The 57,671-nt window shown below is 46.0% G+C and carries 45 protein-coding genes (2 of these 45 cut by a window edge); 20 read left to right on the top strand and 25 right to left on the bottom strand.

All coding sequences use genetic code 11. From position 1 onward, the window contains the following. The 6 genes from coaE to nadC form a co-directional block, all read right to left on the bottom strand. Positions 1-16, bottom strand: partial view of a dephospho-CoA kinase gene (gene coaE / locus ACF8OV_RS02155; RefSeq protein ID WP_203503821.1) — the 5' portion only. 599 nt of this gene lie to the left of the window's left edge; 16 of the gene's 615 nt are visible here — the first part of the coding sequence; it begins with the start codon at positions 14-16; the stop codon falls past the left edge of the window. Continuing rightward, complete coding sequence (locus ACF8OV_RS02150; RefSeq protein WP_025552578.1) at positions 17-886, bottom strand: A24 family peptidase; 870 nt, start codon at positions 884-886, stop codon at positions 17-19. 64 nt (positions 887-950) lie between these two features. Then, positions 951-2,174, bottom strand: coding sequence for a type II secretion system F family protein (locus ACF8OV_RS02145; protein WP_005479682.1), 1,224 nt, complete (start codon positions 2,172-2,174; stop codon positions 951-953). A 23-nt stretch (positions 2,175-2,197) separates the two neighbouring features. Further along, positions 2,198-3,883, bottom strand: coding sequence for a type IV-A pilus assembly ATPase PilB (gene pilB / locus ACF8OV_RS02140; RefSeq protein ID WP_203503823.1), 1,686 nt, complete (start codon positions 3,881-3,883; stop codon positions 2,198-2,200). Then, positions 3,884-4,297, bottom strand: coding sequence for a prepilin-type N-terminal cleavage/methylation domain-containing protein (locus tag ACF8OV_RS02135; RefSeq protein ID WP_029831396.1), 414 nt, complete (start codon positions 4,295-4,297; stop codon positions 3,884-3,886). It abuts the gene before it with no gap. 262 nt (positions 4,298-4,559) lie between these two features. Further along, a complete protein-coding gene (gene nadC / locus ACF8OV_RS02130; protein ID WP_029798874.1) occupies positions 4,560-5,447 on the bottom strand; it encodes a carboxylating nicotinate-nucleotide diphosphorylase in 888 nt (295 codons plus the stop codon). Between the two features lie 92 nt (positions 5,448-5,539). On the opposite strand from nadC, the gene ampD reads away from it, so the two are divergent. From ampD to lpdA, 5 genes are all read left to right on the top strand, one after another. Then, the gene (ampD, locus tag ACF8OV_RS02125; protein WP_203503996.1) at positions 5,540-6,091 is read left to right on the top strand and encodes a 1,6-anhydro-N-acetylmuramyl-L-alanine amidase AmpD; all 552 of its coding nucleotides are present in this window, start codon (positions 5,540-5,542) and stop codon (positions 6,089-6,091) included. 405 nt (positions 6,092-6,496) lie between these two features. After that, positions 6,497-7,264: a pyruvate dehydrogenase complex transcriptional repressor PdhR gene (gene pdhR, locus ACF8OV_RS02120; RefSeq protein ID WP_029823257.1), complete on the top strand. Its 768-nt coding sequence runs from the start codon at positions 6,497-6,499 to the stop codon at positions 7,262-7,264. A gap of 48 nt (positions 7,265-7,312) precedes the next feature. Then, the gene (gene aceE, locus ACF8OV_RS02115) at positions 7,313-9,976 is read left to right on the top strand and encodes a pyruvate dehydrogenase (acetyl-transferring), homodimeric type (protein WP_025611111.1); all 2,664 of its coding nucleotides are present in this window, start codon (positions 7,313-7,315) and stop codon (positions 9,974-9,976) included. 19 nt (positions 9,977-9,995) lie between these two features. Further along, positions 9,996-11,882 (top strand): pyruvate dehydrogenase complex dihydrolipoyllysine-residue acetyltransferase, encoded by a 1,887-nt coding sequence (gene aceF / locus ACF8OV_RS02110; protein ID WP_203503825.1) that lies wholly within the window; start codon positions 9,996-9,998, stop codon positions 11,880-11,882. A gap of 268 nt (positions 11,883-12,150) precedes the next feature. Beyond that, positions 12,151-13,578, top strand: coding sequence for a dihydrolipoyl dehydrogenase (lpdA, locus tag ACF8OV_RS02105; protein ID WP_203503827.1), 1,428 nt, complete (start codon positions 12,151-12,153; stop codon positions 13,576-13,578). A gap of 126 nt (positions 13,579-13,704) precedes the next feature. Here lpdA and opaR read toward each other — a convergent pair whose 3' ends face one another. Then, positions 13,705-14,319: a transcriptional regulator OpaR gene (opaR, locus tag ACF8OV_RS02100; RefSeq protein ID WP_005479697.1), complete on the bottom strand. Its 615-nt coding sequence runs from the start codon at positions 14,317-14,319 to the stop codon at positions 13,705-13,707. A 318-nt stretch (positions 14,320-14,637) separates the two neighbouring features. Between opaR and hpt the strand changes: the two genes are divergently transcribed. Next, positions 14,638-15,168, top strand: a complete 531-nt coding sequence (gene hpt / locus ACF8OV_RS02095) for a hypoxanthine phosphoribosyltransferase (protein WP_005479701.1) — start codon at positions 14,638-14,640, stop codon at positions 15,166-15,168. Positions 15,169-15,241: 73 nt separating this feature from the next. Here the strand turns inward: hpt and can are convergent, their stop codons facing one another. Then, entirely contained in the window at positions 15,242-15,910 is a 669-nt protein-coding gene (can, locus tag ACF8OV_RS02090) for a carbonate dehydratase (RefSeq protein WP_005462578.1), read from the bottom strand. A 283-nt stretch (positions 15,911-16,193) separates the two neighbouring features. Between can and ACF8OV_RS02085 the strand changes: the two genes are divergently transcribed. The 4 genes from ACF8OV_RS02085 to ACF8OV_RS02070 all read left to right on the top strand — a co-directional run bounded on the left by ACF8OV_RS02085 (position 16,194) and on the right by ACF8OV_RS02070 (position 20,862). After that, positions 16,194-17,864, top strand: coding sequence for a SulP family inorganic anion transporter (locus ACF8OV_RS02085; RefSeq protein ID WP_203503829.1), 1,671 nt, complete (start codon positions 16,194-16,196; stop codon positions 17,862-17,864). Positions 17,865-18,115: 251 nt separating this feature from the next. Further along, positions 18,116-19,033 (top strand): ABC transporter ATP-binding protein, encoded by a 918-nt coding sequence (locus tag ACF8OV_RS02080; RefSeq protein WP_005462584.1) that lies wholly within the window; start codon positions 18,116-18,118, stop codon positions 19,031-19,033. Beyond that, positions 19,034-19,804, top strand: coding sequence for an ABC transporter permease (locus ACF8OV_RS02075; RefSeq protein ID WP_005479696.1), 771 nt, complete (start codon positions 19,034-19,036; stop codon positions 19,802-19,804). A gap of 128 nt (positions 19,805-19,932) precedes the next feature. Then, positions 19,933-20,862: a Kdo(2)-lipid IV(A) acyltransferase gene (locus ACF8OV_RS02070; RefSeq protein WP_031821487.1), complete on the top strand. Its 930-nt coding sequence runs from the start codon at positions 19,933-19,935 to the stop codon at positions 20,860-20,862. 51 nt (positions 20,863-20,913) lie between these two features. Here ACF8OV_RS02070 and panC read toward each other — a convergent pair whose 3' ends face one another. The 7 genes from panC to sfsA all read right to left on the bottom strand — a co-directional run bounded on the left by panC (position 20,914) and on the right by sfsA (position 26,957). Then, the gene (gene panC / locus ACF8OV_RS02065; protein WP_020835401.1) at positions 20,914-21,819 is read right to left on the bottom strand and encodes a pantoate--beta-alanine ligase; all 906 of its coding nucleotides are present in this window, start codon (positions 21,817-21,819) and stop codon (positions 20,914-20,916) included. An 11-nt stretch (positions 21,820-21,830) separates the two neighbouring features. Beyond that, the gene (gene panB / locus ACF8OV_RS02060; RefSeq protein ID WP_005454450.1) at positions 21,831-22,625 is read right to left on the bottom strand and encodes a 3-methyl-2-oxobutanoate hydroxymethyltransferase; all 795 of its coding nucleotides are present in this window, start codon (positions 22,623-22,625) and stop codon (positions 21,831-21,833) included. Positions 22,626-22,649: 24 nt separating this feature from the next. Further along, a complete protein-coding gene (gene folK / locus ACF8OV_RS02055) occupies positions 22,650-23,135 on the bottom strand; it encodes a 2-amino-4-hydroxy-6-hydroxymethyldihydropteridine diphosphokinase (RefSeq protein ID WP_005494002.1) in 486 nt (161 codons plus the stop codon). Continuing rightward, the gene (pcnB, locus tag ACF8OV_RS02050) at positions 23,132-24,499 is read right to left on the bottom strand and encodes a polynucleotide adenylyltransferase PcnB (protein WP_029825269.1); all 1,368 of its coding nucleotides are present in this window, start codon (positions 24,497-24,499) and stop codon (positions 23,132-23,134) included. The genes folK and pcnB overlap by 4 nt, the downstream gene beginning before the upstream one ends. 81 nt (positions 24,500-24,580) lie before the next feature. Then, positions 24,581-25,465, bottom strand: a complete 885-nt coding sequence (gene gluQRS, locus ACF8OV_RS02045; protein WP_005494009.1) for a tRNA glutamyl-Q(34) synthetase GluQRS — start codon at positions 25,463-25,465, stop codon at positions 24,581-24,583. A gap of 192 nt (positions 25,466-25,657) precedes the next feature. Beyond that, on the bottom strand, positions 25,658-26,104 hold the full coding sequence (dksA, locus tag ACF8OV_RS02040) for an RNA polymerase-binding protein DksA (RefSeq protein ID WP_005490361.1): 447 nt from the start codon (positions 26,102-26,104) through the stop codon (positions 25,658-25,660). Between the two features lie 136 nt (positions 26,105-26,240). Then, the gene (gene sfsA / locus ACF8OV_RS02035; protein ID WP_017447689.1) at positions 26,241-26,957 is read right to left on the bottom strand and encodes a DNA/RNA nuclease SfsA; all 717 of its coding nucleotides are present in this window, start codon (positions 26,955-26,957) and stop codon (positions 26,241-26,243) included. A 66-nt stretch (positions 26,958-27,023) separates the two neighbouring features. Here sfsA and hrpB point away from each other — a divergent pair, with 66 nt between their 5' ends. The 10 genes from hrpB to ACF8OV_RS01985 all read left to right on the top strand — a co-directional run bounded on the left by hrpB (position 27,024) and on the right by ACF8OV_RS01985 (position 43,297). Then, complete coding sequence (gene hrpB, locus ACF8OV_RS02030; RefSeq protein ID WP_203503832.1) at positions 27,024-29,492, top strand: ATP-dependent helicase HrpB; 2,469 nt, start codon at positions 27,024-27,026, stop codon at positions 29,490-29,492. Continuing rightward, complete coding sequence (gene mrcB / locus ACF8OV_RS02025; protein WP_021450007.1) at positions 29,485-31,857, top strand: penicillin-binding protein 1B; 2,373 nt, start codon at positions 29,485-29,487, stop codon at positions 31,855-31,857. Before hrpB ends, mrcB begins: the two co-directional genes overlap by 8 nt. Positions 31,858-31,944: 87 nt before the next feature. Next, positions 31,945-34,260, top strand: a complete 2,316-nt coding sequence (locus ACF8OV_RS02020; protein WP_021822120.1) for a patatin-like phospholipase family protein — start codon at positions 31,945-31,947, stop codon at positions 34,258-34,260. Positions 34,261-34,528: 268 nt separating this feature from the next. Then, a complete protein-coding gene (gene acnB, locus ACF8OV_RS02015) occupies positions 34,529-37,126 on the top strand; it encodes a bifunctional aconitate hydratase 2/2-methylisocitrate dehydratase (protein WP_005480203.1) in 2,598 nt (865 codons plus the stop codon). A 98-nt stretch (positions 37,127-37,224) separates the two neighbouring features. Continuing rightward, a complete protein-coding gene (locus tag ACF8OV_RS02010) occupies positions 37,225-37,593 on the top strand; it encodes a YacL family protein (RefSeq protein ID WP_025535449.1) in 369 nt (122 codons plus the stop codon). Positions 37,594-37,781: 188 nt separating this feature from the next. Next, positions 37,782-38,120, top strand: coding sequence for a P-II family nitrogen regulator (locus ACF8OV_RS02005; protein ID WP_005386570.1), 339 nt, complete (start codon positions 37,782-37,784; stop codon positions 38,118-38,120). A 26-nt stretch (positions 38,121-38,146) separates the two neighbouring features. Next, entirely contained in the window at positions 38,147-39,376 is a 1,230-nt protein-coding gene (locus ACF8OV_RS02000) for an ammonium transporter (protein ID WP_005490371.1), read from the top strand. A 151-nt stretch (positions 39,377-39,527) separates the two neighbouring features. Further along, positions 39,528-40,541 (top strand): Fe(3+) ABC transporter substrate-binding protein, encoded by a 1,014-nt coding sequence (locus ACF8OV_RS01995; RefSeq protein ID WP_005479089.1) that lies wholly within the window; start codon positions 39,528-39,530, stop codon positions 40,539-40,541. A 99-nt stretch (positions 40,542-40,640) separates the two neighbouring features. After that, positions 40,641-42,266 carry an iron ABC transporter permease gene (locus tag ACF8OV_RS01990; RefSeq protein WP_005461269.1) on the top strand — a complete coding sequence of 542 codons (1,626 nt, stop codon included), beginning with the start codon at positions 40,641-40,643 and terminating at the stop codon, positions 42,264-42,266. Further along, positions 42,266-43,297 carry an ABC transporter ATP-binding protein gene (locus tag ACF8OV_RS01985; protein WP_005461276.1) on the top strand — a complete coding sequence of 344 codons (1,032 nt, stop codon included), beginning with the start codon at positions 42,266-42,268 and terminating at the stop codon, positions 43,295-43,297. Before ACF8OV_RS01990 ends, ACF8OV_RS01985 begins: the two co-directional genes overlap by 1 nt. 154 nt (positions 43,298-43,451) lie before the next feature. Here ACF8OV_RS01985 and ACF8OV_RS01980 read toward each other — a convergent pair whose 3' ends face one another. From ACF8OV_RS01980 to ACF8OV_RS01935, 10 genes are all read right to left on the bottom strand, one after another. Then, entirely contained in the window at positions 43,452-44,864 is a 1,413-nt protein-coding gene (locus tag ACF8OV_RS01980; protein ID WP_005494030.1) for a phosphoglucomutase/phosphomannomutase family protein, read from the bottom strand. Positions 44,865-44,970: 106 nt separating this feature from the next. Continuing rightward, complete coding sequence (locus ACF8OV_RS01975) at positions 44,971-47,379, bottom strand: GH36-type glycosyl hydrolase domain-containing protein (protein ID WP_005494031.1); 2,409 nt, start codon at positions 47,377-47,379, stop codon at positions 44,971-44,973. A gap of 84 nt (positions 47,380-47,463) precedes the next feature. Then, a complete protein-coding gene (locus ACF8OV_RS01970; protein WP_317676125.1) occupies positions 47,464-49,383 on the bottom strand; it encodes a beta-N-acetylhexosaminidase in 1,920 nt (639 codons plus the stop codon). 8 nt (positions 49,384-49,391) lie between these two features. Beyond that, a complete protein-coding gene (locus ACF8OV_RS01965; RefSeq protein ID WP_015297234.1) occupies positions 49,392-50,282 on the bottom strand; it encodes an N-acetylglucosamine kinase in 891 nt (296 codons plus the stop codon). Between the two features lie 2 nt (positions 50,283-50,284). Beyond that, on the bottom strand, positions 50,285-52,024 hold the full coding sequence (locus ACF8OV_RS01960; RefSeq protein WP_042762597.1) for a glycoside hydrolase family 9 protein: 1,740 nt from the start codon (positions 52,022-52,024) through the stop codon (positions 50,285-50,287). 63 nt (positions 52,025-52,087) lie between these two features. After that, positions 52,088-53,083 (bottom strand): ABC transporter ATP-binding protein, encoded by a 996-nt coding sequence (locus tag ACF8OV_RS01955; RefSeq protein ID WP_005461254.1) that lies wholly within the window; start codon positions 53,081-53,083, stop codon positions 52,088-52,090. A gap of 47 nt (positions 53,084-53,130) precedes the next feature. Beyond that, positions 53,131-54,114, bottom strand: coding sequence for an ABC transporter ATP-binding protein (locus ACF8OV_RS01950; RefSeq protein ID WP_005461267.1), 984 nt, complete (start codon positions 54,112-54,114; stop codon positions 53,131-53,133). A gap of 2 nt (positions 54,115-54,116) precedes the next feature. Next, the gene (locus ACF8OV_RS01945; RefSeq protein WP_005461261.1) at positions 54,117-55,142 is read right to left on the bottom strand and encodes an ABC transporter permease; all 1,026 of its coding nucleotides are present in this window, start codon (positions 55,140-55,142) and stop codon (positions 54,117-54,119) included. 2 nt (positions 55,143-55,144) lie between these two features. Continuing rightward, positions 55,145-56,131, bottom strand: a complete 987-nt coding sequence (locus ACF8OV_RS01940; RefSeq protein WP_005461259.1) for an ABC transporter permease — start codon at positions 56,129-56,131, stop codon at positions 55,145-55,147. 170 nt (positions 56,132-56,301) lie between these two features. Next, positions 56,302-57,671 carry the 3' portion of an ABC transporter substrate-binding protein gene (locus tag ACF8OV_RS01935; RefSeq protein ID WP_005461274.1) on the bottom strand. Its footprint extends 313 nt past the window's final position, so 1,370 of the gene's 1,683 nt are visible here — the last part of the coding sequence; its start codon lies beyond the right edge, outside the window; its stop codon occupies positions 56,302-56,304.

Raw genomic sequence — 57,671 nt, 5'->3', positions numbered from 1 at the left:
CTATTACCAAAGCCATTTACACTCCTAAAATTGACGTGAAGTACCAACTTAGAATTTGATCGCCCCAGATTAAGCTTGCCCATCCTGCAATCGCTAAATATGGGCCGAAAGGGAAAGCTCTCTCTATACCTTGTTTTTGTAGTCGTAACTGAACGAGCCCGAATATCACACCGACGACGGAAGAAAGTAGGATGATCATTGGTAATGATTGCCATCCTAGCCAAGCGCCAAGGGCAGCCAGCAATTTAAAATCACCGTAACCCATGCCTTCTTTACCAGTAAGCAGTTTGAAACCCCAATATACTGACCAAAGACACAAATAACCGGCAATCGCACCAATTACGGCGTCTTGTAGACTAACAGGGCTTATTTCTGTTAATGCTAACGCAATGCCAGCCCAAGTTAATGGTAATGTTAATTGGTCCGGTAGCAGCATAGTATCGAGATCGATAAAAGTCGCGGCTATTAAGACAAATGTGAAAAAGATTAACGCAACCGTAAAGTAGCTAAAGCCGAAATGATAAGCCACAAAACCAGCGCACGCTGCAGTGAGTAATTCTATCAGCGGATAGCGAGGACTAATTGCGGTATGACAATGATGGCATTTTCCTTTTAACAATAGCCAGCTGATTACAGGAATATTGTCTCGAATACGAATTGGCGTCGCGCAGTTTTGGCACGAAGAGCGAGGCACGCTTAATGTCAAAACTTCTTGAGGTGGCTTAATCTTATATTCAGGGAATGATTCGGCGCATTCACGGCGCCATTCTAATTCCATGATTTTAGGTAGCCGATAAATGACCACATTAAGAAAACTACCCACAATTAAACCGAAGATACTGGCAAACACAACGAATAGCCAAGGGTAGTACTGCAACACTTCCATATTTGTCTCTTGAGCGATAAGTCAAATCAGCAACATGCTGTTTTGAAGGGATTAACGGCTCATTCTAGCCCAATACACTCATTAAGTTAAAGATTGGCAAGTACATTGCTGTGACCAAGCCACCGACAACGATACCTAAAAAAACGATAATCAATGGCTCTAAGATTTTACTGAGGTTATCGACGGTGTTGTCCACTTCAAACTCGTAAATTGTGGCAACTTTATTGAGCATATCGTCAAGTCGGCCGGATTCTTCGCCGATCATAACCATTTGCAGCACCAACTCAGGGAACACGTTGCAATTGCGCATTGCAACATACATCGGCATTCCTGCTGCGGTATCGCGATAAACCTCTTCGATAGCCAATTGATAATGCATATTTCCGGACGTTTTCGAGGTGGTTTTTAAACTGGTTAAAATCGGAATGCCCGCCGTAAAGCTCGTAGCGAGGGTTCGACTAAATTTTGCGATAGCGGCTTTCGATAAAACTGCCCCAAGGACTGGAAACTTAAGCACAGAGCGGTTGAGCATTAAGCGAAAAGAATCTGAACGCTTAGAGAGTACTCTCGCGGAGATAAATACACTGATGGAGCCAAGTGCGATAAATGGGCTCCAGTTTTGTGTCCAAGCGGAAAGATCTAAGACTTGCCTTGTAAACCATGGCAATTCAGCGCCAAAGCCAACAAACATTTTTTCAAACTCGGGAATGACCTTGGTTAGCATGATAAACGATACTCCCAGTGCAACTAGAATAACCATGGCTGGATATATTAGAGCCTTGATCACTTTGGCTCTAAGCTGCTCATTTTTTTCCCTGTAGGTAGCTAAGCGTTCGAACACTTCGGCTAAGTTGCCCGATTGTTCTCCTGTCGCAATCAGGTCGGTATATAGCGGGTCAAAATGGTTGCTGGCGGTACGCATCGCTTTGGACATCGGCGTACCCGCTTCAACAGCCCGAGTTACACTCATCAAAATGGATTTCATTTCCGCTTTTTTGTGGTTATCAGAGACCAATTTCAATGCTTGTACTAGCGGCACACCGGTTACTAGCATCGTTGAGATTTGACGAGTGAAAACCGTGATGTCTTTTCCTTTTACGCGATGGCTAAGTTTGGTCAAAAAAGAGATGCTGCTTTTCTTTAGCTTTTTGATTTTGATGTGCTGGGCATCTAAGCGCTCTCGTACTTCGATTTCGCTCATTGCCAGAGTTTGACCAGAGGTCTTTTTCCCTGAGCTGTTGACGCCTTTCCAACGGAAGTTCTTTAATTGTGGTGTCGTAGTTTTCATAGGGGTAACTGCTGATTAAAGGATTAGAAATAGAGCACGCGTTGTAACTCACTAAAGCTTGTGATGCCTTGTTTGAGTTTTTCTATTCCGGACATTTGCAAGGTGCTCATGCCGTTCGCAATGGCAAGCTTTTCCAGTTCATGTACCGAGGCTCCTTTAATAAGAGCTTCGGATAGAGATTCATCAAAGCGCATGACTTCATAGATACCTGTTCGGCCAGAATAACCATGGGTGCATTCGTTGCAACCATCTGGATTGGCTTTAAAGATGTTGTCAGTTGTTTGAATACCGAGGTGCTGAAGTTGAACGGTATGCTCTTGCGGTTGTTTACAATATGGACAAAGTTTGCGAGCTAGGCGTTGGGCAATAATCAAACTAAGAGAAGAGGCGAGGTTAAAACTTTCTACGCCCATGTTTGATAAACGAATGATGGTTTCAGCCGCAGAGTTGGTATGCAAAGTAGAGAGCACTAAGTGACCGGTTTGGGACGCCTTAATCGCGATTTCCGCAGTATCTAGGTCTCGAATCTCACCCACCATGACCACATCGGGATCTTGACGCAGAAAAGAACGTAGTGCTTCTGCAAAGCCAAAACCAATCTTAGGTTGGACTTGAACTTGGTTAATGCCCGATAAGTTAATTTCTACCGGGTCTTCCGCTGTGGAGATGTTGATCTCTGGTTTATTGAGAATATTTAACCCAGTGTACAACGAAACGGTTTTGCCGCTTCCTGTTGGACCTGTCATCAGAATCATACCTTGTGGACGACGCAGAGCCTCTAAATACAGCTGTTTTTGTTGCTCACTATAACCAAGCTTGTCGATATCCAGTGATGCAGAGCTGCTATCGAGCAGTCGGAGTACGATTTTCTCTCCAAACAAGGTAGGTAGCGTGGATACCCGCATATCAATCGCGGTGTCTTGATTCAGTTTGAGTTTAATTCGCCCATCTTGTGGTAAACGTCGCTCGGCAATATCAAGCTTAGATAGGATCTTTATTCGGGCAGAGAGACGACGGCTTAAGTGGCTAGGTGGCTGTTGAATTTCAACCAAGATGCCATCGCAGCGTAAACGGACTCGGTACATGTTTTCGTAGGGTTCGAAGTGAATATCCGAAGCCCCTTTACGAACGGCATCGAGTAAGATTTGGTTGATATAACGACTGACCGGAGAATCATCTTGGCTGAGGTCTTCGATGTTCTCAATCTCATCATCTCCAATCTCAACCAAGCTTGCGAGTTCGTCTTGGTTTATTTCTTTTAACCTCGACTTTTCCTGCCCAAGTGCTCGGCCATATAAGCGCCGAATGGCAGCGGTCAGCTCTCGAAAATCAGCCAGAACAAGTTCGACTTGCAAACCTGTTGCAAAACGAAAGTCGTCTTCGGCTTGAAGATTGGTTGGGTCAGCAACCGCGAGAATCAAAGTTGATGAGGTGCGATTAAGCGGCAGAGCGTTGTGCCGAGTGATCAAATCTCGCAAACCTAGCGTTTGGCATAACGAAGCGTATTCGTATTGATTGAGAGAAGTGCAAGAAAGCCCAAAAACAGAGCTTAGGTGCTCCGTTAATTCATGAGATTGAAACAAGCCAGAGTTGAGCAAAGCCTCTGGCATTGATATACCAGAAGCTTTAGCTTGCTCAAGTAACAGCTCTTCTTGGGAAAACGTCAGTATCCCTGCTTGGCGAAGAACTGTTGAGAGGTTGGTTAGCACTTATGAGCAACCTTTTGGAGCATCAACCCCAGTTGGTTGTCCTGTCAAAGCACATGTCCAACCGGAACTAGTGCCTCTGCTATATGTGAAAGCCGCACCAGATACAGCTCCATTGTTGTGAGTAAATACAACGGCATTACCGCTGATAGATAGTGTTCCTAGGCTGTTGGCACCAGCAGATACTCCTAGGTCACTAGGGCTTGCTCCAGATATAGCGCCATTTTCTTGTATATATAATTCGGCAGGAGTGATTACTGATTTTATGGTAGCGAAACCAGATGCTAACTCACTCTTTGATACATAATCTTTATATGCTGGGACTGCAATTGCGGACAGTACACCAATAATTGCCACTACAATCATCAATTCAATCAAGGTAAAACCTTGTTGTTTTTTCTGTTTACTCTGTTTCATTTTCTTTCCTTCTTAATGAAATAAATAATGCCCTTGCATTAGCGAAGGATTATGGAGACTTCATAAAGGTTGAAAATGGGGAAGAGATGGGGTCTCGAGTGAGGTAAAACTCTTTGGTGAAAAGTTGCATATCGCATGCAGAGTTTTGCGAGTAGTGCTATTTTTTTAGTGGATAAAAAGAAAGGGCCTAGTGGCCCTTTTTAATGATGAATTACTCACAACTTACTGAGTTAGTTGAAGTAATTGAAAATTGTTGCTTTTATTATTTGAAGCGCATCGAAAGATCCATCGCTTTTAGATGCTTAGTTAGTGCGCCTACCGAAATGTAATCGACGCCGGTTTCTGCGTATTCAGCGATAGTCTCTAGCGTGATGTTGCCTGAGTTTTCTAAAGCGGCACGGCCTGCGTTAATCTCTACGGCTTCACGCATCATTTCTTTGGTGAAGTTATCTAGCATGATGATGTCGGCACCTGCGTCGATCGCTTCTTGTAGCTCAGCCAGGCTTTCTGTTTCTACTTCTACTGGTTTGCCAGGATTGAGCTCTTTTGCTGTGGTGATTGCTTGAGTAATTCCACCACAAGCGATGATGTGGTTTTCTTTGATGAGGTAAGCGTCGAACACTCCGATACGATGGTTAAAACCACCACCACAAGCAACGGCGTACTTCAGAGCACTTCGAAGACCTGGAATGGTTTTGCGAGTGTCTAACAAACGACAATCGGTATGCGCGATTTTTGCTGCATACTCAGCGGTTGTTGTTGCACAGCCAGAAAGGGTTTGAATAAAGTTCATTGCGTTGCGCTCACCCGTTAACAGGTCACGAGCTGGGCCTGTCAGCGTACAAAGTGTTTGGTTTGGCTCGACTTTATCGCCATCTTTTACATGCCATTCGATAGTGACTTTGCCGCCAAGCTGTTTAAATACTTCATCTGCCCAAGCTTGACCACAAAACACGCCGTGTTCACGAGTGATGATGGTTGCTGTATTCATTGCATCAGCAGGAATAAGAGATGCAGTGATATCTTGTGACGCATCCAACGTGCCACCTAGATCTTCTTTTAAGGTATCGGCGACAGAGCGGGTGATTTCTAAAGGAAGCTGTTGCTTGAGGTATTCTAGGCGTTCTTGGCTGTTGTGTGTGTTCTTCATCGCAAATCTAGTCTTGAAAGGGAGATGGCATCGAATGATACTCTCCGGTGTCAATAATTTCAGCAGTTAATTTGCAAACTATAGAGGTTGATATGCTCCCAATTATCGATAATGGATGGTTGACTCAAGCAAAGCATGTTCCATCACCATTTTTTGATGCACGTAACAGCGAACACGATATCTCTCTATTAGTTGTTCATAACATCAGTTTGCCACCTGGCCAGTTTGGTGGGCCGTATATTGAAGACTTTTTCAGCGGTAATCTTGATCCTAACGCGCACCCATTTTTTGAGGTAATTCACAAAATGGGCGTTTCAGCGCATTGTTTAATTAAGCGTGACGGTGAGATTGTTCAGTTCGTTTCATTTCTTGATAGAGCATGGCATGCGGGGCAATCAAGCTTTGCCGGGAGAGACCGTTGCAATGATTACTCTATTGGCATTGAGCTAGAGGGAACAGAATTTGTGGCGTATACAGAAGAGCAATATCAATCACTTGCTCGATTAACTCAAGCCATCATGCACCAATATCCTCAAATTACCTTGCCGCGAATTACCGGTCATCAATACATTGCTCCCTTGAGAAAAAGCGATCCTGGTCTAAGCTTTGATTGGGTTAAATATAGGCAGCTGGTTCAACGTTGATTTGTAGCAAAACTGTAAATTCAAAAAACGGAAATAAATAAGGCATACGATCAGGTATGCCTTTTTTTGATACGAGAAATATTAATGGTTGTTAAAAATTAACTACATTTTTACGACTAATGAGTTCGTTTTGGTGAATAAATAGACTGATCATTTTGTCATTTTTTGTATTTCTTTTCCAAAACCGCTAGCACGTCTAATTCCCATTTGTTTTGTTAATGTAATTGGTCAGACCAATTTTTTTGCCGTTTTAATAGTCAATTGTTATCAGACTGTTGGTTGTAAGTCCGTTCTATGATTTAGGTCAATTTTTGGCTGGACAGTTGCGTTTTAATTATGTTAATTTCTGCACCAACTTAAAATTGGTATTACCAATTACCTGCAAGAGTAGAAGAACAATAAATTATGGCTTATCAAAGGATTCGTCAGCCAAAGCTCTCTGATGTTATTGAACAAGAGTTAGAAAGGTTGATTGTGGAAGGAACATTGTCTCCGGGGCAACAATTGCCACCAGAGCGCGAACTGGCGAAACAGTTCGATGTGTCTCGTCCTTCAGTCCGTGAAGCCATCCAACGCTTAGAAGCGAAACGTTTGTTAACTCGTCGCCAAGGTGGCGGTACTTTCGTTAGCGAAAACATCTGGAAAAGCTTTTCCGATCCTTTGCTGAATTTGTTGTCTAGCCACTCTGAAACCCAACTTGATTTGCTTGAGTCACGTCATGCAATGGAAGGGATTTCAGCGTACTTTGCAGCTTTGCGTGGTACCGAAGAAGATTTTGCACGCATTCAAGGCTGCCTTGAGCGCATTAGTAAAGAGCAAGCAAACAACGATATCGAAGCGGAATCAGCGGAAGTTATGCAGTTTTTAATTGCGATAACAGAAGCGGCTCATAATGTCGTGTTACTGCACATTGTGCGTAGCTTAGCTCCTCTACTTGAGCAAAACATTATACAGAATTTTAAATTACTACGTCGCCGCCCTGAGGCGGTCGAGAAAGTGAGTAAACACCGAGCTAACATTGTGGATGCGATTGTTTCTGGTCAGCCTGAAAAGGCTCGTGAGATGTCTCATTCGCACTTGGCTTACATCGAAGAAACATTGTTGGATTTGACTCGAGAAGAGTCTCGACGAGAGCGTTCTCTGCGTCGAATTCAGCAGGGTAACAACTCGTAAGAGTGTTACTTAAATAAGTAGATCCAACCAACAGAAGGATAGATCGCCATGTCTGATATGAAGCATGACGTAGATGCACTGGAAACTCAAGAATGGCTACAAGCACTTGAGTCAGTTGTACGTGAAGAAGGTGTAGAACGCGCTCAGTACCTACTAGAGCAGGTTCTAGACAAAGCACGTCTAGACGGTGTTGATATGCCAACAGGTATCACAACTAACTACATCAACACGATTCCTGCAGACCAAGAGCCAGCTTACCCTGGTGACACAACGCTTGAGCGCCGTATTCGTTCCATCATTCGCTGGAACGCCATCATGATCGTTCTTCGCGCATCTAAGAAAGACCTAGAACTAGGCGGCCACATGGCGTCTTTCCAGTCTTCTGCTGCATTCTACGAAACATGTTTCAACCACTTCTTCCGTGCGCCAAACGAGAAGGACGGTGGTGACCTAGTTTACTACCAAGGTCACATCTCACCGGGTATCTACGCTCGTGCGTTCGTTGAAGGTCGTCTAACTGAAGAGCAGCTAGACAACTTCCGTCAAGAAGTGGATGGTAAAGGTATCCCATCATACCCGCACCCTAAACTAATGCCTGAATTCTGGCAGTTCCCAACCGTATCTATGGGTCTAGGTCCGATCTCTGCGATCTACCAAGCTCGTTTCCTTAAGTACCTTGAAGGCCGCGGCATGAAAGATACTTCTGAGCAGCGCGTTTACGCGTTCCTAGGTGACGGTGAGATGGATGAGCCTGAATCACGTGGTGCTATCTCTTTCGCTGCGCGTGAGAAGCTAGACAACCTATGTTTCCTAATCAACTGTAACCTGCAGCGTCTAGATGGCCCTGTAATGGGTAACGGTAAGATCATTCAAGAACTTGAAGGTCTGTTCAAAGGTGCTGGCTGGAACGTAGTGAAAGTGATCTGGGGTAACAACTGGGATTCTCTACTAGCTAAAGACACAACTGGTAAGCTTCTACAGCTTATGAACGAAACAATCGATGGCGATTACCAAACGTTCAAAGCGAAAGATGGCGCATACGTGCGTGAGCACTTCTTCGGTAAGTACCCAGAAACTGCTGCACTAGTTGCTGACATGACTGACGACGAAATCTTCGCACTTAAGCGTGGTGGTCATGAGTCTTCTAAGCTTTACGCTGCTTACAAAAACGCGGCAGAAACTAAAGGCCGTCCAACAGTTATCCTAGCTAAGACTGTTAAAGGTTACGGCATGGGTGAAGCGGCTGAAGGTAAGAACATCGCGCACCAAGTTAAGAAGATGGATATGACTCACGTACTACACCTACGTGATCGTCTAGGTCTACAAGACATCCTAACTGACGAAGCGGTTAAAGAACTTCCGTACCTGAAACTTGAAGAAGGTTCAAAAGAGTACGAATACCTACACGCTCGTCGTAAAGCGCTACACGGCTACACGCCACAGCGTCTACCAAACTTCACTCAAGAACTCATCGTTCCTGAGCTAGAAGAATTCAAGCCACTACTAGAAGAGCAGAAGCGTGATATCTCTTCTACTATGGCATTCGTACGTGCACTTAACGTTCTACTTAAGAACAAGAACATTGGTAAGAACATCGTTCCTATCATTGCTGACGAAGCGCGTACATTTGGTATGGAAGGTCTGTTCCGTCAAATCGGTATTTACAACCCGCACGGCCAGAACTACACACCACAAGACCGCGACATCGTTTCTTACTACAAAGAAGCAACGTCAGGTCAGGTTCTGCAAGAAGGTATCAACGAGCTAGGTGCTATGTCTTCATGGGTTGCTGCTGCGACTTCATACTCGACAAACGACCTACCAATGATCCCGTTCTACATCTACTACTCAATGTTCGGCTTCCAACGTGTTGGCGACATGGCGTGGATGGCGGGCGACCAACAAGCACGTGGTTTCCTACTAGGTGCAACCGCTGGTCGTACGACGCTGAACGGCGAAGGTCTACAGCACGAAGACGGTCACTCGCACATCATGGCGGGTACAGTTCCTAACTGTATCTCTTACGACCCAACATTCGCGTACGAAGTAGCAGTAATCATGCAAGACGGTATCCGTCGCATGTACGGTCCTGATCAAGAGAACGTGTTCTACTACCTGACGCTAATGAACGAAAACTACGCAATGCCAGCAATGCCAGAAGGCGCTGAAGAAGGCATCCGTAAAGGTATCTACAAGCTAGAAACTTACACGGGCGATAAAGCGAAAGTTCAGCTAATGAGCTCAGGTACTATCATGAATGAAGTACGTAAAGCAGCTCAAATCCTAAGCGAAGAGTACGGTGTTGCTTCTGATGTTTACTCTGTAACGTCATTCAACGAACTAACTCGCGACGGTCAAGATGCAGAGCGTTTCAATATGCTTCACCCAGAAGCGGAAGCGAAAGTACCTTACATCCAAACAGTAATGGGTACTGAGCCAGCTATCGCAGCAACTGACTACATGAAGAACTACGCAGAGCAGGTTCGTGCATTCATTCCTGCTGAGTCTTTCAAAGTTCTTGGTACTGACGGCTTCGGTCGCTCAGACAGCCGTGAAAACCTACGTCGTCACTTCGAAGTGAACGCAGGTTACGTAGTAGTAGCAGCGCTAACTGAACTAGCGAAACGTGGCGAAGTTGAGAAGACTGTAATTGCTGAAGCAATCAAGAAGTTCGACATCGACACTGAGAAAACTAACCCGCTATACGCTTAATTAAGAAGGTAGATAAGAAATGGCAATCGAAATTAATGTACCAGACATCGGTGCGGATGAGGTTGAAGTTACTGAGATTCTTGTAAGCGTTGGCGACAAGGTTGAAGAAGAACAGTCTCTGATCACTGTTGAAGGCGATAAAGCTTCTATGGAAGTTCCTGCTTCTCAAGCGGGTATCGTTAAAGAAATCAAAGTTGCAGAAGGCGACAAGGTTTCTACTGGTTCTCTAATCATGATTTTCGAAGCCGAGGGTGCAGCTGACGCTGCACCTGCTCCTGCGGCAGAAGTGGCTCCAGCAGCGGCTCCAGCTCCAGCAGCAGCGGCAGAACTGAAAGAAGTTCACGTACCAGACATCGGTGGTGACGAAGTTGAAGTTACTGAAATCATGGTAGCAATCGGCGACAGCATCGAAGAAGAGCAATCTCTTATCACTGTAGAAGGCGACAAAGCTTCTATGGAAGTTCCTGCACCATTCGCAGGTACGCTTAAAGAGATCAAAGTAGCAGCAGGCGATAAAGTATCGACTGGCTCTCTAATCATGGTATTCGAAACTGCAGGTTCAGGTGCTCCAGCAGCTCCTGCGGCAGTTGAAGCTCCAGCGGCAGCAGCTCCAGCTGCATCTGCGGCGAAAGACGTTAACGTTCCAGATATCGGCGGCGATGAAGTAGAAGTAACTGAAATCATGGTTGCAGTTGGCGACACGGTGGAAGAAGAGCAATCTCTGATCACTGTTGAAGGCGACAAAGCTTCTATGGAAGTTCCTGCACCATTCGCTGGTACAGTTAAAGAAATCAAGATTGCAGCTGGCGACAAAGTGTCTACTGGCTCACTAATTATGGTATTCGAAGTAGCGGGCGCAGCACCTGCTCCGGCAGCAGCTCCAGCTCAAGCGGCAGCACCTGCAGCGGCAGCTCCTAAAGCAGAAGCTCCAGCGGCAGCAGCTCCAGCAGCGACTGGCGATTTCAAAGAGAACGATGAGTACGCTCACGCGTCTCCAGTTGTTCGTCGTCTAGCTCGTGAGTTCGGCGTAAACCTTTCTAAGGTTAAAGGTTCTGGTCGTAAGAGCCGTATCCTGAAAGAAGACGTTCAGAACTACGTGAAAGAAGCGCTTAAGCGTCTTGAGTCTGGTGCAGCAGCATCTGGCAAAGGCGACGGTGCAGCTCTTGGTCTACTACCATGGCCAAAAGTGGACTTCAGCAAGTTCGGTGAGACAGAAGTTCAACCGCTATCTCGCATTAAGAAGATCTCTGGTGCTAACCTACATCGTAACTGGGTAATGATCCCGCACGTTACACAGTGGGATAATGCAGACATCACGGCTCTTGAAGCATTCCGTAAAGAGCAAAACGCGATTGAAGCGAAGAAAGACACTGGCATGAAGATCACTCCACTTGTGTTCATCATGAAAGCGGCGGCTAAAGCACTTGAAGCGTTCCCAGCGTTCAACTCTTCTCTATCAGAAGACGGTGAGAGCCTAATTCTGAAGAAATACGTGAACATCGGTATCGCGGTAGATACGCCAAACGGTCTAGTTGTTCCTGTATTTAAAGACGTGAACAAGAAAGGCATCTACGAGCTATCTGAAGAGCTTATGGCTGTTTCTAAGAAAGCTCGTGCTGGCAAGCTAACTGCTGCTGACATGCAAGGTGGCTGTTTCACTATCTCTAGCCTAGGCGGTATCGGCGGTACGGCGTTTACTCCAATAGTAAACGCGCCAGAAGTTGGTATCCTAGGTGTGTCTAAGTCAGAGATGAAACCTGTATGGAACGGTAAAGAGTTCGAACCGCGTCTACAACTTCCACTGTCTCTATCATACGACCACCGTGTGATTGATGGTGCTGAAGGTGCGCGCTTCATCACTTACCTAAACGCATGTCTATCTGACATTCGTCGTCTAGTTCTTTAATCAAGATTAGATGAATGAGAGGCGGCAATTTAGCCGCCTCTGCTAATAATAACTACCGGACAATTTGGTTAGCGCCCTTACTCACAACAGGGTTTTCACAATCGAATTGTTGTCTAGCTCACAGGCTAAATTGATTTACTTTTCACACCATTAACATCTCTGTAAACTGTTGGCGGTCTGAAAATAACTGTTTAAAACGAATAACTCTTAAACATATAAAATCGATACCCACTCAGCCTGTTAGGGATAATGACTACAAGAGGTCAAAATGAGCAAAGAAATTAAAGCCCAAGTTGTTGTACTTGGTTCTGGTCCTGCTGGTTACTCCGCTGCCTTCCGTTGTGCAGACTTAGGTCTTGAAACTGTACTTGTTGAACGTTACAGCACTCTAGGTGGTGTGTGTCTGAACGTGGGTTGTATCCCATCTAAAGCACTTCTACACGTTTCTAAAGTAATTGAAGAAGCGAAAGCGATGGCTGATCACGGCGTTGTGTTCGGCGAACCGCAAACAGACATCAACAAGATCCGTATCTGGAAAGAAAAAGTTGTTAACCAACTAACTGGCGGCCTAAGCGGCATGGCTAAGATGCGTAACGTAACAGTGGTAAACGGTTACGGTAAGTTCACTGGCCCTAACTCTATCCTTGTAGAAGGTGAAGGCGAGTCAACCGTTGTTAACTTCGACAACGCAATCGTTGCGGCTGGTTCTCGTCCAATCAAACTGCCATTTATCCCGCATGAAGACCCACGTATTTGGGACTCTACTGACGCTCTTGAACTGAAAGAAGTGCCAGAAAAACTGCTTATCATGGGCGGTGGTATCATCGGTCTAGAAATGGGTACGGTTTACCACTCTCTAGGTTCTAAAGTTGAAGTTGTTGAGATGTTTGACCAGGTAATTCCTGCTGCAGACAAAGATATCGTTAAGGTTTACACCAAGCGTATCAAAGACAAGTTCAAGCTAATGCTAGAAACGAAAGTAACAGCAGTTGAAGCGAAAGAAGACGGTATCTACGTTTCAATGGAAGGCAAAAAAGCACCTGCTGAAGCAGAGCGCTACGATGCGGTTCTAGTTGCTATCGGTCGTGTACCAAACGGCAAACTTATCGACGGTGAAAAAGCGGGTCTAGAAATCGACGAGCGCGGCTTCATCAACGTTGATAAGCAAATGCGTACTAACGTTCCTCACATCTTCGCGATCGGTGATATCGTTGGTCAGCCAATGCTTGCTCACAAAGGTGTGCATGAAGGCCACGTAGCGGCTGAAGTTATCTCTGGCAAGAAGCACTACTTTGACCCTAAAGTTATTCCTTCAATCGCGTACACTGAGCCAGAAGTGGCTTGGGTTGGTAAGACTGAGAAAGAAGCGAAAGATGAAGGCATCAAGTACGAAGTGGCTACATTCCCATGGGCAGCATCAGGTCGTGCAATCGCATCTGACTGTGCAGACGGTATGACTAAGCTAATCTTCGACAAAGAAACTCATCGCGTAATCGGTGGTGCTATCGTTGGTACTAACGGTGGTGAACTACTAGGCGAAATCGGTCTTGCGATCGAGATGGGTTGTGATGCAGAAGATATCGCTCTAACTATCCACGCTCACCCAACTCTACACGAGTCTGTGGGTCTAGCTGCTGAAGTATTTGAAGGTTCAATCACTGACCTGCCAAATAAAAAAGCCGTTAAGAAGAAGTAAGTTCTCTTACTGAAAGAATAATAAAAACCGCTGAATTTCAGCGGTTTTTTGTATTTTAATGTTCGAAGCGGACAAACATAGAAAAGCCCACCATGTGGTGGGCTTGTTTGTATTCAAATCTGAGCTTTAGTGTTCGCGATTGTAGATGCAAAGCATATCTAGGTAAGCGCTCACGAGTTCCTTCAACTCGGCTTCACCTTTGAAGCGGTTTGCTTGTACGAACAGCGAGTAACAAATACCGTGGAATAGATTTGCCAAGTGTTCTGAATCGTGTTGATCACACACTTCACCGCGTTCAATCGCTTTAATGAACATGTTTTGAACCAGTAATTGGTTAGTGCGGTTGGTAGACACAAATAGAGGCCAAACTTCATCACGAGTTGATGCGCTCCACTCGAACCAAACTTTCAGCCAGTGACAATCTTGGCTTACGAGCTCGATCATCGCATTGGTGATGTTTGCGATGTTTTCACGAGCGTGTATGTCTAGGTCGATGTTATCCGAAAGGAAATTCGAGAACTGACGGACAACATGGTTGAGAACTTCATCAACCAAATCTTCGCGAGTTGGGAAGTAGTTAAAAACGGTTGCAACAGACACTTGCGCAATTTCAGCAATATCTGCGTGACCACCACGGCCAATACCACGGCGTGCAAATACTTCTAACGCGATTTCCATGAGTTGTTGCTTACGTTTAAGAGGAGAAAGCCTAGTTCTAGGTCTCTTTGCAATTGAGTCCATATCCATTTTCCTTGCCATTTGAGTTGTTGTTGGGGGTAACCCCCTAATTGATTATTTTAATAATTGCTTTAAGCAGTGATGAGTGTAATGGTGCATATGCACAAGGTCAACATCTGATGGATAATTTATAGACAGTAATGTCATTATTATTGATAAGTTTTGCTGTAAACTTTCGAAAATTTGGCAGCGCTCCCAAGAATTTTCCGCAAAAGGATGTGACTTTCAACCCACTCTTCGTGGTGATACACTACACGCCGTAAGATTAGGTGATCGTTTGCGTGCGACCTACCTCAACCCACAAACTAAATTGAGCACAGTATGAAACATACAATAGAAGTCATGATTTCTGAGCAAGAAGTTCAGGAACGAATTCGTGAATTAGGCAAACAAATTACAGAGCGTTACCAAGGCAGTGAAGACCTAGTTTTGGTTGGCTTGTTGCGTGGTTCTTTTGTATTTATGGCCGACCTAGCGCGTGCTATTGAACTGACTCATCAAGTTGATTTTATGACGGCATCAAGCTACGGCAATACGATGGAAAGCTCACGCGATGTACGCATCTTAAAAGATTTGGATGATGACATTAAAGGCAAAGACGTTTTGCTTGTTGAAGACATCATCGATACAGGTAACACGCTAAATAAAATTCGCGAAATCCTATCGCTACGTGAACCTAAATCTATCGCGATTTGTACGCTACTAGACAAGCCATCTCGCCGTGAAGTAAATGTGCCAGTTGATTGGATTGGTTTCGAGATCCCTGACGAGTTCGTTGTTGGTGTTGGTATCGATTACGCTCAAAAATACCGTCACCTACCATTCATCGGTAAAGTGGTTCCTCAAGAATAATTGAGTTCACTATTCGAAATACAAAAAAACGCCCATATAAATGGGCGTTTTTTATTTATTCAGATTTTATGGCTTAGCGACACAGAAGCTTATTGTCAGGGTTTAAAATCGTCGACAGTGCTTTCTGGTACGATGCTTCAACGGTCTCTTTAGAATTAGAGCGAATACCTAAATATTCAAGTCGACCATCTTCAATTCCGTATACGACACCGTGAATTTCGACATCTTGCCCGCGCTCCCACGCGTTTTGCATGATGGTTGAATTGCCTAGGTTATAAACTTGTTCTGCAACGTTAATTTCACCAAGCTTATCGGCACGATCTTCAACAGGCATTTGATCTAAGTAAGAACGATGCTTGAAGTAAAGATCTCTGATGTGCAGTAGCCAGTTATTGATAAGCCCGAGTTGAGGGTTATCTATCGCTGCGTTAACACCGCCGCAACCGTAGTGACCACACACAATAATGTGCTTCACCTTGAGTACATCAACGGCGTATTGAACAACGGAAAGGCAATTGAGGTCTGTGTGAATGACTTGGTTTGCAACATTGCGGTGAACAAATAATTCACCGGAGTAAAGGCCGGTTAATCGTTCTGCGGGTACTCGACTATCGGAGCAGCCAATCCAAAGAAAATCAGGCTTTTGGCCTTCGGCGAGCTTAGCGAAATATTCAGGACGATCAGATTTGATTTCTTCCGACCATTTTGAATTATTCTCAAATAACTGTTTAATTTCCGGCATCTTGCAAACTACTTCCCTTAAATGACAAAAGCACTCATCGCAATTGAAACATATCAAGCGATCAGTGTTGTAACTATACACAATGTTACAATTTCGATCCCGTTAAATATGCGTCAGACAGGACTCATCTGACGTGTTCTTGGAAATAAATTTGTACAATTCAGACCGCTTATTAGATAACGAATTAAGCCATAATTTATTTATGGTTTAATTTTTCACATTCCTCGTTAAAGTAATGACATTTTACTTATTTAATTTTGAAATTAATGCAGGGAGCTAAACGGTGTTCGGTAGTCGTTTTAAAGATATCAATTTCAAAGGGGATATATTTGGCGGGGTGACCACGGCCATTATTTCTCTCCCTTTGGCGTTGGCGTTCGGGGTTGCTTCGGGGGCGGGTGCAGAAGCTGGCCTTTGGGGCGCCATCATGGTGGGCTTGTTTGCCTCCTTATTTGGTGGCTCAAATACACTTATCTCAGAACCCACGGGGCCGATGACGGTGATCATGACAGCCGTATTAACCAGTATGATGGTGAAGTACCCTGAAACAGGTATGGCGATGACGTTTACTGTTGTCATGATGGCGGGTGCATTTCAGATCTTGCTTGGAACGCTGAAGATGGGTAAATACGTCACCTTAATGCCTTACAGCGTGATCTCCGGCTTTATGTCGGGTATTGGTGTCATACTCATCATTCTTCAATTGTCGCCACTCCTGGGGCACGCTGCGCCTGCGGGAGGAGTGCTAGGGACATTGTCAGCGCTGCCTGAAACCATTTCTAATCTAAAATTTAACGAGCTTTTCCTTGGCTTGCTGACATTGGGCATTCTGTTCTTTTTCCCAAAGAAGTATCGCAAATATGTACCCGCCCAATTGGTCGCACTGGTTGCAGTGACCTTATTGTCGGTGATGTTGTTTGATACGGAAGATATCCGCCGTATCGGGGAAATTCCGGCTGGCCTGCCATCTTTGGTCGCGCCACATATCGACCCCGATATGTTCGTTGAAATGGTCATCGATGCATTGGTGTTAGGTACGCTCGGTTGTATTGATACCTTGTTAACTGCGGTTATCGGTGACTCACTTACCCGAAAAGAGCACGATTCCGACAAAGAGCTTCGTGGTCAGGGCTTAGCGAATATGATTTCAGGTTTATTCGGCGCACTTCCAGGAGCTGGCGCGACGATGGGCACGGTGACAAACATCCAAGTTGGCGCTCGCTCTCCATTATCTGGTGTGGTGCGAGCCTTAGTATTGGCTCTGGTTGTTTTGGTGGCTGGTGGATTAACTGAACCTATCCCAATGGCAGTGCTAGCAGGCATCGCGGTGTACGTTGGCTTTAACATCTTAGACTGGAGCTTTATCCAGCGCGCGCATAAGGTCAGTTTTTCTGGCATGGCGATCATGTATGGCGTGATGCTACTGACAGTGTTTGTTGATCTCATTGTGGCCGTTGGTTTGGGTGTGTTTGTTTCAAACATCATGATTATTGAGCGCTTGAGTCGCGAACAAGCTCGTCAGGTAAAAGCCATTAGTGATGCCGACGAAGATGATGTGCCACTGACGGACAGTGAACGAGGATTGTTAGATCGTGCCAATGGGCGAGTGTTGTTCTTCTATCTCTCTGGCCCAATGATTTTCAGTGTGTCGAAGGCCATTTCTCGTCAACACACCAGTATTTCAGATTACGACGTGATGATCTTGGATTTGACCGATGTTCCTATGTTGGATGTTACGGTGGGCCTAGCTCTCGAAAACGCCATTAAAGACGCGTTAGATGCTCGCTGTGAAGTATACTTGTTGTGTCCGAATCAGCGTACTCGCGAGCAACTAGAGAAGTTTCATGTCATCGATCTAGTGCCGGATAACAATATGTATCAGTTCCGCTACGAGGCCTTGAATGCGGCTGTCGCGCATGTTGAATCGGATCAATACCAGCGAATGACCGCTTAAATTTCACGCTCTGTATGAAAGCGCTGCTCAGTCTGTTTAGCGGCGCTTTTTTGTTTCCCCTTAACCCCCTCAATTGAAAACCTTGAAGATTACAAGGTTGATATTTCCAATATTGTCGAAAGGTTTAATTGTAATCATCGTTATTCGACGATAAACTAATGAAACTTTCTCCAGCTTCCTACTAAGCTTCAGGTGATGCTTATCTTGGAACTGGTCATCCCAATTCACTAACAGATGGCAATCATTACGCTATGTACGCATTAGAAATTGAACAATTACGTAAAACGTATGCGGGCGGCTTTGAAGCGTTAAAAGGCATCAGTCTACAAGTTAAAAAAGGTGACTTTTACGCGCTTCTTGGACCTAACGGTGCAGGAAAATCAACCACGATCGGCATCATCTCTTCTTTGGTTAATAAGACCTCTGGAGTGGCAAAAGTTTTTGGTTATGACATTGATACTGACTTAGAACTTGCCAAGCAAAACCTTGGTTTAGTGCCTCAAGAATTCAACTTCAACCAATTTGAAACGGTTGAGCAGATCGTCATTCAACAAGCGGGTTACTATGGTGTTTCTAAAATTCTGGCAAAAGAGCGAGCCGAAAAATACCTGAAGAAGCTCGATTTATGGGAGAAGCGCAAAGAGCGTGCTCGTAACTTATCGGGTGGTATGAAGCGTCGTTTGATGATTGCTCGCGCGCTCATGCACGAGCCAAAACTGCTGATTTTGGATGAGCCGACGGCTGGGGTGGACATTGAGCTGCGTCGTTCAATGTGGGATTTCCTCAAAGAAATCAATCAGCAGCAAGGGATCACTATCATTCTTACTACGCACTATTTAGAAGAAGCGGAAATGCTGTGTCGCAACATAGGCATTATCAATCGCGGCGAGTTGATTGAAAACACCACCATGAAAGCGTTGCTCAGCAAACTCAGCGTAGAAACCTTTATTCTAGATATCGAGACTGACGGCGAAGTGCCTGAGTTGAATGGTGTCAATCGTCAAAGCTTAATCGATGGCTCATTAGAAATTGAGTTAGATAAAAGCCAAGGTCTCAATGCGGTGTTTGCTCAATTAACGGAACATGGCGTGAAAGTGCTGTCGATGCGCAATAAAGCCAACCGATTAGAAGAACTGTTTGTCAGCATTGTCAGAGAGGGGAGCAAGTAAATGTACCAACTGTATTGGACAGCATTTCGTAGTTTGCTGGGTAAAGAGGTGACGCGCTTCTCGCGTATTTGGGTGCAAACCTTGGTACCACCAGCGATTACAATGACGCTGTATTTCATCATCTTTGGTAATCTGATCGGTTCTCGAATTGGTGAAATGAGCGGATTTAGCTATATGGAATACATCGTGCCGGGTTTGATCATGATGTCGGTGATCACCAACTCATATTCAAATGTCGCGTCTTCATTCTTTAGTGCAAAACTGCAAAAGAACATTGAAGAGTTGTTGGTTGCACCTGTGCCAAACTACGTCATCATCGCAGGTTATGTCATGGGTGGTGTAACCCGTGGCTTGCTGGTTGGTGCTATTGTGACGTGCGTGTCGCTGCTGTTTGTGGATCTACAGGTTGAGCACTGGGGCATTATTGTGGCGACGGTATTTATGACGTCGGTGGTGTTTGCTCTTGGTGGATTGATCAATGCGGTTTACGCAAAGACGTTTGATGACATCTCAATCATTCCTACGTTTGTATTAACGCCGCTTACCTATCTTGGCGGTGTGTTTTATTCGATTAGCCTGTTGCCTGAGTTTTGGCAAGGTGTATCGAAAATCAACCCAATTGTTTACATGGTGAATGCATTCCGTTACGGATTTTTAGGCGTATCGGATGTCGGTATCGTGACTTCATTTAGTGTACTTGGTGTGTTTGTTGTGGTGCTGTACGCCATTGCCCACTATTTGGTAACAAAAGGGATTGGGCTACGAAGCTAAGCCATGCTCATAAAGAAAAAGAGCAGCTATTTACGCTGCTCTTTTGCATGCACAACAATACATACCCATACAATCTTCCGGTTTTTATCATGATAGGTTTCAATCATTTGTAATAAATGAGTGATCCTATGAATATTGTCCCGCCGCCGCTTTTTTCCTATCAGTTACTTAAGCCCAAATATTGGTCTGTTTGGCTGGCATTTGGATCTCTAGCAATCATTGTTAATGTACTGCCGTATGTGGTTTTACGAATCTTAGGTAGAAGCATCGGTTGCGTTGCGATGCAGTTAATGAAGCGCCGATACAAGATCGCTTTGCGTAATCTTCAGCTATGTTTTCCTGATTACACAGATTGGCAATGCAAGGATGTGGTACGAAAAAACTTTCAATACACGGGAATGGCGCTCATCGAAACTGGTATCGCTTGGTTTTGGCCTGACTGGCGAATTAATCGCATAACTTCTATTGTTGGCAAAGATCGTCTGCTCACAGAGGAAAAGAACGGTCGCGGTGTATTAGTGGTGTGTAGTCACCATTTGAACTTGGAAATAACCGCTCGTATCTTCAGCCAATTTGCCAAAGGCTATGGTGTTTATCGACCAAACTCAAACCCTGCTTATGAATTTATTCAACATCGAGGCCGAACTCGTTTTGGGCATCAAATGATCGATCGAAAAGACGTGAAATCAATGCTCAAAGTTTTGAAAAATGGCCATCGACTTTGGTATTTACCTGATCATGATTATGGTGCCAACCATTCTGTTTTTGCACCGTTTTTTGCCGTTGAACAAGCTGCGAGCACTGTGGGGTCTAGTGTGCTTATTGACGCAACAAAGTGCGCGGTCATATCAGGTGTCACAGTGAGCAGGAATCATCACTACACGTTGTATATTGGGAAGGATCTCAGTGAGTATTTTGAAAAGCGTAATGCGATGAAAGCGGCAAGTATCTTGAACCAAGAACTCGAAAAAATGATAAGACGCGATATTCCTGCGTGGATGTGGTTGCACAAACGGTTTAAAACACGTCCTGAAGGATTTGATTGCGTCTATACGTAGAACATAAAAAAGGTCGACACAAGGTCGACCTTTTTCTTTTGAGCGTTTGGCTTATTCAGCGTTTGCTGCTGTGCCATCATTAGATTCTGCTTCATCTTTCGATTCCACAACCATATCAACGGTTTGGTTGTCGATAAGACGAGCTTGACCTAAGAATGCCGACATCAGAATGACAGCTTGTGTCGTTTCTGGTGTGATCACTTGCAGAGTACGAGCATCACGAATGAAGATCTCATCAGGATGAAGACCGGCAGCGCGTAGCTGATCATTTGCATCTTCAATGATGGATGCGTAATCATCGCGGCCACCACGAATGGCACTGCTGATCCAACGCATTGTACGAGCAAGTACTGGCGCACGTTGACGTTCATCCAGTGTCAGCAGGCCATTGCGTGAACTCATTGCTAAACCGTCCATCTCTCGTACGGTTGGTACACCAATGATTTCAATATCCATTGCTAGGTCATCAACCATCTTGCGGATAACAGCAAGTTGTTGGAAGTCCTTCTCGCCGAAGCATGCTACATCCGGTTGTACGATGTTAAATAGCTTATTCACAATGGTTGTCACGCCACGGAAGTGACCTGGGCGAGACGCGCCTTCTAGAATCGTTGAGAGGCCTGGAACATCGACGAAGGTTTGCTTATCCAGACCTTCTGGGTAGATGATTTCTGGAGTTGGCGTGAATACCACATCGACGCCTTCTGCCGTCAACTTGCTTAAGTCTTCTTCAAGCGTACGTGGGTAGTTATTTAAATCGTCTGCACGATCAAATTGCATCGGGTTTACAAAGATGCTTACGACAACGATATCAGCGTATTCGCGTGCTTTACGCACTAAAGTTAAGTGACCTTCGTGAAGGTTGCCCATTGTAGGGACGAAGGCAATTTTACGACCTTCACGTTTAAAGGTTTTAAGGTGTTCACGAACTGCTGAGATTTCCGCAAAAGTTTGCATGCTTTTATCCTCTAGGCAATGGTATGAGCGTCGTCTGGGAATACACCGTTTGCTACATCTTCAATGTATTTTGCAACGGCTTTGCGCATATCACCTGTTTCAGCAAGGAAGTTTTTGGAGAATTTAGGCATGTAGTTGGCAGAGATGCCGAACATATCATGCATTACAAGAATCTGACCATCCGTTACGTTACCCGCACCGATACCGATGACTGGCACGTCGAGTACTTTAGTAATGCGCTCTGCCAGTTCAGCAGGCACACATTCTAGTAGGACGATTTGAGCGCCTGCTTCTTGTAGCGCTAACGCATCTTTTACCATGCGATCCGCTTTTTCTTGATCGCGACCTTGGATTTTGTAACCACCAAAAATGTTAACAGACTGAGGGGTTAAACCAAGGTGAGCACAGACTGGCACTGCGCGTTCAGTAAGCATCTTAACGGTATCAACTAGCCAGTCGCCACCTTCGATTTTTACCATGTTTGCGCCTGCGCGCATCAATTTTGCCGCGTTCTCACACGCTTGCTCTGGTGTTGCGTAGCTCATGAATGGCATATCGGCCATTAGCAAGCAATTTGGGCTGCCAGCACGCACACAGCGAGTGTGGTACACGATGTCGTCTACCGTTACTGGTAGCGTATCGTTTTCACCTTGCAATACCATACCAAGTGAATCACCTACTAAAAGAACGGGCATTTCTTGGCTTTCAAAAAGTTGTGCAAAGCTCGCATCGTAAGCGGTTGAAGTAGCAAATTTACGACCTTCTTGCTTCCACTTGATAAGGTCGTTGATGGTCATCTTTTTCATTGTTTTATCCTTACTAGGAGCTGGCTATGACTGCCAAATTCTGAGGCCGTTTCTATCTACTTGTTCCAGTAGTTCAGAGACCTCGGTCCCATCAGGGAGTTGTAAACTTGGTGCAATTTCCGCAAGAGGGTAGAGTACGAATTCGCGCTCTCGCATTCCGTAATGAGGAACAATAAGTCTTTCGGAATTAATCACCTCATTGCCGTAAAGAACGATATCAAGATCCAAGGTTCTTGGTCCCCAACGTTCGTCTTTTCGGACACGCCCTTGCTCTTGCTCAATTGCTTGGGTGCAATCAAGTAGCTCAAGAGGCGTCAAATTTGTTTTGATCGCCACAACCGCATTGATGTAATCCGGCTGATTTTGTGGCCCCATAGGCGTGCTGCTGTATAGCGAAGACGCTTGTACAAACTCAGAGTTTGGTAACGTTTTTAGAGCTTCAATCGCTTGCTGAGCTTGGCTGACAGGATCAGCCAAGTTACTGCCTACCGCAATGTACGCTGTGATCATGATTTCGGCTTACTCTTCTTCTTGCGAAAGGTTTTGCGGCGACGTTGGCCCGATTTTGGCGCTTGACCATCTAGGTCTGCGGCCATAGCTTGGCGCATTTCTCGGCCTGCATTTTGGAAAGTTTCCCACCACTTAGCAAGCTTCAGAGTGTCGCCACCCTCAATTTCACCGCGCATTTCAAGAAAATCAAAGCCAGCTCTAAATTTGTTGAGTTCCATTAGGCGGAACGCACGTTTGCCATTACGTCGTGGAAGGCGCAATTGCAGCTGCCAAATCTCACGGATGGTCGCAGTATGGCGACGTGGAATTGCGATGGTGCGAACTTGATCATCAAGAATGATGTTGCTCGCTTCCATGATCGCGTCGTAATGACACAAGTTATGCTGATCCATGAGTTTGTCTGCTAGTGCACACAGCGGGTACCACAGCATTGCAGCAAACATAAATGCTGGGTTAATGCGCTTGCCATCTTCAATACGCATGTCTGTGGAATCCAACACAAGATCGAGCATTTGTTCAGTATGCGACGAGTAGTCTTCTGAGAAGTGCTCCGAAATGGCTGGGAACAGCTGTTGGAATAAGTTGTATTCACGTAGCAGGTGGTATGTCTCTAGACCGTGGCCTGATTGCAAGAGTTTGAGTGACTCTTCGAAAAGACGAGCGGAAGGAATTTCACGCAGTAGCGGCGCCATCTCTTCGATTGGTGCTGCTGTGTCTTCTTCAATATCAAAGTCCAGTTTCACGGCAAAGCGAACCGCACGCAGCATGCGCACTGGGTCTTCACGGTAGCGTGTTTCTGGATCGCCAATCAGACGAATCAGACGATCTTCTAAATCTTCGATACCGCGCGCATAGTCGTGGATCGAGTAATCAGCGATGTTGTAGTACATCGAGTTGATCGTAAAGTCACGGCGCTCAGCGTCTTCATCAATGGTGCCGTACACGTTATCGCGTAGCAGCATACCTTCTTTGGATTGCTGAGAGATGTTTTTGTTCTTTTGCTCTTGATGGTGACCGCGGAATGTCGCCACTTCGATGATGTCTCGGCCAAACATAATGTGTGCCAGACGGAAGCGTCGGCCAATCAAGCGGCAGTTTCTAAACAGTTGCTTGATCTGTTCTGGCGTTGCGTTGGTCGCAATATCAAAGTCTTTCGGTTTTTGTCCAAGCAGTAAGTCTCGAACCCCGCCACCCACAAGAAAAGCATCGAAACCAGCACCGTTTAGTCGGTACAGCACTTTCAGTGCGTTGTCACTGATCTGCTTACGCGAAATGTTGTGCTCTTCACGAGTTATTACATTGAGAGCGAGCTCTGGAACTGTGGCAGGTTCGCTTGGTGTATAGTCGTTTGTATTCATGTGCATCTGGCAATAACTGGGTTTAATCCAATCTTGCTTTGGTTAGTTATCTGCGCCTCTAGGGCTGATTTTGCGGCTAATGATAGCCTACACAGTGCCATTTGAGAATCGCGGTGTGATCTCGATCTCTGATGGCAGTTGTTCTAAGCGCCAATTTTCGCAGCCCCAACGAAGAATTTCGTTCATGCTGGCGGCTTTTATTTCTTCAGGCACATCAAAGCCTAAAAACGTCATGGCATGCAATAAAGCTGGCTTAGGGTTTTCGATATCAATAGCTGTCGCGTGATTTTGTTTCGACAATTTGTTGCCGTTGTCATCCATCGCCAATGGTAAATGCAAGTAGCTAACTTCAGGTTGTCCAAGGATTTGGTACAAACTGATTTGGCGTCCTGTTGGTTCAATCAGGTCTGCACCTCGAACCACTTCAGTAACCCCTTGGTCGATGTCGTCCAATACTACCGCAAGATTATAAGCAAATAATCCATCTCGACGTTTAATAATGAAATCTTCATTAACCAATTGCTCTGGAATCTCAATCATTCCATGTTTCTGATCGAGGAAGCGGGCAACAGGCTTGGTCATTTTTAGGCGAATCGCGCCTTCTTTCAAGTTTTTATCTCGGCAAGTTCCCGGATAAAAGCCACCGTGCTCTTTAATTTGCTTGCGAGTGCATTGGCAATAATAGGCGTCACCGTTGTCGAGCCAAGCGTCGATCTGCGCTTGGTAAAGGCCATGACGCTCGCTTTGATACACCACTTCTCCATCCCAATGCAACTGGTAAGCTTTAAGCGCTTCTAGAATCAGTTGCGAAGCGCCGGGCATTTCTCTTGGTGGATCAAGATCTTCAATGCGTACTAACCAAATTCCGTTGTTTGCTTTGGCTTGAAAATAACTGCCAAGCGCAGCAATCAATGAGCCAAAGTGTAATGGGCCAGAAGGGGATGGGGCAAATCGACCTACGTAGCGTGCCATGGGTGTATCTCGAATTTATTAGATGTACAGTTTAGTCATCGTAAGTAACGCTTCAGCTGGGTTTTGTAAACACGAAGTGGCAATAGCGTTTTGCCTGTGGTGAGTGTTTGTGGTTCTGAGCGCTTACGGGACTGATATTAGCCAAAACAAAAAGGGAGCCTTAGCTCCCTTCAGTAATCAAATGCGTGGTGATTAACCTTGCATCTGCTTCTCTTTGATTTCTGCAAGTGTTTTACAGTCAATACAAAGGTCTGCAGTTGGACGTGCTTCAAGGCGACGAACGCCAATCTCAACGCCACAAGACTCACAGAAACCAAAATCATCTTCTTTGATTTTGTCTAATGTTTTTTCAATCTTCTTGATCAAACGGCGCTCACGGTCACGATTACGCAGTTCTAGGCTGAACTCTTCCTCTTGAGAGGCGCGGTCAACTGGATCTGGGAAGTTTGCTGCTTCGTCCTGCATGTGGTGAACGGTACGATCTACTTCAGCTCGTAGTTGGTCACGCCAAGCTGTTAAGATTTTCGTAAAGTGTTCAACCTGCGCTGGTGACATGTATTCTTCACCAGGCTTCTCCTGATATGGCTCCACGCCGGCAATGGCTAGGATGCCGATCGTTTTCTTCTTTGCTTCTGGCATACAGCATCTCCTACTTACACCTAGTCAACTGCTACGCAGTCAATTTAAGGCGGGTATCTATAGCAAAAAGAGGCGGTGCAAGCAAACACTGAATCGCAAAGTTGTCGTCAATGTGAAGACGACATCATTTTTTCTCTTAATTGATAAAATCAATAGCGGAAATTAGCTTCATTTCAGTATTGCTCAGTTCGGCTTTATAGCAGAGAACTTCTACTCCGGCGTCTTGTGCTTGTTTGAGTAATAGTGAATATTTCGCGTCTATATGGTGTGCCGCGGATACTTTTTCAATACCTGAATGTAAAACAGTGAATAAAAGTATGGCTCTACTTCCATTTTGTGCCATTTCTGTGAGCTCTCTCAGGTGCTTTTGACCACGAGTCGTGACGGCATCTGGGAAGTATCCTTGTCCAGCTGAGCCTGTCTCATCAAGAAGAGTGACGCTTTTCACTTCTATATAGCATTTTGGCTTGTCGCTTGCGCTGAGCAAGATATCAATTCGACTATTTTCATTGCCATATTTCACTTCAGTTTGAAGTGTGTCATATCCGCAAAGCTCTGAAATGACATTATTTTCAATAGCCTCAACGGCTAATTGGTTGGCGCGGGCAGTATTGATACAAATACGATGCCCTTGCGCGGTTTCACTTAGCTCCCAGCTGTTGGGGTATTTGCGTTTTGGGTTGTCGGACGTTGAAAACCAAACTTTATTACCGGGTGTCGCGCAACCTGTCATCGCACCGGTGTTCGCACAGTGGATGGTGCGCAGCTCACCATTATCAAATTCGATATCAGCAAGGAAGCGTTTGTAGCGTTTAAGTAGAGTGGCTGACTCTAAAGCGGGTTTGAATTGCATTTGCTTATTTAGACGGGAATGTTTTTATGTACAATGTTGCCACCATTACACCACAAGGTATTTCCTTTGTCACAATTGCCGATTGAAGCCGTGATGCCCCAGCTACTTACGGCGGTCAAACATCAACATCAGGTTATTTTAAAAGCCGCGCCTGGTGCGGGTAAATCGACGTACTTCCCTTTACAACTTATCCAGAACCAAGTGGTGACTGGGAAAGTCATCATGCTTGAACCAAGACGATTAGCCGCGCGCAATATCGCGAGATATTTGGCCGAGCAACTGGGCGAGCAAGTTGGACAGCGAGTGGGGTATCGCGTTCGTGGCGAGACAAAGGTAAGTGCTTCTACTCAGTTAGAAATTGTGACTGAAGGGGTCATGACTCGCATGATCCAAAATGACCCTGAGCTAGATGGCGTCGATTTGCTGATTTTTGATGAGTTCCATGAGCGCAGTATTCATGCCGATACGGCTTTGGCGCTTAGCTTGGAAGTTCAAGAAGCATTGCGAGACGATCTTAAGCTGGTGGTGATGTCGGCAACGTTGGATCAAGAAGCGTTGCAATCCTTACTGCCGGAAGCTTGTTATATTGAATCTGAAGGGCGCAGCTTTGCCGTGGAAACTCGCTATGTTCCGCTTACTGCCAACGATCATCTTTCAACGGTAATGGCAAAAAATATAGAGAGTTTGATGAATAAAGAGTCAGGCTCTCTGCTTGCGTTTCTTCCCGGTGTGGCGGCCATTAAGCAAGTGCAAGAGCGTTTATCGCACTTACCGGACGATGTTGAAGTATGCCCGTTGTATGGTCAGTTGAGCTTTACTGAGCAACAGAAAGCCATCTCTCCTGCAGAAAAAGGTAAGCGCAAAGTCGTATTGGCAACCAACATTGCGGAAACCTCTCTGACAATTGAAGGCATTCGCCTTGTGGTGGATTCTGGTTTGGAGCGCGTTGCGCGTTTTGACTTGAAAAATGGCCTTACACGATTGGAGCAAACGCGTATTGCTCAATCGTCAGCCATCCAGCGAGCTGGTCGTGCTGGGCGAATTGAAGAGGGGATTTGCGTTCGCCTCTATTCAGAAAGCCAACTCAAGCAACAGCCACAAGTGCCACAACCTGAGATTTTGCATTCCGATCTTGCGAGCTTGGTAATGGAGCTGGCGTTTTGGGGGACGACCGATATTCATGAGCTAAAATGGCTCGATATTCCTTCTGCTGCCGCGCTGCAACAAGCTAAGCAGTTGTTGTTTTCATTAGGGCTTATTACCGAGCAAGGACAACTGACTGCGGAAGGAAAGCAGGCTCATGACTTGGGCGTAGAACCTCGCGCGGCAGCGATGTTAATTAAATCGCAATCCCACAGCGATAAGATGGTAAATGTCGCTTTGGCGGCGGTCGCCCTAATTGAAGAGCCAGAGCGTAATGTAACGAATATCGCACATAGCTTGCATCGTTGGTTGTCCGGTTCTCATCCGAAAAAATCGTTGTTATTGAAGCGCGCACAATCTCTTGCGCATAAACTCGATACCATGTTTAGCCTTCGAGAAGTGGATGAAGATGTATTGCCGTTGGTGTTGAGCTTGGCGTTTCCCGATAGGATCGCTCAGCAACGCACCAATCAATTTGGTCGCTTTGCACTAGCGAATGGTCATGGTGCAGAATGTCGTCCTGACGATATGTTAGGCGGCTGTGAGTACTTGGTCGCGATTGATCTGATGCGGTCTCATTCCAATTCGAGCCAAATACATTTAGCGTGTGAATTGGACGTCAATATATTGCAAACGACTTTTGATTCGCTATTTTCTACTGAAGAAGTAGTGGATTGGGATGAAAAGAAAGGGCGTTTAGTGGCCGAGAAACAACGAAAACTCGGTCAATTGGTGATTGAAAGGGTGTCATTACCTAATCCGGGTAAAGAAAAAATGACACAAGCTTTACTCACTTATGTCCGCCGTCAGGGCTTAAGCAATCTAAACTGGACGCCGGCAGCGGAAAGCCTGCTTGAACGTATTCGCTGTGCGGTGGATTGGTTACCTGAGCAAGCATGGCCAATGTTTGATGAAGCCAGTTTGTTGGATTCATTAGACGAATGGTTAGAACCGTACATGACGTCGGTCGCTTCGGTGAAAGATCTGAGCAAGATAAACTTGGTCGAAGCGCTTAATGCTCGATTAGGCTGGCCACTCAATCAACACTTGGATGAATGGTTGCCAGAACATTATCAGTTACCGACTGGGACTAAAAAGCGCATTCGCTATCAACATGGGCATGAGCCCGTATTGTCAGTGCGAATGCAAGAAGTGTTTGGGGAAAGTACGTCGCCAACGGTGGCCCTTGGCCGCAAGCGTTTGGTGCTTGAACTACTTTCTCCCGCACAACGTCCACTGCAAGTGACGTCAGACTTGGCGGCTTTCTGGAATGGAAGCTACAAAGACGTTCAAAAAGAGATGAAAGGGCGCTACCCAAAACACGTTTGGCCAGATGACCCGGCAAACCACGTAGCGACAACGAAAACGAAAAGACAATTGAATAATGACTGACAGTAAGAAGCCAAGCGCTAAGAAAGCGCCTGCGAAGAAAAGTACAGCCAGCAAAGGCACCACAAAACGCCCTCGTCGCACGCCGAGTAAAAAGCCAACCAACGAGAAACGTTCTTGGCTCAAAGTGTTGTGGTCTTTCAGCTGGAAAGCCGGCGTTGCTCTTGCCGCGGTGTTGCTGTTTGTTGGTATTTACCTAGATAGTGTGGTTAAAGAACGCTTTGATGGGCAGCTATTCGAATTGCCTACCGTTGTGTACGCGCGCATTTTGAACCTCAATCCAGGTGAAAATATTACCATTCAAGAGCTTCGCAACGAATTAGATGTACTGAACTACCGCAAGGTAAGTCAGCCTCGTTACCCTGGTGAGTATTCTTCTTCTTCGACTCGTGTTGAACTGATCCGCCGTCCTTTTGAATTTGCTGATGGCCCAGAACCGGATCGCCACGTCATGCTGCATTTCTCAGACAGCGGTTTGCAGCGTATTCAATCTTTAGAATCAAAAGGCGATCTAGGCTACTTGCGCCTTGAGCCAAAGATGCTGGGGATGCTTGAAAAAGATCGTGATGAGCAACGTCTGTTCTTACGTCGTGACCAGTTCCCTGAAATTTTAGTTGATGCCTTGTTGGCGACAGAAGACAGAGACTTCTATCAGCATGATGGTGTTTCACCATTGGCTATTGCCCGTGCTTTAGTGGCGAACATTAAAGCGGGTCGCACCGTTCAAGGTGGCAGTACCTTAACGCAGCAGCTAGCGAAAAACTTATTTCTAACCCGTGATAAAACGCTGTGGCGTAAGGTGCGCGAAGCTTATATTGCGCTTATTCTTGACTACCGTTACAGCAAAGACCGCATTTTAGAAGCCTACCTCAATGAAGTGTATTTGGGCCAAAGCGGCGGCGAAGCGATCCACGGTTTTGGCTTAGCATCACGCTACTACTTTGGGCAGCCAATCCAAGAGTTGCGAATTGATCAACTTGCGATGCTGGTGGGCATGGTGAAAGGACCGTCGTATTACAATCCTGTTCGCTATCCTGAGCGCACTAAAGAGCGTCGAGACTTGGTGCTTCGATTGCTGATGCAACAAAACATGCTCACATCGCAGCAATATGAACAAGCTGTGAGTCGACCTCTTGATACACAAAGCAAACCACGTATTGCGAGCCGTCAGCCTGCATACTTCCAGCAATTGAATATCGAGCTGAAAGAGAAGGTCGGTGATCGCTTCAAGGCTGAAACTGGTCTGCGCGTGTTTACGTCTCTTGATCCTGTCTCTCAAAGTAAAATGGAGCAGGCGATCGCGAAGAAAATACCGGATTTAGCGAAGCGAGGCGGTAAAGAACTCGAAGCTGCTGCCGTGGCTGTTGATCGCCACAGTGGTGAAATTCGTGCCATGGTTGGTGGTAAACGCGTGGGTTATGAAGGCTTTAACCGTGCGCTTAATGCTAGTCGTCCAATTGGTTCGTTGGTCAAGCCGGCAATTTACCTGACCGCGCTTGAACAGCCAGACAAATACAATTTGGGGACGACGCTGCACGACACCCCTCTAAGTTTGAAAGGTAGCAAAGGCTCGGTATGGACTCCGCGTAACTACGACCGTAAATATCGTGGTGATGTGCCACTTTACCTTGCGCTTGCGAAGTCATTGAATGTACCAACGGTAAGGTTGGGGATGGAGCTTGGTATTCCTGAAGTATCTGGCACACTTGAGCGCTTAGGCGTCAACAAAGATGAGATTCGTCCTGTGCCTTCTATGTTCTTGGGCTCGTTTTCATTGACGCCATTTGAAGTGGCGCAAATGTACCAAACACTGACTAACTCGGGTAAACGCGCTAAGCTGACCGCGCTCCGTTCTGTCATCGATATGGACGGTAACGTGCTTTATCAATCGTTGCCTCGTTCCTCTCGCGCGGTTGATGAGCAAGCGGCTTGGCTAACGACTTACGCGATGAAACAAGGTGTCGCACAAGGTACGGGCCGCTACCTTCAAAGCCAATTCGCTTGGGCTGCGTTGGCGGGTAAAACGGGCACCAGTAACGATACTCGTGATAGCTGGTTTGTCGGGATTGATGGTCGTGAAGTGACGACCATTTGGCTAGGCCGTGATGATAACAAGCCAATCAACCTTACGGGCTCAAGCGGTGCATTGCGTGTTTACGCGGAATACTTGGCGCAGCGAATTCCTGAGCGTTTGGATCTGCCTTGGCCTAAAGAAGTGACGACGCTTGGCTTTAAACCGACCTCCAACGGTGGTTTAGAGATGAATTGCCGCAGCGATTACAAACTTCCAGTATGGGATAAAACGGGTCAAATCAAACAACAGTGTGAGAAAAAATCTAACTGGTTGAATAGTTTGTTTGATTGGTAGGATCTCCAAATCAACAACATGGACTTGTTTCACTGGTCAATTCTTAGTACATATTAGTGATCAAGTATTCAGTAAAGGAAGAAGTGGATGTTCAAAACGCTGTCATCAAGCCCGATGTCGCGCTATTTCGCGTTGTGGGTAAGTTTGTTTTTGATAGCCACTCCTTCTGTTGCTCAAGTCAAAAATGAGGATACTCCGACTCGTCCTAAAGTCGCGGTTGTTCTCGCTGGTGGCGGCGCAAAAGGTGCTGCCCACATTGGTGTCCTCAAGGCTCTAGAAGAAATGCACATTCCTGTCGATATCATCACAGGGACAAGCATGGGAGCTTATGTTGGCGGCTTGTACGCGACAGGCATGAGCGCCGATGAAATCGAAAGTTTTATCTATTCTGTTGATTGGAACAGTGGTTATCGTGATCGCGTCGATCGCAGTCAGCGTCGCGTTCGTGACAAAGAATATGAAGACCGCTATCAAATCACGACCGATCTTGGTTTGCGGTTCGGCGAGGTTCGTGCTCCAACTGGTGTGGTTCAAGGGCAAAACATGTTGCGTGTCTTGCGCGAGACTACAGGCAACCTCGGACGTTTTGACTCCTTTGATGAGCTTGCCATTCCTTACCGTTCCGTTGCGACAGATATTTTAGAACTGGACGAAGTGGTGATCGGCAACGGTTATTTAGTTGATGCCATGATGGCCAGTATGTCTGTACCCGGCGCACTCCCTCCGTATAAGTTAAATGGCCACATGCTTGTTGACGGTGGCGTGGTCAACAACATGCCAGTGGATGTTGCGCGTGCGATGGGCGCGGATGTGGTTATCGCGGTAGACATCAGTACCGACTACAAAACCGAAGATGATTTTACTGGGCTGTTTACCGTTGCAGACCAACTCTCCAACTATCTGGTGCGTCGCAGTACCCAGCAGCAAGTCGAAACCCTGCAAGAACACGATGTTTACATTCGTCCCAATGTCGGCCAAATGGAAACCGTCGAGTTCGACAAAATGCCTTGGGCTTTTCAATCTGGTTATGACATCACCAAAGAAATGGAGTCGAAGCTAGCGGGACTGCGTTTATCAAACGCGGAGTATCAAAAGTACATCGACCATAAGCAGGAAGTTCGCAAAAAGCTTGTTTATGGTGACGATCGCGTAGTGGATGAGATTGTGATTGTAAACAATACCCACTATAGCGATGTTTTGTTGACCAACCGTTTGGAACTGGAAACTGGCCGTAAAATCGAAACGGCTGAAATCGAAAAAGCGGTAGAAAACCTCTATGCATTGGACCGATTTGAGTTAATTACTTATCACTTTGAAGAAGTCGATGGTTCGAATTTATTGGTGTTTGACGTTAACGAAAAATCTTGGGGCCCAAACTACCTCAACTTCCGTTTCTTCCTTGAAGATGACTTTGATACCGACAGCCAATACGGCATAGGGATGTCGACTAACTTTACCAACTTAAACTCGCACGGTGCTGAAATGGCACTCAACGTTGAGATGGGCACAGATAAGCTCATTGAGGCGGAGCTGTATTCTCCGGTTCTGTCTAGCCAAGAGTTTTTTGTTGCTGGTAAGTTGGCGTACAGCAGTGAAGGGCGAAACTTGCCGGTCAGTGATGATGACTCGAGTTTAAGTTCGGTGAACGATTTTTTGCCAGTGTCTTATACCGAGTTTGTTTCCGAGATAGCGATTGGCATTCAGCCTACGTTGTGGCAAGAGTTGAGATTGGGCGGTCGATACTCTTCGGGTAGCATTGAGTTATCGACATTGGCGTCTGTAGGCAATTTAGATTTTGAGCGAAGAGGCTTGTTTGCCAATTACCGCTTAGACACCCTCGATGATTTTGCTTTTCCTACGCGAGGTTTGTTGGTCGACCTAGAATATTTGGTTTCTCACGATACCAGCCCTGAAGAGATAGGTCAGTCCAAGCCTAAAGATATTGTGGAAGATACAGTGTATGAAATTGACGCTCGATTTAAGGGGGCAATGAGCTATCAGCGTCATACTTTAGTCGGACAAGCAGAATATAGCTTTGTGCAAAGTAAAAACTCGTCGATAACGCTGGACCCTCGTGAGTTAGGGGGCTTTTTGCATTTGTCAGGCATACCGAGAAACAGCTTGATTGGGCAAAACTTATTCTTCAGCAGTTTGGTATATCGCTACAAATGGTTCGACAATGATTTTGGATTGTTTGAAGCGCCAGTTTATGTAGGCGCGTCGCTAGAACATGGCGGTACATGGTCAGACAACGATCTGAAATTGAATGAAGCACCATTGTATAACGCCGCATCAATTTTCTTTGGTGTGGACTCGCCAATTGGACCTATTATGTTGGCATACGGTCGTACGGAACAGGATATGGAAGCTGTGTATTTGATCGTAGGAACGTCGTTTAAATAATCGGGTTGTAGAAAGCAAAACCTTGGCATATTTGGTCAAAATTAGCAGGACTTTAGTCGTAAGTTGCTATGTTGGTCAAAATGATAAGATTTTAATTTAAGGTTAAATTTGCTATTCTTTTGCCCACAGTTTGGCCTCTACGGCGCTGTTTCTCAATCAGAATTGAATGAAAACAAGGGCAATGGAGAGCCAAGTTTCCAAGGATGTTCACTCCTTTACTTTAACAATAGTAATAATAGAGGAGGAACCGCAATGAGAGGAAAAAGTCGTGCTTGAAGCCTACCGTAAACACGTCGAAGAGCGTGCTGCCGAAGGAGTTGTTCCTAAACCGCTAGACGCAGAGCAAGTTGCTGGACTTGTAGAACTTCTGAAAAATCCCCCGCAAGGTGAAGAAGAGTTCATTCTTGACCTACTAGAAAACCGTATTCCACCAGGTGTAGATGAAGCTGCTTATGTTAAAGCTGGTTTCCTGACTGCAGTAGCAAAAGGTGAAGTGTCTTCACCGCTTGTAAGCCGAGAAAAAGCGGCTGAGCTACTGGGTACAATGCAAGGCGGTTACAACATTGCACCGTTAGTTGAGCTACTAGACGATGAAGCTTTGGCTGAAATCGCTGTGAAAGCTCTGTCTCATACGCTACTGATGTTTGATGCTTTCTATGATGTAGAAGAGAAAGCGAAAGCAGGCAATGCTCATGCACAAAAAGTGCTTCAATCTTGGGCGGATGCTGAATGGTTCCTATCTAAGCCTAAGCTTGAAGAAAAAATCACGCTGACTGTCTTTAAAGTGACAGGTGAAACGAACACGGACGATCTTTCTCCAGCTCCTGATGCATGGTCTCGCCCTGATATTCCAGTACACGCACTTGCGATGCTGAAAAACGAACGTGAGGGTATTAACCCTGACCAGCCAGGCACCATCGGTCCAATCAAACAAATCGAAGAGCTAAAATCAAAAGGTCACCAGCTAGTGTACGTTGGTGATGTTGTTGGTACTGGTTCTTCTCGTAAATCTGCAACTAACTCAGTGCTATGGTTCATGGGCGATGATATCCCTTACGTACCTAACAAACGCGCTGGTGGTTACGTGCTTGGCGGTAAAATTGCACCTATCTTCTTCAACACAATGGAAGATGCGGGCGCGCTGCCTATCGAAGTTGATGTAACGAAGTTGAATATGGGCGACGTTATCGACGTTTACCCATACGAAGGCAAAGTATGTAACCACGAAACAGGTGAAGTACTTGCTGAGTTTTCTCTAAAAACAGACGTGCTGATTGATGAAGTACGTGCTGGCGGTCGTATCCCATTGATCATCGGTCGTGGTTTAACAGATAAAGCGCGCCAAGCTCTAGGTCTTGAGTCTTCTGATGTATTCCGTAAACCTGGTGAAGTCGCTGATTCTGGCAAGGGTTACACGCTTGCACAGAAAATGGTTGGTAAAGCATGTGGTGTAGCAGGTGTTCGTCCGGGCACTTACTGTGAGCCTAAGATGACAACCGTAGGTTCTCAAGATACAACGGGTCCTATGACGCGTGATGAGCTTAAAGACCTTGCGTGTCTTGGCTTCTCAGCAGACCTAGTTATGCAGTCGTTCTGTCACACATCTGCGTACCCTAAACCAGTTGACGTGAATACTCACCATACACTTCCTGATTTCATCATGAACCGTGGCGGTGTTTCTCTACGTCCAGGCGATGGCATTATCCACTCGTGGCTAAACCGTATGCTACTGCCAGATACTGTCGGTACTGGTGGCGACTCGCATACTCGTTTCCCGCTAGGTATTTCATTCCCAGCTGGTTCTGGTCTGGTTGCATTCGCAGCGGCAACAGGCGTTATGCCATTGGATATGCCTGAATCAATTTTGGTTCGCTTTAAAGGCAAGATGCAACCGGGTATCACACTTCGTGACCTAGTTCATGCCATCCCTTACTACGCGATTCAACAAGGTCTACTGACTGTTGAAAAAGCCGGTAAAGTGAATGAATTCTCTGGCCGTATCCTTGAGATTGAAGGTCTAGAAACACTAACGGTTGAGCAAGCATTCGAACTGTCTGATGCGTCAGCTGAGCGTTCTGCTGCGGGTTGTACCGTTAAGCTATCTCAAGAATCAATCGAAGAGTACCTAAACTCGAACATCGTGATGCTTAAGTGGATGATCTCGGAAGGCTACGGTGACCGCCGTACAATCGAGCGTCGTATCACTGCGATGGAAGAGTGGTTGGCGAAACCTGAATTGATGTCAGCGGATTCAGATGCGGAATACGCGCATGTGATTGAAATCGACATGGCCGAAATCCATGAGCCAGTACTGTGTGCACCAAACGATCCAGATGATGCTCGTTTGCTATCTGAAGTACAAGGCACTGCGATTGATGAAGTGTTCATCGGTTCTTGTATGACGAACATTGGTCACTTCCGTGCTGCAGGTAAATTGCTTGATAAGTTCAATGGTCAGTTAGCGACGCGCCTTTGGGTAGCGCCACCAACGAAGATGGATAAAGACCAACTGACAGAAGAAGGCTACTACGGCATCTTCGGACGTGCAGGGGTTCGTATTGAAACTCCAGGATGTTCACTATGTATGGGCAACCAAGCACGCGTTGCTGACAAATCGACAGTCATGTCTACGTCTACGCGTAACTTCCCGAACCGTCTAGGTACTGGCGCGAATGTCTACCTATCTTCTGCGGAGTTAGCAGCAGTAGGTGCAATCCTAGGTAAGATTCCAACCAAAGAAGAATACCTAGAATACGCGAAGCAAATCGACGCAACGGCAACAGATACTTACCGCTACTTGAACTTCCATAAAATGGAACAGTACACCAAGAAAGCTGATGAAGTTATCTTCCAAGAGCCAGCATAAGTAAAGCTAAACGACGAAAAGCACCTCACTTGAGGTGCTTTTTTTATGGACGTAATTCGTTATACTCCGCACCAAATTGATACGAAAAGGCAACCTCGATGGAATTTGAATTCATCCGTAATACGTTGATGGGCGAGTACTACGTAAAATGCAGCATGGGGCATGAGATCGTAGGGCGCTGGTTACAAGAAGAAATCGGGAAAGATCCAACGAAGATTGCTCAAGTAGAAGCCTTAATTGATAAGGCGTTTTCTCTTCCTTCTCAAGAGCATACTTTAACAGGCACTGAGATCAGCTTGATGATTCAAGGGGATGAAGTTCTGGTGCAGGAGAACGCTCTATCGCACGATTACGATGTAGAGATGGAAAGTGAGTTCGATTTCTATGATGCAGAGAGTACAGCAAGCTGCGGCATTGAAGACTTTGTTGCACTGATTGAGCAATGGAAAGACTTTTTGAACATTTAATGCACAGTTTTGGGTAATCCCATCGGGATTGCTTTATATTTGTGAAAAAGGCGCACCATATCGGTGCGCCTTTTTTGTTTATAAACCTGTAAGTTACTATAAATACACTTAATTCAATAACTTAAAAACTTGGCACGCAGATTGGATTATTAGAAGTGTTTCAGGATGAAAGCTTCGGAGAGAATTGCATGAAAATAATCAACGCCATTATTAAACCGTTTAAGTTAGACGATGTTCGCGAAGCATTGGCTGATGTCGGTATCGAAGGGATGACAGTATCAGAGGTGAAAGGCTTTGGTCGCCAGAAGGGTCACACTGAGTTGTACCGCGGTGCGGAATACCAAGTGGACTTTCTACCGAAGGTTAAAATAGAAATTGCGACACATGCAGACAATGTTGATCGCGTCGTAGAGGCGATCACAAAAGCGGCGCAGACCGGAAAAATTGGCGACGGTAAGATTTTTGTGTACGACCTGAACCAAGCGGTGCGCATCCGTACGGGTGAAATGGACGCAGAAGCACTTTAAGTATTCAAGGGATTGGAGACACTATTATGGAATTAGCAACAACAGTAACCGAGTTACGTTACGCACTCGACACCTTTTTCTTCCTCATTTCCGGTGCGTTGGTAATGTGGATGGCAGCAGGTTTTGCCATGTTAGAAGCGGGTCTAGTGCGTTCTAAGAACACAACTGAGATTCTAACCAAAAACTTTTGTTTGTACGCGATAGCGTGTACCACTTACCTTGTTATTGGTTACAACATTATGTACGTCGATAACGGAGAAGGCGGTTGGTTACCATCGTTCGGTGGGTTGATTGGTACCCAGGGTGAAGGCGCAGACCATTCTCTTGAATCCGACTTTTTCTTCCAAGTGGTATTTGTTGCAACAGCGATGTCTGTTGTTTCGGGGGCCGTTGCAGAGCGCATGAAGCTTTGGTCATTCTTGCTGTTCTCAGCTGTTTTGACCGCGTTCATTTACCCAATGGAAGGGTACTGGACATGGGGCGGTGGCTTCTTATCTGAAGCTGGCTTTAGCGACTTCGCGGGTTCAGGTATTGTTCATATGGCAGGTGCATCTGCGGCGCTCGCTGGTGTGTTACTGCTTGGTGCTCGTAAAGGTAAATACGGTAAAAACGGTGAAATCTACCCAATTCCTGGCTCGAACATGCCATTAGCAACACTGGGTACGTTTATTCTTTGGTTCGGCTGGTTTGGCTTCAATGGCGGTTCTCAATTGATGGTTTCAGACTTTGAAAACGCAACGGCGGTTGGTCAAATCTTCCTTAACACGAACGCGGCTGCGGCTGCGGGATCGATTGCTGCATTGTTTGTGTGTAAAACCACTTGGGGTAAAGCAGATTTAACCATGATCCTTAACGGTGCGCTGGCTGGTTTGGTCGCTATCACGGCAGACCCACTGTCACCATCACCTTTGTATGCTGTAGCAATCGGTGCGGTATCGGGTGCGCTAGTGGTATTTAGCATCATCGGTCTCGATAAACTGAAGATTGACGATCCTGTAGGTGCAATTTCAGTTCATGGTGTTTGTGGTTTCTTCGGTCTAATGGTTGTTCCTCTAAGCAACGGTGAAGCAACGTTTGGTGCGCAGCTTCTTGGTGCCGCAGTGATCTTTGCTTGGGTATTTGGTGCAAGCCTAGTGGTTTGGGCGATTCTTAAAGCTACGGTTGGTATTCGAGTTACGGAAGAGGAAGAAATGGAAGGTATGGACATGCACGATTGTGGTGTTGGTGCTTACCCTGAATTCGTAACTGTGAAGTAAATATGCCTTGTAATAAATAGTTACATTCTCGGTATGTAAAAACCTGCTCCGATGAGCAGGTTTTTTTATTTTGGTCGTTGTTTTCTTATTGAACATACATATAATAACGCAACTGATAAACGTTATCATTAGCATGGTAAAGGATTAAACAATGAAAAAACTGCTAACTCTTTCAGCACTGACTTGCGCAACTCTAGCTCCAACAGCAATGGCAGCTGAAGAAGTGAACGTCTACTCTTACCGTCAACCTTTTCTAGTTGAACCAATGTTCAACGAGTTCACTAAAGAAACTGGCATCAAAGTAAACGTTAAATTTGCGAAGGAAGGTCTAGCAGAGAAACTAGCTCAGGAAGGCGAATACAGCCCAGCGGACGTTGTCCTGACTACTGATATCAGCCGTCTAGCAGAACTGACAAACAAAGGTCTAGTTCAGAAAGTTGATAGCAAGATCATTGAAGAAAATGTACCAGCTCAGTACCAAGACAAAGAGAATGAGTGGTTTGCACTTACGCTACGTACTCGCAGTGTTTACTCTTCTCGCGACCGTGTTGGCAAACTAGGTGCGGACTTTAACTATGCTGATCTAGCCAAACCAGAATACAAAGGTAAGATTTGTACTCGCAGCGGCAAGCACCCATACAACGTATCTCTTGTTTCTTCGATGATCGCTCACTACGGCGAAGCAGAAACGAAAGAATGGTTGGAAGGCGTAAAAGCGAACCTTGCTCGTAAACCTCAAGGTAACGACCGTGCACAAGTAAAAGCGATCAAAGAAGGTCTATGTGATGTTTCTTTGGGTAACAGCTACTACCTAGGCAAAATGGTTAACGACAAAGAGCAAAAAGCTTGGGCTGATGCGGTTTACATCAACTTCCCGAATCAAGAAACAACAGGCACGCACGTGAACATCTCTGGTATGGCGATGGCGAAATACGCTCCAAACCGAGATAACGCGCTTAAGCTAATGGAGTTCTTGACTGGCGAAACCGCTCAGAAGATGTACGCAGAAGTGAACTACGAGTACCCAGTAAAAGAAGGCGTTAAGCGTTCTGAACTTGTGGAATCTTGGGGCGACTTTAAAGCAGACACGCTTTCTCTAGATGATATCGCTTCTCACCATGAAGCAGCGATTAAGCTACTAGATGAAGTGAAATTTGACCTTTAATTCCTTGTGGGGGTATAACTATACCCCCATTTGATTAAAGGATATGAGATGTATTTGCACCAGCATTTGTATTTCATAAAGCCTTGCAGTAATTAGGCAATGAAAGATAGACATTCTCTATGGAAAACCAGTAGTGGAGCGATAACTCTGTTACTGGTTTTGCCGATCTTAGCGATCTTCTACACCGCAATTGGTGAAACGGATAACCTGTTTACACATTTGATGTCGACGGTGATGCCAACCTATATCTATAACACCGTCGTCTTAACGATTGGGGTTATGGGCCTGTCTCTTATTTTCGGTATTCCAAGTGCTTGGTTAATGGCAATGTGTAAGTTGCCAACGGAAAAGTGGTTACAGTGGGCGCTTGTATTGCCATTGGCAATGCCGGGTTACATTATTGGCTACATATTTACGGATTGGTTCGACTTTGCTGGCCCAATTCAAATATTCCTGCGTGATGTCACCGGGTGGGGACCTGGCGAGTATTGGTTCCCTGATATTCGAACCTTACCGGGGGCGACCTTTGTCCTGTCTCTGGTGTTATACCCATACGTGTATCTACTGTGTCGCGCGGCGTTTATGGAACAAAATGTTTCACTGCTGCAAAGTGCCCGTTTGCTGAAATGCTCACCTTGGGAGAGCTTTTGGCGTATTTCGATGCCTTTAGTGCGACCTTCTATTGCCGTGGGTTTGTCGCTGGTGGCAATGGAAACCATCGGGGACTTCGGCACCGTCAGCTATTTCGCCGTTAACACATTAACGACAGCGGTTTACGATACGTGGCTTGGTTATTCTAACCTTAACGCGGCCGCTAAAATTTCCGCAATTATGCTGTTGATTGTTGTGCTGCTACTCAGTACAGAACGCTATAGCCGCAGAAAGCAGAAATTATTCCAAAGCCAATTCAACAGCCATGAAGATTTTCGTTACGAGTTAAGCGGCTGGAAAAAATGGGCGGCACTGGTGTGGTGTTGGGGACTGGTTGCTGTGGCGTTCATTTTGCCATTACTTCAGTTGATCGATTACTCAATTACTTACTTTGAGCAAAGCTGGACACCAGAATTCCGTGAGTACGCGTGGAACAGTCTTGTTGTGTCTGTCATTGCTGCGATCATCGGCGTGGCTGTTGCTCTTATTGTTAACTTTACCCACCGAGTCAATGGCAAACGTGAAAGCCTTGCTTTTATGCGTCTTTCCTCAATGGGCTACGCAGTACCTGGAACGGTATTGGCGATTGGCGTGATGGTTGCCGTGCTGTTTATGGACTATCGCGTAAACGATATTGCGAAGGCGATGGAATGGGGTAGACCGGGGCTGATTTTCTCAGGCTCAATGTTTGCGTTGATCTTTGCGATGGTGGTGCGTTTCTCAGCTGTTGCGATTGGTAGTATCGAAAGTAATCTAAATAAAATTTCCCCATCGTTAGATATGGCGTCACGCACGATGGGATGTACGCCAAATACGATGCTGTGGCGAGTGCACTTTCCACTGGTAAAACGTGGTGCACTGATCGCGGCATTGTTGGTGTTTATTGAGTCGATGAAAGAGCTCAATGCCTCTCTGCTTCTGCGTCCATTCAATTTTGAAACACTGGCAACATACGTATATAACTTTGCCTCGGATGAGCATTTAGAATTGGCAGCTCTGCCTGCTGTATTGTTGGTTCTTGTTGGGTTGATCCCGCTTGTTGTTGTTAACCGTTCACTGGAGCAAAATCACTGATGAGCTGCGCACTATCAATTAAAAACCTAACTTGCCAATACGATGCTCAAACCGTTTTAGAGTCTTTGTCGCTAGAAGTGGAACAGGGGCAAATCGTTTGTCTTTTAGGGGCGAGTGGTTGTGGCAAAACGACATTGTTGAAAGCGATTGCTGGTTTGCTGCCTCTTACTTCTGGTCAAATGAGCTTAAATTGTCAGACGATTGATGATGGTGAAAATTGGTTGCCGCCAGAAGAGCGCAATATCGGAATGATCTTCCAAGATTATGCACTATTTCCTCATCTGACAGTTGCGCAAAATATAGCCTTTGGCTTGAAGCATCAATCTGCACAGGAAAAGCGCGCGAAAGTTGATGAAATGCTAGAACTCGTGCACCTTCAAGGTTACGCCGATCGTTATCCACATCAGCTTTCTGGTGGACAACAACAGCGCGTTGCGATTGCCCGTTCTCTGGCTTACAGCCCTGATTTACTGCTTTTGGATGAACCGTTTTCCAATATTGATACTCAGGTTCGTCACGAGTTAATCAGCGAGATCCGTAAGATTTTTAAGGCACAAGGCGTTACAGCGATTTTCGTGACTCACAGTCGTGAAGAAGCATTTGCGTTTGCCGACAAGATGGCGGTGATGAACCACGGTGTTATTGAGCAATACGGCACGGCTTCAGAACTCTACTACCAACCTTCGAGCAAGTTTGTTGCAGACTTCTTAGGTGGTGGTAGCTACCTAGCCGCAACGCGCATTTCAGATACGGAATACGAAACTCATATTGGTGTAGTTGAGGCGAGTGCGCAGCAAGAGATTCAAATGCAATCTGCTTGTTCATTACTACTGCGACCACAACATGTCCAAATTCAGTCGGATGAAGACAGTGCGGTCACTGTGCTTGAGCAGCACTTCATGGGTGATCATTGTCGTTATGTGATTGATGCTAATGGTGATCGTCTACTGGCTATCGCATCACAGCCGCTTCATATCGGTGAGCGTGTTGCTGTGAAGATCGAAACTCAAGGCGTGCTAGCGTTCGCTTAATGTCTCTGCATACGGGATTGCGAATCCATTCTCGATTTATAGATACAAAAAAGCCCGGCAGTGATGCCGGGCAAGTGCTCTTCTCCTGTTGATGATCGCCTTTTCCAGACAGCGTCGGCTCTCATCATTGTGCTCGAAGCGGGCACAAGGTCAGTTATAGAGACAAGAAGTCTTTAAACTGTTGAAGAACACGTTCCGCAGTGTCCTTATCTTGCATTTCTGCAAAAATACGTAGTAATGGCTCAGTACCAGAGAAGCGCGCGATGATCCAACCGCCGTTCTTGAAGTAGACTTTCGCGCCATCTTCGTAGCTGACTTTTTCAATATCGAACTCAAACTCAGGCAGTTGTTTTTCAACATATATCTTGTTGAATAGGACTTCTTTTTGCGCTGGTTTGAATTTGCAATCACCTTCTGCCATGTACGCGTAGCCGTACTTGCCATAGATTTCATCCAGTAGCTCAGACAGCTTTTTGCCCGTTACCGAGATCATTTCAACCAGTAAGCTTGATGCGAACACACCATCTTTACCTTTGATATGACCGCGAATAGTTAAACCACCAGAGCTTTCTCCACCAATCAGTGAGTCATCTGCTTCCATTTGCGAGCTGATGTGTTTGAAGCCCACTGGAACCTCAAAACATTTCTCACCGTGATCTTCGGCGATTTTGTCTAATAGGTGTGTTGTCGCGATGTTACGTACGACTGAGCCTTTCCAACCTTTGTATTTCAATAGGTAGTAATACAGAAGAATCAGCACTTCATTTGGATGAATGAAGTTGCCTTTCTCATCGATGATACCAAGACGGTCTGCATCGCCGTCAGTCCCAATACCGATGTCGTAGCCTTCTTGCTCGACAAGGTGCATCAAGCGGTACAGGGTCGCAGCACTTGGAGAAGGCATTAAACCGCCGAAGTCTGGGTTTTTTCCGTCGTTGATCACGTCTACTTCACAGCGGCCGTTGATTAGGACGGTTTGTAGTGCGTTTTTCGCGACACCAAACATCGGGTCAATCAGCACACGAAGGTTGGCTTTTTTGATTGCTTCAATGTCGATAAAGTCGATGATTGAATCAACAAACTCGTTCATCGGGTTGATGATTTCAATCAACTTGTCTTCAACCGCTTGATCAAAATCGACACTTTTCACATCTTGTGCGGTAAGTGTGGAAATTTGAGTTTCAATTTTCTCGGTAATGATTTCATCTGCATCACGACCACCTTCAATGAAGACTTTGATGCCATTGTAATCTGCAGGGTTATGCGATGCGGTGATGCACGCCGAGTAAGCACAGCCCATCTCTTTTGCTTTGAACATCACGATTGGTGTTGGAACAAACTTATCGATAAAGCTAACTACAATGCCATTTGCCGCTAAAACTTCGGCAAACCAACGGCCCGCTTTATCAGACAGAAAACGTCGGTCATAGCCAATGATAAAGCCACGATCTGCCACTGATTCTCTGTTAGTGATGTTTGCTACTGCCTGAGCAACCAAACGAACATTATCTTTAGTGAATTCTTCACCGATGAATGCGCGCCAACCGCCTGTACCAAATTTGATCATGATTCGAACCTCAATAAGGGCGGCAATACACCGCGCCTTAAAATTTTGCTAGCGAACCCAATGCACAAGCTAAAGAGCAAAAGTGCATTGGGGCATTTTTAAGCGATTAACCTAGTGTTACGATCACTTCGTTCACGGAGCCTTCCGCTTGAACTGGTACTGATGCGCCAGTGATAGCTTCGCCGTTCAGAGTGATAGATTTCACGCCTTTGCTGACTGAATCAGGGTTAACAACTTTGATGTTGTAAGTCGCGCCTAGCCACTGACGAGTGACTTCAAATCCAGGCCAGTTAGTTGGAATACATGGATCGATAGTGAGACCATCAAAACCTGTGCGCACACCAAGGATAAAGTTGGTCACTGCGAAGTAAGCCCAACCAGATGTGCCAGTTAGCCATGGGTGGTTTGCACGACCGTGATCTTGGTGGTCTCGACCCATAATGAACTGCACGTAGGAGTACGGTTCTGCGATACGTTTTTCGATGATGTCGTTTTGGTTGTATGGGTTGAGTGCATCGTAGAACTTCATCGCACGGTCACCGCGCCCCAATTTTGCTTCAGCAACCCAAGCCCATGGGTTTGGATGTGAGAAGATCGCACCGTTTTCTTTTACGCCTTGGTAAACGCGTGTTACAAAGCCGATATCATCATTTGGTGTTGCGAATGATGGTGAGTTCAGATGTAGGCCGTATTCAGAGAATAGATTCTCGTCGACTGCGTCCATTGCCTTTTCACCGCGCTCTTGAGATACCGCACCAGACAGCACCGCAAGAGTGTTTGACTCTAGGTGTACACGACCTTCTTTTTGTTGCGCTGTGCCAATCTTGTCGCCGTTTTTCGTTAGACCACGAATGTACCAGCCGCCTTCTTCGTCCCAAAGGTGTGTTTCACACGCTTCACGCACGTTTGCTGCCATCTCGGTGTATTTCTCAACGTCAGCTTCTTTGCCTAGATATTTTGCAAGGTCGATGAACTCTTGTAGCGCCCAGAAGTGTAGGAAAGACACCATTGAAGACTCGCCGCCACCTAGGTTTAGACAGTCGTTCCAGTCGGCACGTAGACCTTTACAGATGCCCGTTTGACCCACGTATTCAGCTGAGAAGTCTAGCGCAGCTTTCATGTGGTCATACACGGTTGCATCACCGCCATCCGCGTAAGGAATCACTTCGTCGAAGAAGCTGTGCTCACCGGTTTCCATCACGTATTTACAGATGGTTGGTACTAGCCATAGGTGATCATCAGAGCAAGTGTCTTCAATACCGTGGATCTTATCTTCATCGGATGGAGTAGGAACAACCGTTGGAGACTTAGATGGTTTAACATCTGCTTTTTCAGGATCGAACCAATCAGGATCGAATAGGTGTAGGCCGTAACCCGCTTTTACTTGACCACGCAGTAGATCAACGATGCGCTTACGAGTCATTTTCGGGTTCGCGTGAGGAACGGAAATTGCGTCTTGCGCCGTATCGCGGTAACCAAGACCAGTACGACCACCCACTTCGATGAACGAAGCAAAGCGAGACCAAACCACACATGTTTCTGCTTGGTATAGCGTCCAAGCATTGATCATGGTGTCTAGGCCTTCGTTTGGCGATTTCACTTGGAACTTGCCACAACGCTCATCCCAGTGTGCTTTGATGCCAGCAAATGCATTGTCGACTTCTGCAAGGTCTTGGTACTTAGCACGTAGACGCTCACCGTTGCCTTTACCGATACCTAGAATGTAAGCAAAGCGAACTTCTTCTCCTGGTTGGATAGTAAATTGCTTGTGCAGAGAGCCACAGTGGTTGTAACACGTTTGTGCGGTGTTAAAACACTTACCTTGTTCTACTGCTAGTGGGTTTGCTTCGTCGCGGTATAGACCTAGGAAGCTATCACGTTGACCGTCGTATGAATCTGGATCAAACGTTGACGCTAGGTAGTAGAAGCCTTCGAAATCGTTAGTGTTGTAGTACAGGTCGTATTCAATCACGCCTTCGTTGTATGACGTACCAGCAGAGTAGAGAGACATCTGGTGGTTTTGGTTATCAGATTGAATGTGGCTGAACGAGAACTCAACAAATGAGAATGCACTGATCGTACGCGGTTTGTCTGAGGTGTTCTTGATTACTACATCCCAAATTTCTGCATCTTCGCCTTTTGGTACAAAGAGCGTTTTGGTTGCGCTAATGCCGCTGTATTCACACTTGAATTTAGAGTACGACAAACCATGACGAACTTCGTAGTTCGCTTCGTCTAGGCTTTTGGCAACTGGTTGCCAAGAGATTGACCAGTAATCTCCCGTCTCATCATCACGTAGGTAAACGTAGTGTCCTGGGCGATCGAATGTCGCATTTGGACGGAACTTAGTAACACGGTTGTATTCTGGAGAGTTGTAGAACGAATAGCCACCTGCGTTATGCGAGATAACGGTACAGAATTTTTCTGTACCTAGGTAGTTGGTCCAAGGAGCAGGTACATCAGGGCGAGTAATGACGTATTCACGATTCTCGTTATCGAAATAGCCGTATTTCATTTGTGTATTTCCTTTTTACAAAGCTGCGTCTGCAGCCAAAATTTAAAAACTCTTCAAGCGTGATGCTTCTACATCAGCTCTGTATTACTTCCACGGTTTACGGTAATTCACTCCCTGCAAATCAAGCAGCGGTAGGTGTCCTTTCAAACGTGATAAATAGTCGGTCCAGTCTCGGTGTTGCTTGTCTGTCCAACATGCTTCTGCCATTGCGGTTAAGCGCGGGAAGACCATGTAGTCCATACGAGACTGGTTGTTGATGATTTCGCACCACAATGCTGTTTGAATGCCCCAAATGCGTTTACGTATTGGATCGTCGGCTGGCACTTCAGCGAGTGGTTCATAGTTGTAAGCTTTTTCTAGCGGCAATGGGTTAGCCCAATCCACGCCCGGTTCTTCTGGTGCGTAATCTTGGGTCATATCTAAGTAGGTGGTTTGCGCAGGTTGTAGCACCACATCGAAACCTTGGCGCGCGCAGTTCAACGCCGCTTCTTCGCTTAACCACGAATAGATCACTGTGTCTTTGCTGACTTTGTCGCCATGCTGTGCTTCTTCCCAACCCAGCATGCGCTTGCCAAGTTTGCGCAGTTTGTCTTCGGCATGATGCAAGAAGTGCCCTTGTAACTCTTTGTAGTCGCTGTAACCCAGTTGTTCCATTAGTGCTTGGCATGCAGGGCTTTTTGACCATACGCCGTTAGGTACTTCATCCGCACCGATATGAACATAAGGGGCAGGGAACAACGCGGAGACTTCTTCCAACACTTTATCGATAAACTCATAGCTCCCCGGCAGAGCTGGGTTAATGACGTTGTCGTTGTAATGCTGAATGCTGCGGTATTCGGTGGTATCTTCTGCTTCTACCAATAGGTGTGGTAACGACTTGATGGCAGCTCGGCAGTGGCCTGGTACATCGATTTCAGGGATAACAGTGATGCCTCGTTTCGAAGCAAAGGCAACCACGTCTTTGATGTCTTCTTGAGTGTAAAAACCGCCGTAACGCTCAGCAAGGTGCGTGTACTGTGGCTCATTGGTTTCATCCAACCCACGCCATGCGCCAATATCGGTTAGTTGAGGCAATGATTTGATCTCAATTCGCCAACCTTCATCATCGGTAAGGTGCCAATGGAATGTATTGAACTTGTAGTGAGCCAACTGGTTGATCAAACGTTTGACTTGCTCAACGGAGTGAAAATGGCGAGCACAATCTAGCATCATACCGCGGTAACGAAAACGTGGTCGGTCTTTGATTGAACAGCAAACCACTTCCATTGAGGCTGGTTGATCGCCAACTTTGATCAGTTGCAATAACGTTGCACAAGCATGGGTAAAACCAGACGAAGAGCCAGCTTCAATTTTGATCGACTCTTCTGCTACCTTCAGCTTGTAGGCGCCTTCATCCAAGGTTGGGTTGCCTTTGAAGATGATCTGACTGCCATTGTCTGATGCGAACTCAAATTGATGAATGCGCTTAAGCTCTTCAAGTAACCACTCTTTAGCTGCATTGGCTAGGTTTGAATAAACTGCAACGCCAGCGTGATGATTAAAGCTAAAGCAGTGATCGCTGACTTCTATATGGTTTGGTTTTGGCAATAAAGGCTGCGCATGCGTCAAGCTGGAAGGGATCTCACTACGTTCACGGTACGGTGAAGCCAATACGATCGGCGTGACATCGACTTGAGCTCGCTGAAGGTTGCCGTTGACTTCAAAGTTGACCAAGGCTTCATTGAATCCATCAGAATAGTAACGGAATGGATTCGAACCAATACTGAACTCGCAGTAAAAATGATGGTTAGCTGCCAGCACCAACCCTTCTGGTTTGAGGGTGCAGTAGCTGCCAATTTGCTTGAGCTGACCATTCGAAATACTATCCGGCAGAATGTAGCGATCAAAAGCAAAAATCAGGCTCCAATTGTGGAGATCTTGATCGCTCAAGTTATGGAAAGTCAGTCCGAAACGGCAGTTTTGCTTTTGTTCTGATAGGACGACGAGATCAACACGATATTCCATATCTACTCCTACGCCGCACTGAGCGAGTAAAGGTTATGTTCAGGTTTACCTGCAAACATAATTGCGCCTTCAATCGCGTCAAACTGTGGCTCAACAACCCATTGCTGAACTGGTGGCGAAAGCCAACGTAAAATACGTTCAGCAATGCTGCCCATTAAACAAATACGCGTTGCGCCGCGCTTGTTTAATGCCACGAGAAACATTTCTATATCAGCTGCAGTTTGCTTCAGCATCTCAATTGCTAGTGCATCACCTTGTTCTGCATGTTGGAAAATCGCAGGAGAAAACTGGCCATAATCACGAGGAAGCGCTTGTTTAGACCAAGCCACCACGTTATCAACGTCATTTTCGAAATGCGCCATGACGTGTTGTGCTAGAGGCGTTTTCTCCCTGATGCCATCTTCTGCTAACAAAACTTGTTGAACTAGGCGAAGCCCCATCACTGCGCCGCCACCTTGATCCGAAATCGGGAATTCACGACCACCGACAACGTGCTGCTCCAATCCTTTAAGGTAGATGCCACAAGAGCCCGTTCCTGCGATCATGATTGCGCCATCTTCGCCATTGTGTGCACCAACGCACGCGCCGTAAGCATCAGTATTAAGAGTCATACTGGCAAACGGATGAGGAAGAGACATAAAGGCTTGCCAAGATGCTTTGTGCTCAGCACCTGCAAGGGCTAAGCCGACATGCATCGATGTAAAATCTTGTTGTGTCAGGCCACCTTGCTCGGCAGCCGAAGTGATGGATTCAAGAATCGAAGCCATTGCAACTTCAGCACCTAGCATGATGTTGGCGCTGCCGCTTTTGGCCTCGCCAAGAAAATTACCTTGTGAATCTTTGATCCTGGCTCGACATGACGTACCGCCACCATCGATACCGACAAAATACATCCCCATGATTATTGTTCCTTAATATTTTTAGAGGTTGCCAACTGAGAAATATGCTGAGCTTGACTCATTATCGCGAGTAAGTACCAAGCGCCATGCGGGATCCATTGTTCGCCCCAGCGCCAGTTTTGTAACATGTCGTCTTTTTGTGCTGGTGGGTTAAATGCGATGTCTTCCTCGTCTTCAAAGCCGCCAGTGATTCCGTTACACACACCGCCTTTAGCGTTGAAGAAACCATATTGAGGAAGGTAATCAGGGTTGTTACGACCGTGGCCATCAAGCATGCACATGTCGTATGGGTTTAAGCCTACAATCCAGTTCAATGCATCTTGAGCAAACACGGAAAGTTGTTGCTGTATTTCTTGCGATGCTATATGCGGTTGAGCAAGATACGCCATGGTCGCGAGTGAGCCCAATCGAGCATTCTCGCCTTGCCACCAATAGCCGGATTCATTGTTGTGTGCGACAAAAAATGCATCGCGTTTTGACTCGTTTACGCCTTTAACATACTGGCGAGGGTAACCGAATGGGTTGGTCACTTTATTCGATATTTTGATCTCAAACTCACACGCTCGGTTAACGATGCGTTTTACCGATTCTGTCGGTACGGAGTCGTCTTCAATTGCTAGGTATTCGCATAGGGCAATAACTGGTAGACCTGCTTCGGCAGCGTGAAAGTATGGACGACTGCCGTCTTGGTTTGCTGACCAAAAGTGTTGAATCTGCTCGTCGCTCATTTGGCGGGCAACTAAGCGTTGTGCCCACAAACGGCTCTCTTCCAAGTAGCGAGTTTCTTTGGTGGCTTTAAACAGTTCTACACTAGCTAGTAGCGCACAGTATTCGTCGATAATGTTTTCTTCACCATCATTGAGGTACTGCGTATTGTGCTCTTTTAAGTGCCAGTAACCATTTTCAGCAGCGTTGCGGTATTTCTGTTGATCGTATTCGCCGTGAACACCTAAACGCGACGCCGCGGCCAGAGCTGCGATGGCGACACCGCCACCTTGTCGAAAGCCTGCTTGGTAGTCGTCAAATTTGTGACCAAGTTGCGTTTCGTAGGCACAGATTTCTCGTTGCGCAGTATCTTTGCTCCACTTATCAAAGACCGTCATGTAGAAGAAGCCTTTTTCGTTTTGCATACGAACAAGGAAGTCTGCACCGAACAGGGCTTCTTCAATAAGACGTGTGCGTGTGAAGGCTGCAATGTCTTCGCTTCCTTCAAGCAATGAAAGCCCTTTTAGTATGTTCCAAACCACCATTGGAGTTTGTTGAGGGTTCAAATAATTAGCGTATGAAAGATGACTTAAGTACTTACTAACGTCTCCAGATGCGTCGTACCAGCCACCGTGAACATCAACTGTTTGATTGGCGTTGAGCACTGGCACTTGTCGATCTTGTTGATCGAAAACCCCACCGCAACGTTGTGATTTGAAGTAGTGGATCACATCTGACAGGGTTTGATTTAACAGAATATGTTCGCCAACAGTGAAATAAGAAGAACGCGAATCTTCCACTTGCAGGAAATAGTCGCCTGAATCTGTGAAAGATGAAAAGTCGATGAGGTAGAAATAGCCCTGATGCCAGTTCGCCACTTTACCTTGTTCTTCAACCGCAAAAGTTGCCACTGTTTGCTCGCTAGTGGCACAAATCAATTGAGCAGTGTAAGAAGACAAGTGTGGTTGTTCGGTCTGGATAATGGCTTTTTTGGGACCCAGACGTTCATAACCAATGTGGTTAGTCAGTAGCAGCATTCAATGTCTCCGGGAAACGATAAAAACAGGAATGGGCCAGGCTGAACCTGACCCTCGTTATGATTAATCTTCAAATAAGTAACAGCGGACAAAGTGGTTGTCGGACAGTTGAGTGACGCCCGGTAGTCGTTCGCGACATTTGTCGGTAGCGTGTACACAACGTCCTGCAAATGGACAGCCGACAGATTCTGGTGTCCAAAGTGGGATTTCCCCTTTGTTGCCTTTCAGTTTCTCGTGAATAGACTTTGATGGATCTGGAACCGCAGATACCAACAGTTGAGTATATGGGTGTTGAGGATCGTGAATGATTTCTTCAGTATCGCCCCATTCAACCATGTGACCTACGTACATGACCGCGAGATCTTCAGCAATGTAACGCGCTGTTGCGATGTCGTGAGTGATGTAAAGCAGAGACATTTGTTTCTCGAACTTCATCTCTTCCATCAAGTTCAGAACACCGGCACGGATTGATACATCGAGCATCGATGTTGGCTCATCCGCCAATACCACTTCTGCACCAACTGCGATGTTACGAGCTAGGTTTACACGTTGACGCTGACCGCCAGATAGCTGGTGCGGGAACTTTTGCGCCGTTTCTTTTGGTGGAATAAGACCAACTTGTTCAAGTAGGTCGTACACACGTTCTTCCAGTTCTTTCTTGTTGCCCGGTGCTACTTTCTTATGAATAAGCAGCGGGCGCGCAATATGGTGGAAGATATTGTGCGTTGGGTTTAGCGAGCCAAACGGGTCTTGCCACACCATTTGTACGCCTTCACGATACGCCATCAAGTCTTGTCTTGAGGTGATGTCTTGAATATCACGCCCTTTGTACTCAATGATGCCGTCAGTAGGTGCGTACATTTTTGCAATCATTTTAGCGGTGGTCGATTTACCTGAACCAGATTCGCCCACTACTGACAAACCGCGGCTTTTGTACATTTTGAAAGATACGTCGTTGATAGCACGCATCTTTGACTGCTTGATTGAGTTACTGTTTAACGGGAAGTCCTTAACGACGTTTTTACCCTCAACCAGCAGTTCGCCGAGTTGTTTGCTCATAATTCTCTCCAGTGTAATTTTGTTCTTAGCTAGCGTGACTTCTGGTTTTAAACCTTGGCTTGAGCAATCGTATCGCCGTACAAGTGGCAGTTTGAATAACGACCAGGTTCAATTTGACGCAGCTGAGTCGGTACTCGTGTACAAGCTTCGTGGACACGGTCACAGCGAGCTTGGAAGCGGCAGCCTTGAGGAATCTCTAATAGGTTCAAAGGGTTGCCTGGAATACCAGTCAATTTGGTCTTAGGACCAGTTAGTGGAGGGAAAGAGCTACCCAAACCTTTGGTGTAAGGGTGGTAAGGACTTTCCAGAATTTGTTTCGAAGGTGCGACTTCAATCAATTCACCTGAATACATGATGCCGATACGGTCAGAAAACTCGACCATCAGCGACAAGTCATGAGTAATGAACAGAATTGAGAAGCCAAACTCTTCTTTAAGCGCGTAAATCTTTTGCAGAATTTCACGTTGTACCACCACGTCTAGTGCCGTAGTTGGTTCATCCATGATGATCATCTTCGGATTCAGAGCCAGAGCAATAGCGATAACCAAACGCTGACGCATACCACCAGAGAACTGGTGAGGGTAATCGCTCAAGCGGCTAGGATGAATATCAACTATTTCCAATAGGCCTTCAGCGCGAACTCTTGCTTGAGCTCGAGTGAGTCCTGTGTGGCGCATAATTACGTCGCAGAACTGTTCTTCCATAGTGAGAACTGGGTTCAGCGCGTTCATCGCACTTTGGAATACCATCGACATTTCACTCCAACGGAATGATTGCATGCGTTGATCACTGTATTGGAGGATGTCTTCGCCATTGAAGATAACTTCACCTCCGGTGATAAACGCTGGCGGCTTATGTAAGCGCATTAGCGAGAAAGCAACGGTTGATTTACCACAGCCTGATTCACCAGCCAGACCAAAGACTTCGCCCGGTGCAATATCAAAGCTTACGTTGTTACAGGCGCGGACATCGCCCGCATCTGTAATGTAGTCTACGCATAGGTTACGGATAGAAATTAGTGGTGCAGTCATGATTATTTATCTCCGCTCCATAGTGCATTTTGCGGTGCCAATTCAGGCTCACGCTCTTTCTTGTCTTTTGCTGCTAGTTTTTTCCAGCGTTTCATGCCTTTGTGAGAACGAAGCTGAGGGTTCGCAATTTCGTCAACGGCAAAGTTCAACAGAGCAAGACCAGTAACCAGTAGTGTTAGTGCAATACAAGGTGCGAGTACTTCCCACCATGCGCCAATCAACATTGCTGAAGATGTTTGTACGTTGTACAGCATGATGCCCCAGCTGATGGTGTTTGCGTCGCCAAGACCCAAGAACGAGATAACGGCTTCGGTGTTGATTGCCAGCATTACTGAACCGATGAAGCTTGCACCTACGATAGGAATTAGGTTTGGCAGAATTTCAACGAAGATGATGCGGAATGGAGATTCACCCAAAACTTCGGCTGCTTTAACGAACTCTTTCTCACGCAGTGCCATGGTTTGCGAGCGAACAACACGAGCGCCCCAAGCCCAGGAAGTACCTGCAATAATTAAGGCAATGGTGAGAGGACCTGCCTCGCCAATGAATGCCGCCAATACAAACAGCAATGGATATTGAGGAATTACTAACATGATGTTCATTGCAGCACTCAATACGTCATCCACTTTACCGCCGAAGTAACCTGCCGAGATACCAATGACCGTCGCTAGGAAACACACGATGATGCCAGCACCAAAGCCTACCCCTAGTGATACGCGGGCACCGTAAGCCACTTGTGACCAGATGTCGCGGCCCATACGGCTAGTACCTAATACGTGATCTGCTTTTTTAGACATAATCAGCGTGCGACGATCGTCTGCTAGGTTCTTAGCCACCCAACCATCAGGGTTACTTTGCGCTTGTTTCACAACAAAGCTTGGGTACTCATGAGGATTACCAGTACGCTTGTCTGGTGCGTGTTTTGTAATTAATGGTGCTGCCACTGCAACGAAGATGAAGATCGTGATAATGGCTAAACCAATACGTGCGAACGAGTTGCCTAAAATCAGTTTGAATAAGTTTTTCATGATTATTTGCCTCCCTTGCGTAGGCGAGGGTCTAGAATCATGTACAGCATGTCAGCCATTAAGTTGAAGCACAGCATGAACATCGTCATGATAATTAGCTGACCTTGAAGTACTTGGTAGTCACGAGCGTGGATAGCGTTCAATAGAACAGTACCTAGGCCTGGGTAGTTAAAGATCATTTCGATAATCAACTGACCACCGATAGCCATACCTAGAGACATTGAAAGTGCAGTCACACTTGGAAGTAAAGCGTTACGAGCGGCGTAGTTAAATACCACACGGTTTTCGCTTAGCCCCTTACCTTTAGCCATAGTGATGTAGTCTTCAGCTAGAAGGTTGATCATGTTGTTACGCATGTTTACTAGGAAGCCACCGATTTGAACAATCGTTGCACAAAATAGAGGCAGTACCGCGTGGTAACCAACGTCTTTAATGAATGCCCAGCTTGACCAATCTGGCACGGTGCCTGGTGTATAAGCGTAGCCAGATGGGAACCATTTCAAGCCAATTGAAAAGGTAAACAGCGCTAGCATTGCGATAACCATTTGTGGGATAGCTTGGATGATCAGTGTGCCTGGTGTTACGAAGGCATCGTAACGACTACCACGTTTCCAAGCGGCGAAGATGCCAAGAACTGATGCGATTGAGAAAGAAAGTACAACCGCTGTACCAGCTAGGAACAGAGACCAGCCAAATGCACTGCCAAGTAGAGAGTTTACTGAAAGCGGATAGAACTGAATTGAAGTACCTAGCTCCCAGCTTAGAATGTTTTTAATGTAGGACAGGTATTGGATGTAAATAGGACCATCAACGAAACCTAGCAATTCTTTCATTGCTGCGATTCGCTCTGGCGTTACCTGTACTGAAGCGTTCGCAAACATCATGGTAACTGGGTCACCAGGCATTGCTCGCGGAATAATAAAGTTTAACGTCGCCGCAACTAAGAGCGCGACAAGATAGAACGACAAACGTCTTAAAAAATAACCCATAACTCACACCTTACTCACCCAGATTTTTTCCCTGTTTCTGGTTTCAGGTCGCCCCTAGCGAAATTTAGAGCGAAAAATCCCCTGACGACGAGCGCCACATATTGGTTTCGTTATTAGGGGATTTTTATAGGCGGCACACGGGATGTGTGCCGCGAGAAATGAACTTCTACTTATTTAACTGGTTTTAGGTCCAGTACGTGAAGTAGACGCTCTGGGATACCAGCCCAAATGTTTGGACGGCCCTTAGGATTTTCTTCGTTCCACCAACCAGTGAAGCGAGTTGTGTTGTATTGGTACATGTAAGCGCCAGACAACACAGGGATAGTAACTTGATCCTGAGCGATGATTTGCTGGATACCATGAGCGATTTCTAGCTGTTCTTGCTTATCAGCTGTTTTGTAGAAGCTGTTAAGTAGGCTGTCTAGCTTGTCGTTCTTGTAGAAGTGCATCGCGAAACGAGGCATACCATCGCCAGATTGTAGCTTCGAGTTGTAACCGCTATCCCAGTACAAGTGTGGATCTGCACCGTGGAAGTAGTTGGTGTAAGCAACGTCGTAAGTACCTTCTAGCATTGCTTGGTTGTACACAGAGAAGTCTGGAGTACGAGCACGTGCTTTAATACCAACTTCAGCTAGTTGCTCAACCGCTAGTTGTACTGTGTTGTTGAAGTCCGTCCAACCGTTTGGCGATTGAATTAGAAGCTCAAAAGACTTACCTGATGGTGTGTCTACGAAGCCATCTTTGTTCACGTCTTTGAAGCCAGCTTTCGCTAGAAGTTTCTTAGCACCTTCAACGTTGTACGTGTTGTAGCCTTTGTACTTGTTGTGAGTTGCTTCGTCAGACCAAGCTTCGAATGCGTAGCCAAGGCCAGATGCGAAGTCGTTCACTGTACCGCCACCGTAGAATGCGATGTCGATGATAGTTTGACGGTCAAGCGCCATAGAGAACGCGCGACGGAAGTCAACGTTTGTTAGTGCTTCGTTCTTAGCCGCGTCTGGGTTTTTGAAGTTCACTACGAACGCTTGAGTACCTGCTGGCGGGTACCAGTAGTGGTGGTTCGGGCTTGCTGCTGCGTAAGTACGGTCAATGTCAGGAACGAATGAAGAAGTCCAGTCCATCTCGCCGTTAACAATCTTACCTAGGAATTGGTCGTTGTTTGCGATTTGAGGTACACGTAGACAGTCAACATCTAGGTTGTCAGCATCCCAGTAGTTCGGGTTTTGACATTGGATGTACAATTGTGGAGTGAACGTATCGATCACTGTGAATGGGCCTGAACCTACAGGATTTTCGTTAGTAAACGTTGCTGGATCTTTCACTTTGCTCCATACGTGCTTAGGTACAACTGGTACTTTAGCAATTTCGTAAGGAACGTTAGAGTTTGCTTCGCTTAGACGGAATTTAACTTGGTAGTCGTTAACTTTCTCAACACCAGTAACCCAAGAGTTGATGCCTGACTGGTCTAGCTCAGGCTTCTCTTTTACTAGGTTGAAAGAGTAAACAACGTCGTCAGCAGTGAATGCTTGACCATCAGACCATT

Source organism: Vibrio sp. GLN_1, from assembly GCF_043106015.1.
In the GTDB taxonomy this organism is placed as follows: domain Bacteria; phylum Pseudomonadota; class Gammaproteobacteria; order Enterobacterales; family Vibrionaceae; genus Vibrio; species Vibrio parahaemolyticus.
This window is presented reverse-complemented; position numbering and strand designations above follow the sequence as displayed.

Bases quoted from the DNA above. Each gene is read 5' to 3' on its own strand.
- aceF (WP_203503825.1), top strand. From the start codon at position 9,996: ATGGCAATCGAAATTAATGTACCAGACATCGGTGCGGATGAGGTTGAA.
- ACF8OV_RS01940 (WP_005461259.1), bottom strand. From the start codon at position 56,131: ATGGGTTATTTTTTAAGACGTTTGTCGTTCTATCTTGTCGCGCTCTTA.
- panC (WP_020835401.1), bottom strand. From the start codon at position 21,819: ATGCAAACTTTTGCGGAAATCTCAGCAGTTCGTGAACACCTTAAAACC.
- lpdA (WP_203503827.1), top strand. From the start codon at position 12,151: ATGAGCAAAGAAATTAAAGCCCAAGTTGTTGTACTTGGTTCTGGTCCT.
- ACF8OV_RS01975 (WP_005494031.1), bottom strand. From the start codon at position 47,379: ATGAAATACGGCTATTTCGATAACGAGAATCGTGAATACGTCATTACT.
- pcnB (WP_029825269.1), bottom strand. From the start codon at position 24,499: ATGCACATGAATACAAACGACTATACACCAAGCGAACCTGCCACAGTT.
- can (WP_005462578.1), bottom strand. From the start codon at position 15,910: ATGCCGGAAATTAAACAGTTATTTGAGAATAATTCAAAATGGTCGGAA.
- mrcB (WP_021450007.1), top strand. From the start codon at position 29,485: ATGACTGACAGTAAGAAGCCAAGCGCTAAGAAAGCGCCTGCGAAGAAA.
- ACF8OV_RS02150 (WP_025552578.1), bottom strand. From the start codon at position 886: ATGGAAGTGTTGCAGTACTACCCTTGGCTATTCGTTGTGTTTGCCAGT.
- ampD (WP_203503996.1), top strand. From the start codon at position 5,540: ATGCTCCCAATTATCGATAATGGATGGTTGACTCAAGCAAAGCATGTT.
- ACF8OV_RS01945 (WP_005461261.1), bottom strand. From the start codon at position 55,142: ATGAAAAACTTATTCAAACTGATTTTAGGCAACTCGTTCGCACGTATT.
- gluQRS (WP_005494009.1), bottom strand. From the start codon at position 25,465: ATGGCACGCTACGTAGGTCGATTTGCCCCATCCCCTTCTGGCCCATTA.
- ACF8OV_RS02000 (WP_005490371.1), top strand. From the start codon at position 38,147: ATGGAATTAGCAACAACAGTAACCGAGTTACGTTACGCACTCGACACC.
- ACF8OV_RS01995 (WP_005479089.1), top strand. From the start codon at position 39,528: ATGAAAAAACTGCTAACTCTTTCAGCACTGACTTGCGCAACTCTAGCT.
- ACF8OV_RS01950 (WP_005461267.1), bottom strand. From the start codon at position 54,114: ATGACTGCACCACTAATTTCTATCCGTAACCTATGCGTAGACTACATT.
- aceE (WP_025611111.1), top strand. From the start codon at position 7,313: ATGTCTGATATGAAGCATGACGTAGATGCACTGGAAACTCAAGAATGG.
- panB (WP_005454450.1), bottom strand. From the start codon at position 22,625: ATGAAAAAGATGACCATCAACGACCTTATCAAGTGGAAGCAAGAAGGT.
- folK (WP_005494002.1), bottom strand. From the start codon at position 23,135: ATGATCACAGCGTACATTGCGGTAGGCAGTAACTTGGCTGATCCTGTC.
- sfsA (WP_017447689.1), bottom strand. From the start codon at position 26,957: ATGCAATTCAAACCCGCTTTAGAGTCAGCCACTCTACTTAAACGCTAC.
- nadC (WP_029798874.1), bottom strand. From the start codon at position 5,447: ATGAAGAACACACACAACAGCCAAGAACGCCTAGAATACCTCAAGCAA.
- ACF8OV_RS02005 (WP_005386570.1), top strand. From the start codon at position 37,782: ATGAAAATAATCAACGCCATTATTAAACCGTTTAAGTTAGACGATGTT.
- pdhR (WP_029823257.1), top strand. From the start codon at position 6,497: ATGGCTTATCAAAGGATTCGTCAGCCAAAGCTCTCTGATGTTATTGAA.
- ACF8OV_RS02070 (WP_031821487.1), top strand. From the start codon at position 19,933: ATGAATATTGTCCCGCCGCCGCTTTTTTCCTATCAGTTACTTAAGCCC.
- hpt (WP_005479701.1), top strand. From the start codon at position 14,638: ATGAAACATACAATAGAAGTCATGATTTCTGAGCAAGAAGTTCAGGAA.
- ACF8OV_RS02075 (WP_005479696.1), top strand. From the start codon at position 19,034: ATGTACCAACTGTATTGGACAGCATTTCGTAGTTTGCTGGGTAAAGAG.
- ACF8OV_RS02145 (WP_005479682.1), bottom strand. From the start codon at position 2,174: ATGAAAACTACGACACCACAATTAAAGAACTTCCGTTGGAAAGGCGTC.
- ACF8OV_RS01970 (WP_317676125.1), bottom strand. From the start codon at position 49,383: ATGGAATATCGTGTTGATCTCGTCGTCCTATCAGAACAAAAGCAAAAC.
- ACF8OV_RS02080 (WP_005462584.1), top strand. From the start codon at position 18,116: ATGTACGCATTAGAAATTGAACAATTACGTAAAACGTATGCGGGCGGC.
- ACF8OV_RS01990 (WP_005461269.1), top strand. From the start codon at position 40,641: ATGAAAGATAGACATTCTCTATGGAAAACCAGTAGTGGAGCGATAACT.
- opaR (WP_005479697.1), bottom strand. From the start codon at position 14,319: ATGGACTCAATTGCAAAGAGACCTAGAACTAGGCTTTCTCCTCTTAAA.
- dksA (WP_005490361.1), bottom strand. From the start codon at position 26,104: ATGCCAGAAGCAAAGAAGAAAACGATCGGCATCCTAGCCATTGCCGGC.
- ACF8OV_RS01960 (WP_042762597.1), bottom strand. From the start codon at position 52,024: ATGCTGCTACTGACTAACCACATTGGTTATGAACGTCTGGGTCCCAAA.
- ACF8OV_RS02135 (WP_029831396.1), bottom strand. From the start codon at position 4,297: ATGAAACAGAGTAAACAGAAAAAACAACAAGGTTTTACCTTGATTGAA.
- ACF8OV_RS01985 (WP_005461276.1), top strand. From the start codon at position 42,266: ATGAGCTGCGCACTATCAATTAAAAACCTAACTTGCCAATACGATGCT.
- ACF8OV_RS01955 (WP_005461254.1), bottom strand. From the start codon at position 53,083: ATGAGCAAACAACTCGGCGAACTGCTGGTTGAGGGTAAAAACGTCGTT.
- ACF8OV_RS01965 (WP_015297234.1), bottom strand. From the start codon at position 50,282: ATGGGGATGTATTTTGTCGGTATCGATGGTGGCGGTACGTCATGTCGA.
- ACF8OV_RS02020 (WP_021822120.1), top strand. From the start codon at position 31,945: ATGTTCAAAACGCTGTCATCAAGCCCGATGTCGCGCTATTTCGCGTTG.
- ACF8OV_RS01980 (WP_005494030.1), bottom strand. From the start codon at position 44,864: ATGATCAAATTTGGTACAGGCGGTTGGCGCGCATTCATCGGTGAAGAA.
- ACF8OV_RS02010 (WP_025535449.1), top strand. From the start codon at position 37,225: ATGGAATTTGAATTCATCCGTAATACGTTGATGGGCGAGTACTACGTA.